The organism is Streptomyces sp. NPDC050658, assembly GCF_044457025.1.
Classification (GTDB): domain Bacteria; phylum Actinomycetota; class Actinomycetes; order Streptomycetales; family Streptomycetaceae; genus Streptomyces.
Genome location: NZ_JBITGM010000001.1, coordinates 551,484 through 608,163, shown reverse-complemented (window position 1 = coordinate 608,163; position 56,680 = coordinate 551,484). Strand labels below are relative to the sequence as shown.

Genomic DNA, 56,680 nt, shown 5'->3' with positions numbered 1-56,680 from the left:
GGCCCCCACCGGCCTCGGCGCCACCCAGGGCGACCTGGAATGGGCCATCAACTCCTACACGCTGGTCTTCGCGGGCCTGCTCTTCACCGCGGGCCTGCTCGGTGACCGCATCGGCCGCAAGAAGGTGCTCATCGCGGGCCTCGCCGTCTTCGGCATCGGCTCCGCGCTCGCCGCCGAGTCCGGCTCGCCCGTCCAGCTGATCCTGTTCCGCGCCGTGATGGGCCTCGGCGCCGCCTTCGTGATGCCCGCGACGCTCGCCGTCCTGATGAACGTCTTCGAGCGGGACGAGCAGCCGAAGGCCATCGGCATCTGGGCCGGCGGCGTGGGCCTGGCCATCGCGATCGGCCCCATCACCGGCGGCGTGCTCCTGGACCACTTCTGGTGGGGCTCGGTCTTCCTGGTCAACGTACCCATCGTGATCCTCGCGATCGGCCTGATGATCTGGCTCGTGCCGGACTCCCGCGACCCCGCTCCGGGCCGGATCGACCTGGTCGGTGTGGGCCTGTCCATCGTCGGCCTCGTCCTGCTCGTCTACGGCATCATCAAGGGCGGTCAGCTCGCCGACTTCACCGACGCGTCCGTCCTCGCGACCGTCGCCGCGGGCCTCGCCGTACTCGTCGTCTTCGTCCTCCACGAGAAGCGCAGCGACCATCCCTCGATCGACATCTCGTACTTCAAGAACCGGGTGTTCTCGGCGGCCATCAGCGCCCTCGCGCTGGTCTTCTTCGCGCTGATGGGCGTGACCTTCTTCTCGGTCTTCTACACGCAGAGCGTCCGGGGCTACTCGCCGCTGGAGACCGGCCTGTTGATGCTGCCGCTCGCCGCCGCCCAGCTCATCTTCGCGCCGCGCGCCCGGCTCGTCGTCGACCGCTTCGGCGTCCGCGCCGTCTGCACCGGCGGACTGCTCACCATCGCCGCGATGCTCGCCGCCTTCACTGTCCTTGAGGCCGATACGCCGATCTGGATCCTGGAGGTCATCTTCTTCCTGATGGGCACCGGCATGGCGCACATCATGACCCCCGCCAGCGTCGTCATCATGCAGGCCCTGCCCCGCGAGAAGGCGGGCTCCGCCTCCGCGCTGAGCAACACCTTCCGGCAGGTGGGCGGCGCGCTCGGCATCGCGGTGCTCGGCTCGGTGCTCTCCGCCGCCTACCGCAGCGGCGTCGAGGACAAGCTCACCCTGCTGCCCTCCGGCGTACGGCACACCGCGGGCGAGTCCATCGAGGCCACCCTCGGCGTCGCGGCGAAGCTCGGCCCGCGCGGCGAACCCCTGGTCTCCGCCGCCCACGACTCCTTCCTGCACGCCATGCACATCACCGCGGTCTGCGGCGCCGGCGTCGCGCTGATCGGCGTCGTGGTCGTCGCCCTGTTCCTGCCGGGCCGTACGCCGCGGGAACCGGAGCCGGAGCAGCCGAAGGCCGACCCGGTCGGCGCGGGGCGTTGACCGGGGTGCCGGGCCGGGAAGGGACAATCGGCCTGGCACATCGCAGCAACCGACAGACGGAGTAGACGTGGCCCACATCGCCAGAGGTGTCCGGGGGCGACCCCGCAGCGAGGCCGTGGAGCGGGCCATCATCGAGGGCGTACTGAAGCTGATCGAGGAGGGCGTGCCGCTCGCCGACCTCTCGATCGAGCGGATCGCCCGCACCGCGGGCGTCGGCAAGGCCACCATCTACCGGCGTTGGAGCGGCAAGGAGGAACTCTTCGTCGACATCCTGCGCGGCATGGACGACCCGCCGCCCGAACTGGCCGGGGACTCCATGCGCGGGGATCTCGTCACCCTCCTCGACCATCTGCGCCGGCGCGGCGTGAACCTGCGCTCCTCCGCACTCCTGCACAACGTGTTCGCGCAGATGAAGAGCCTGCCGAAGCTGTGGGAGGCGTACCACGCGACCGTCGTCGAACCGCAGCGCCGCGTCATGCTCGGGGTGCTGCGCCGCGGCGTGGAGAGCGGCGAACTGCGCGCGGACGTCGACATCGTCCTCGCCAACGACATGTTCGTCGGCCCCATGCTCGTCCGCACCGTGCTGCGCTCCGACGCGCCGCTCGACGAGGACCTGGCCGAGCGGATCGTGGACTCCGTCCTCGCGGGGCTGCGGCCCACGGGGTGACGCGGGGCGGGACCGGTCGGCGCCCACGGGGTGAATGTGCGCGTTTCGTCACAGCGGCCCGATCTGCGGCGGGATGCGGAACCCGCCGTGCCGCGCCACTCGTCCTCGTCCCGTACGGCCGTCACGGACGGCGGGGAGGACACCCGATCATCGCCTAGGGTTTCAGGGGCGAGGACGGTTGCACGGCAGGCAGTGAGGCGACGAGCGTATGGCGCAGGCGTATGTGACGGAGGCGGGCAGCGGCGGCTCCGGGCCCGACCGCCGGGGGTCCCGGTTCCGACGCCTCGCGGACGGTTGGCGCGGCGACCGGGGCATCTGGCGGCGCGGCACGGTCACCGCGGCGGTCGCGGTGCTGCTCGCCCTGGTGATGCTCTTCCACGCGCAGATCCCGAACGGCGTGGGCAACCTGGGCAGTCTCATCGAGACGTTCCTGCCCTGGCTCGGCGTACTGATCCCCGTGCTGCTCGTCATCGGCCTGGTCCGCAAGTCCGCGACGGCGCTGATCGCGGTGCTGCTGCCCGCCGTCATCTGGCTGAACTCCTTCGGCGGTCTCGTCATCGGCAAGTCCGCCGGCAGCGGCGGCGACCTCACCGTCGCCACCCACAACGTGAACGCGGAGAACGCCGACCCGGCGGGCACCGCCCGTGACGTCGCAGCGTCCGGCGCCGACGTCGTGGCCCTGGAGGAGCTCACGCAGGCCGCGGTTCCGACGTACGAGAAGGCCCTTGCCGGCACCTACAAGTACCACTCGGTGCAGGGCACGGTCGGCCTCTGGTCCAAGTACCCGCTGACCGGCACCAAGCCCGTCGACATCAAGCTGGGCTGGACCCGCGCGATGCGCACGACGGTCGGCACCCCCAAGGGCGAGGTAGCCGTGTACGTCGCTCACCTGCCCTCCGTGCGGGTCAAGCTGGACGCGGGCTTCACCGCCAACCAGCGGGACGCGAGCGCCGACGCGCTGGGCGAGGCGATCGCCGACGAGCAGGTCTCCAAGGTCGTGCTGCTCGGCGACCTGAACGGCACGATGAACGACCGCGCCCTGAACGCGGTCACCTCCCAGATGCGCTCCACGCAGGGCGCGGCGGGCGACGGCTTCGGGTTCAGCTGGCCCGCGTCGTTCCCGATGGCGCGGATCGACCAGATCATGGTGAAGGGCGTCGAGCCGGTGTCGTCCTGGACGCTGCCGGAGACGGGCAGCGATCATCTGCCGATCGCGGCGCGGGTCGAGCTCTAGCCTCGGGCCACGTTTAGTGCACCGCACATCCGCTCTTAACCTCACGGAATACTGGGCCTGCGAAGCTTTGTTCCGTACGTAAACTTACGGAACACACTCCCCGCGCGCCCCCCCGGAAGGTTCTTCATGCCCCTGGCCCTGCTCGCCCTAGCCGTGGGCGCCTTCGGCATCGGCACGACCGAGTTCGTGATGATGGGCCTGCTGCCCAACGTCGCGGACGACCTGGACATATCCATCCCCACCGCAGGACACCTCGTCTCGGCGTACGCCCTCGGCGTCGTCATCGGCGCCCCGCTGCTCGCCGCCGTCACCGCGCGGATCCCGCGCCGCCGCGTCCTGATCGGCCTGATGATCCTCTTCGTGGCGGGCAACGCGCTGTCGGCCGCGGCCCCCGACTACCACTGGCTCCTTGCGGCCCGCTTCCTGAGCGGGCTTCCGCACGGCGCGTTCTTCGGCGTCGGCGCGGTCGTCGCGACGGGGCTCGTCGCCCCCGAGCGCAAGGCCCGCTCGGTGTCCCTGATGTTCCTCGGCCTGACCGTCGCCAACATCGTGGGCGTCCCGGTGGCCACCGCCATGGGCCAGCAACTGGGCTGGCGCGCCACCTTCCTCGCGGTCAGCGCGATCGGCATCGCGGCGATAGCCTCCCTGGCCCTGCTGGTCCCCGCCGACCACGGCCACGGCGAGGCGGCAGGACTCCGCGGCGAACTGCGGGCGCTCGGCAGCGTGCCGGTGTGGCTGGCGCTCGGCACGACCGTCGCGGGCTTCGGGGCGCTGTTCTCGGCGTACAGCTACATCGCACCGATGCTCACGGACGCCGCCGGCTACGCCGAATCCAGCGTTACGTTGCTCCTGGCGCTGTTCGGTGTCGGCGCCACCGCCGGCAACCTCCTCGGCGGCAGGCTCGCCGACCACTCCCTGCGGGGCACGCTCTTCGGCGGCCTGACCGCACTCGTCGTGGTCCTCGCCCTGTTCCCGCTCCTCATGGGTACGCCGTGGAGCGCGGCGCTCGCCGTGACGCTGCTCGGCATGGCGGCGTTCACGACGGGGTCACCGCTGCAGCTGATGGTGATGGAAAAGGCGTCGGCGGCACCGTCCCTGGCCTCGTCCGCCAACCAGGCCGCATTCAACCTCGCCAACGCGGGCGGCGCATGGATCGGCGGCCTCGCCCTGACAGCAGGCTTCGGCGTCACGTCTCCCGCGGTGGCGGGAGCGGGGCTGGCGGTGCTGGGCTTGGCCGTGGCGGGGGTGGCGTACGCGGTGGATGCGCGGCGGCTGCCGGTGGGGGGTGCGGAGCGGGTTGTGGCTTCGGCTTCGGGGGCGCCACGGCTGGAGAAGTCCCGCCGGTAGGGGGCGGGGAGTCGGCTGTGGCCCGTGCGGCGCGGCTGCGGTCTGCTCGTATCGAAGGGCTCAGCTGTACTGAACCGGCCACTTGCACTGAACCGCCCACTTGTACGGAACGAACGCTCAGCCGTACCGAACCGCCCACCCGTTCATGGTCCGGCTGGATGCCGGGTGACGGGTGGGCGGTGGGAGGAATCCGCCGGGCAGCGGCGGTTCAGGGCGGGCCCGGGGTCAGACCGACTCCCGCCAGCGATTGGTGATCGGCAGGCGGCGGTCCTTGCCGAAGCCCTTCGCGGAGATCTTCGTGCCCGGCGGGTACTGCCGCCGCTTGTACTCGGCGGTGTCCACCATCCGCAGCGTCTTCACCACCAGCTCCCGGTCAAAGCCCGCGGCAACGATCGCGTCCGCGCCCTGGTCCCGGTCGACGTACAGCTCCAGAATCCCGTCCAGGACCGGATAATCCGGGAGCGAGTCCGTGTCCACCTGATCCGGCCGCAGCTCCGCGCTCGGCGGCTTCGTGATCGAGTTCTCCGGGATCGGCGGCGTCTGCCCCCGCTCCACCGCCGCGCGGTTGCGCCACTCGGCGAGCCGGAAGATCAGCGTCTTGTAGACGTCCTTGATCGGCCCGTACGCCCCGACCGAGTCGCCGTAGAGCGTCGAATAGCCCACCGCCAGCTCCGACTTGTTGCCGGGCGCGAGAACGATGTGGCCCTCCTGGTTGGAGATCGCCATCAGCATCGTGCCGCGAAGGCGGGACTGCAGGTTCTCCTCGGCGAGACCGGTGAGACCCAGCGACCCCATGTACGCGTCGAACATCGGCGCGATCGGCACGGTCCGGAAGTTCAGCCCCGTACGCCGCGCCAGCTCCTCCGCGTCCCCGATCGAGTGGTCCGAGGAGTAACGGGACGGCATGGCCACCCCGTACACGTTCTGCGCGCCCAGCGCGTCACAGGCCAGCGCGGCGGTCAGCGCGGAGTCGATGCCGCCGGAGAGCCCGATCAGGACGCTCTTGAACCCGTTCTTCGCGGCGTACGCCCGCAGGCCCACCACCAGCGCCGAGTACACCTCTTCGTCGTCGTCGAGCCGCTCGGCGTACCCACCGGTGAGTTCGGGCTCGTACGCCGGTACGGCCTCCTCCGAGACCGTGACGTGCTCGATCCGCAGCCCGTCGTCCACGACACCGGACGGCGGCTCGACCGCCGCGGCGGGCAAATCGAGATCGAGGACGACACACCCCTCGGCGAACTGCGGCGCCCGCGCGATGACTTCCCCGTCCTTGTCGACGACGATCGAGTCGCCGTCGAAGACCAGCTCGTCCTGGCCGCCGATCATCGCGAGATAGGCGGTGGTGCAGCCCGCCTCCTGGGCGCGCTTGCGGACCAGCTCGAGCCGCTGGTCGTCCTTGTTCCGCTCGTACGGCGACGCGTTGACGGAGAGCAGCAGGCCCGCGCCCGCCGTACGCGTCGCCGGCACACGGCCGCCGTCCTGCCAGAGGTCCTCGCAGATGGCGAGCGCGACGTCGACGCCGCGCACCCGCACGATCGGCAGGGTCTCGCCCGGCACGAAGTAGCGGAACTCGTCGAAGACGCCGTAGTTGGGCAGGTGGTGCTTGGAGAAGGTGAGCACGGCCTCGCCGCGGTGCAGCACGGCCGCCGCGTTGCGCGGGGCGCCTGCGGGCTGGCCGTACTTGGGCTTGGCCTCCTCGGTGCGGTCGAGATAGCCGACGACGACCGGCAGCTCGCCGAAGCCCTCGTCGTTCAGCCGCGCGGCGAGCGCGCGCAGCGCGTCCCGCGAGGCCTGCACGAAGGACGGACGCAGCGCGAGGTCCTCGACGGGGTAGCCGGTCAGCGCCATCTCGGGGAACGCGACGAGGTGCGCCCCCTGCTCGGCGGAGTGCCGGGTCCAATGGACGATCGCCTCGGCGTTCCCGGCGAGATCGCCGACGGTCGAGTCGATCTGATTCAGGGCGAGGCGTAGTTGAGGCACGGGCCCCAGTGTAATCGTCAGAGCGACGCGATGCCCCTTCGGGCGGGTGTGGGGCGCCCCACGTCGACGGTGGCCACCATCACCGACGTGGGGCGCGGGGTCAGCGGCGGTAGCCGAGGACCGTCATCATGCCTGCCTCCGAGTGGTACACGTTGTGGCAGTGGACCATCCACAGGCCCGGGTTGTCCGCGTCGAAGTCCACCGTCAGCGTCCCGTTCGGCAGCACGATCGCGGTGTCCTTGCGGGGGCCGCCCGCCACGTTCGCCAGGGCGAAGGTGTGGCCGTGCAGATGGAGCGGGTGCCACATCGACGTGGAGTTGGCGAAGACCAGACGGACCCGCTCGCCCGCGCGGACGGGGTGGCGCCGGTCGGGGTCGTACGCCTTCTTGTCGAACGCCCAGTCGTACTTGGCCATCCCGCCCGTCAGCCGGATCCTGATCGTGCGGTCCGGCTTCCGGGAGGGGAGGGCCACCGACTCGGCCGCCCGCAGCTTGTCCGCCGTCAGGAGCCGCCCCTTCAGTTCCTTGGGCCGCGTGGACGGAGCGGGCGCCGCGCCGCCGCCGGTGCGCAGGACCGCGAGCCCGGCGGCCTTCTTGCCCTCGGCGGCCGCGGTCAGCGGGAACACCCCGTCCTTGGCGGTGACCAGGACGTCATAGCGCTCGCCCATGCCGAGCAGCAGCGCGTCCGTCGTCGCGTGCTCCACGGGGAAGCCGTCCGTGTGCGTCACCGTCATCTCGTGCCCGCCGAGCGCCACCCGGAAGGCCGTGTCACCACCGGCGTTGATGATGCGGAGCCGGATGCGGTCGCCGGGCCGGGCCTTGAGGGACGAAGGCGCGTCGGGCGTACGCCCGTTGATCAGGTAGTGCGGGTAGGCCACGTCGCCCGCGTCACCACCCAGGAGGTCGCTCTTGGCACCCATCATCATGCGGGAGGGACCGGAGGGCTTCGGGGACTTGGAGGGTTTGGGGGAGGCCTTGGAATCCTGCGGGTCGCTCCGCATCGACATGTTGGACATGTTCGACATGTCGTGCCCGCTGTGGTCGGAGCCGCCGGAGCCGCCGGAGCCGCTCCCTTCCCCACTGCCGCCGTCTCCGTTCCCGTCCCCGCCCATGTCGTGGCCGCCCATGCCCTTGCTGAGCTCGGCGAGGACGCCGTCGGGAGTCGATCCGTCCACCCCGTCGACCCAGTCGTCGAGGACGACGACCCACTCCTTGTCGTACTTCAAGGGCTCCTTGGGGTCCTCCACGATCAGTGGTGCGTACAGACCGCGGTCCTGCTGGGTGCCCGAATGGGGATGGAACCAGTACGTCCCCGGGTGCGGCACCGCGAAGCGGTAGGTGAAGTCCGCGCCGGGCTTGATCTCCTGCTGGGTGAGGCCGGGGACGCCGTCCATGTCGTTGCGCAGGGCCAGGCCGTGCCAGTGCAGGGACGTGGCCTGGGGGAGGTGGTTGGCGAGCGTCAGGGCGAGGGTGTCGCCGGCGGTGGCGCGGACTTCCTTGCCGGGCAGCTGGTCGCCGTAGGCCCACGTCCTGACCGTGCGGCCGCCGAGGTCGAGCTTGGCCGTCATGGCCATGAGCTTCACCTCGCGGACCGCGCCGCCGGACCGCTTCTTCTCCGCGGCGGCGACTTCCTTGCCCGCCGGGTCGACATAGCCCTCGGGTCCCTCGGGCGTGGAGCCGCCGCCGTGCCCGCCGTGGCCCGAGCCCGAGCCGGATCCGGAACAGGCCGCCAGGAATCCCGAACCGGCGACTGCGGTCGCCGCGCCGAGCAGGGCGCGGCGCGAAGGGGTGCGCGTGGGTTGCGTGTGCGTGGATCGAGTGCGCATGGCTGAGTACACCTCGTCGTGGTGGTGCGTGCAGATGGGCTCATCCGCTGCTTCTGATACACCGCTCGACGCCCGGAGGTTCCCGGATCAGGGAAGTGAATTCATCGGACGCGGGCAGCGCTGAGCAGCCGGTGAGCCGGCCTAAATGCGCAGCACCGAAAGGCGGGCGAGGAGTATGCGGGGTGGCGGCGGATTGGGCCGCAGCCCGTCGAGCAGCCGGGCGAGCGTCCGCACGGCGACCGCGAAGCCGCCGGGCCGCAGCAGGCCTGCCTTCAGCAGCAGGAGAAGGGTGAAGGCGCCGAGCACCGCGAGGCATACGGACAGCGGGTCCATGCCGCCGTGGCCGGCGGGGTCGGCGGCGCTCGGGGGATCGGTCAGGGGATCGCTCGCGGGATCGATCACGGGATCGCTCGCGATGTGGCCGACGGGCTCCGGGGGCGTGGCGTGGCCGCCGCTCATGCCATGCGCCGAGCCGCTCGTCTCATGCCGGGCGGAGGCCTGTGCGACCTGTGTGAGCTGTGCGATCTGTGTGGCCCGCGTGGCCTGTGAGGCCTGTTCGGAGTCACCTCCGTGCCCGGTCGGATGGCCCAGCGTATGCATCGTCACGATGCCGAGGAGCAGCGCGGCGAGCAGCAGGAGCTGTCCGCCCCTCGCCGGTCGCCTCGTCGTCGCCATGGGCCGAACCCTACCCCCGGCGGGTATGGGGCGACATGCGGGGGCCAGGCATTCCGTTGATCATGACCCCATGGCGAATGAGTGTAAATTCTGTCAATTCATGATCTCCCCCGGTGGCCGGGACCACGTGTGCCTGGGGGAGACGCGTGCCGTCGAGTAGCGCGTACGCGCCCATGCGGCAGCCCAGGCCGACCACGTCCCGCCCCGTCGCCGCCGGGCGTGCCGTCTCCGTCGCCGTCCTCATGGCGTCGGCCGCGCTCGCCTACAGCGCGTGGCTGCTGGAGAGCTTCCTCGCGACGGATCTCTCCCCCGTCAGTTCGTACGTGAGTGAACTGGCCGCCACGGACCAGCCGTACGGGAGGCTGTTCCGAGCTACGGATCTGGTCGCCGGTTCACTCGTCGTCGCCGGAGCGGTCTGCGCGCTGCTGCGGCTCCCGCGCCGCCCGGTGGCGGTCCTGGGCTGGGCGGGTCTTGCCCTCTTCGGGGCGGCCACAGCGATCGACTCGCGGCTGCCGCTGAGCTGCGCGCCGACCGCGGACGCGGGGTGCGCGGAGCGGGAGGGGGCGGGGCTCGTGCCGTGGACGCACTCGGCGCACGCGGCGAGCAGCGGGGTCGCCGTGGCGGGGGCGCTGGCGGGAATGCTGCTGCTCACGTTCGCGGCCCGCCGCCACGGGATCCTACTGCCCCTGGCGGGCCCGGCAGCCGTCGTCGTCGTCCTCCTCGAACTGGCCGCCACTGCCTGGACCTTGGCGGCCGTGGTCGCGTTCGACGCGGGGTACGGGACGTGGGCGCTGGGTCTGGGGCAGCGGCTCCAGGTGCTGCTGATCGCGGTGTGGCTGGGATTGCTGGCGCGTGCGGCGGCGGTGCGGCGCGGATGAGTTTCGTACGGATCGGGGGAGTGCCGCACCACGTGGAGGTGACGGGGCGCGGCCCGGTGTGCGTGCTGAGTGCCGGACTGGGGCTGGCGTGGTTCGACTGGGACGAGGTGACGGAGCTCCTGGCTCCGCGGCGGACCGTGGTGCGCTTCGACCGGCCGGGGCTCGGGCTGAGCGGCCACGCGCGCGTGCCGCCGTCCCTCGCGGGGGAGGCGGAGCGGATCGCTTCCCTCCTGGACGCGTTGGCCCTGCCGGGCCCGGCCACGCTGGTGGGCCACTCGCTCGCGGGCTTCCACTGCGAGGCGTTCGCGCGCCTCCACCCGGAGCGCACGGCGGCCTTGGTCCTGGCCGACTCCAGCGTCGAGGAACGGCCACGGGGAAGGGTGCCTCGTGCTGTGCGGCTGGGTTTGGCGCGTGCGGGCGGGGCTGTGCTGAGCGGGGCGGGGGTGCCGAGGGCGGTGGGGCCGTGGGTGCGGCGGTTGGGGGTACGGGGCGAGGCCCCCGAGGCCGCGATCCGCCAGGTCTACGGCTCCAGCCGGGTCCTCCGCGCCTCCCTCATGGAGTACGCGACGTACGCCGACACAGCAGCGGAACTTGCCGCCCTCCGCCGCGACTTCCCCCTCCCCCCGACCCTCCCGGTAACGGTCCTGGCCGCGTCCACCGGAAACGACGGCCCCCGCTGGCTCACCCGCCAGCGGGGCTTGGCGAAGCAACTGGAAGCAACCTTCCGCGTCGCCCGCCCATCGGGCCACCTAGTGATGCGGGACCGGCCGGAGGCGGTGGTGGGGGCGGTGTTGGGGGAGTGAGGGGGCTTTTGGCGGGGGCGAGGGGGGGAGGGGGGAGGGCTCACCGGGAGGGCCGGTCGGGTGGTTCGGCTTTCGTGCCGTCTGAGGGCAGCCGGCCCGGTCGCCCTCAACCGCCCCTCCCCACCCAAACCCCCCGCACGCTCTCCCGAATCACAATGTGCGTGCCCAAGACATGCCTCTCCTGGCCGGCTCGGGCCGCTGCCCCGCCCGCCAGGGCCAAGCGGACCGCCGTGCGGCCCATTTCTTCTGCGGGGATGTGGACCGTGGTGAGGGCGGGGGTGATGTCCGAGGCCACGGGGTCGTCGTTGTAGCCGACCACCGAGATGTCGTCCGGCACGCGGAAGCCGTGTTCGCGCAGCGCCACCACCGTCGCCGCCGCCACCCTGTCGTCGCCCGCGAACACCGCCGTGAACTCCGGGCGTCCGTCCGCCTTCGCCAGCAGATCCCGTATCGCCTCGTCCCCGTTGTGCTGCCCGAAGCCGATGCCGTGCAGGATCGCCTCCTCGCGGGGGATGCCGTGGTCCGACAGTGCACGGAGGTAGCCCGCGACCCGTGCCTCGCCCGTCGTGTGGCCCGGCTCGTAGCCGATCAGGGCCGTCTTGCGGTGTCCCGCGCCCAGCAGGTGGCTGGTGATCGCGTACGCGCCCGCCTCGTTGTCGTACTCCACGACCAGAGCCGGTACGTCCGGCGCGGGTGCCGGGCGGCCACACAGCACCAGGCGGGAACCCGCCGCCGCCAGCGCCTCCGCGTACCGCGCCATCCGTTCCCGGTACTCGTCGTCCTCGACGACCCCGCCCACCAGGATCACTGCCTCCGCCGCCTGCTCCCGCATCATCTGGACCAGGGCCAGTTCGCGGGCCGGGTCGCTGCCGGTCGAGGAGACCAGGGTCAGCCTGCCGTGCTGCGCCGCCTCCATCTCCACGCCCTGGGCGACGTTCGCGTAGAAGGAGCTCACCACGTCGAACATCAGCACCGCGATCGTCTTGCGGCCGGCGCCCGCCAACGCGCGGGCGTGCGCGTTGGCGACGTAGTCGAGGTCCTTGACGGCCCGCAGGACCTTGGCGCGCGACGCCGTCGACGTCGGATAGTTGCCCGCGAGGACCCGCGAGACGGTCGCGACCGAGACTCCGGCCCGCGCCGCCACATCGCGGATGGTGACCCGCTCACCCACCGTGTCTCCTTCAGATAGCCCAGCTGCCGAGTGACCATGTGGCCAAGTAGCCGTGTCCGGGGCGTGGTTGCCCCCACGACAACCACGCCCCGGACCATCATCCCGCCCGCACGCCCCGGCTCAGTGCGCGGCCTCGTACTCCTTGGCGAACTCCTCCTGGGACTTGTTCCCGCCCTGCGCCTGCCACTTCGCGTACACCGCGTCCCAGTCCGACAGGTTCTTGCGGCCGGAGACGATCGCCGTGACGCCGTCCTCGATGATCTGCTGCATCGAAGCGCCCTGCCGGTTGTACGTGTCCGACATCAGGCCCCAGTGGTCGTCCCGCACCAGGTGCGGGACCACCTGCTTCTGCCAGGCGTGCAGCCGCTTGGTGAGATCGGGGAAGCTCGGGAAGTACAGCGGCTGCGGGGCGTCCATGAGGTAGGCGAAGGGGAGGTTCGTGCGGTTCTCCACCAGGCCGAGGGAGTTGGGCACCGGGTCGCCGTTCTTGTCGTACTCGAAGTGCGTGCCCTCGACGCCCGAGTGCATCAGCTCGTACTCCTTGGAGCCGAACGGCGACGCCAGCCAGTCCAGGACCCGCAGCATCAGCTTGACGCGGTCCTTGGAGGCCTTCTTGATGACCGTGTAGCCGAAACAGCCGCGGTTCTGTTGATAGACGGGCGTGGTTCCGTCCACCACGTACGGGACCGCCGCGTCCAGGGTGAACTCGTCCTTGATTCCCTGCGCGTTGGAGATGACCGCGCCCCAGCCGTCCGTCATCGAGCGGACCGTGCCGTTGTAGAACTGCGTCTTCAGGTCCACCTGCGAGATCGAGGTGGCGTCCGAGTTGTACGAGCCGTCCTTGCGCAGCTTCGACATGAACTCGAGGGCGGCCCTGAACTCGTCGGTCCCGTACATGTCGGTGACCTTGCCGTTCTTGATCTGCCACTGGTTCGGAGCCCCGTGCCACATCGCGTGGTAGAGGTAGCCGAAGAAGCCGACCGAGGACGCGCCGAGTCCGTACTTCTTGCTCTGCGAGGCCTCCCGCGCCATCACCTGGAAGTCCGCCGCCGCCATGCCCGGCTTGTAGCCCGCCTTGTCGAAGGCCTCGCGGTTGATGAACATCGCACCCTGCACCTTGGCGCGCTCGATCGGCAGGCCGTAGATGCGGCCCGCGACCCGGCCCATGCCCTCCCATGCGTACGTGGGGATGTTGGCGAGGTTCGGGTAGTCCTTGACCGCGTCCCCGGACAGGTACTCCGACAGGTCCGCGCACCGCGACTTCACGAACTGTGATTCACGGGGCAGTACGTAGCCGCCGCCGAAGTTGATCATGTCGGGCAGGTCGTCGCCCGACATCAGCGTGGACATCTTGGAGCGGAAGTCCGCGTCCGGCACGACCGAGAACTCGACCTCGACGCCGAGCGCCTCGTTCATCGCCTGCCAGTACTTGTTCGATCCGACCGGCTTCGGCGGGGTGCCGTAGGTGATGGTCATGACCTTGATCTTCTGCTTGCCGTTGCCCGGCTTCTCGGCGGTCGCCCGGACCAGCTTCTCCGGGTACTTCGAGAATCCGGGCTGTACGCCGGCCTCGCTCGGCGCGAGATCGGGCGTCGGGCCCTTGGCGGGTGTGTACGTCGGCCAGGGGGCCGCCTTCTTGTTGGCGTTGGAGACCGAGCCGCCGCCCCCGGAGTCGGTGGAGCAGGCGGTGAGCAGCGAGGGCGCGGCGACGGCGGCACCGCCGACGGCTATGGAGCGCAGCAGCGTACGGCGCGACATCGAGGAACCGGACACAGTGACAGCCTTTCTGAAGCGGGTGGGAGGTGGCTCAGCTCGTCGTGAGATGACTCAGCTCTTGATGGCGCCCGTGAGCACGCCCTTGGTGAAGTACTTCTGCAGGAAGGGGTAGACGACCAGGATCGGTACGGTGGCGATCACCAGGACGGCCATCTGCATCGTCTGCGGGGCGGACACGTTGGACGCGTCGCTCAGGCCGGTGTCGGCGATCTGCGAGCCGCCCATCACGTACGTACGAAGGACCTGTTGGAGCGGCCAGTGGTCGGACTCCAGGTAGATCGAGGCATGGAACCAGGCGTTCCAGTAGCTCACCGCGTAGAAGAGGCCGACGACGGCGAGTGCCGCCTTGGAGAGCGGGAGCACGATCCGCCACAGGATCTGCCAGTCGCCCGCGCCGTCGAGCCGCGCCGCCTCGTACATCTCCTCGGGAATCCCCTGGAAGAAGCCGCGGAGCACCACCAGATTGAAGACGTTGATGAGCACCGGGACGATCAGGGCGCTATAGCTCTCCAGCATTCCCATGCCCTTGACCAGCAGGAACGCGGGGATCATGCCGGGCGGGAAGAGGAACGTGAAGAGGATGACGAGGAGGATCGGCTTCCCGCCGTACACGTTGGGGCGGCTCAGCGCGTACGCCAGGAACGTGGTGCACGCGAGTGAGGCGAGGGTGCCGATGATCGTGACCCCGGCGCTCACCCCGAGCGCCTTGGAGACGATGCCGCCGGCGAAGACCTGCTCGTAGGCGCGCAGGGTCGGGTGCTCGGGCCAGAGCACCCAGCCGCCGTTGGCGACGACCTCGCGGTTCGAGGCGAAGGACGTCGAGATGATGACGAGGAAGGGTACAAAGACCAGGAGCAGGATGGTGGCGATCGCGAGGACCTTGGCCACCTGCGTGACGGGCTTCGGCTTCTCCATCCAGGCAGGGCGGACGGGGGGCTTCGCGCGGCCCTTCGCGGGGCGGTTCCGACGGCCCTTCGCGGGGTGCTCCCGGCCGTCCTTCACCGGACGGTCGGCCAACGCCGTTGATTTCGCGCTCACTTGTAGACCCCCTGCTCGCCGAGGCGGTGCGCGACCTTGTTGGCCGCGAAGACGAGAATCGCTCCGACCACGCCCTTGAACAGGCCGGCTGCCGCGGCGTATCCGGTGTCGCCGCCGACGATGCCCTGCCAGAAGACGAAGGTGTCCAGGACCTCACCGGCCTCGGGTCCCACCGACTGCCGTTGCAGCAGCATCTGTTCGAAGCCGACGGAGAGGATGTCGCCGAGCCGCATGATCAGGAGCAGGATGACGACCGGCCGGATCGCGGGCAGCGTCACGTGCCAGAAGCGGCGCCAGGGCCCCGCGCCGTCGATGGCTGCGGCCTCGTACTGCTGCTCGTCCACCTGCATCAGCGCGGCGAGGAAGATGATCGTGCCCCAGCCGGCGTCCTTCCAGACGACCTGCGCGACGACGAGCGCCGGGTAGGCGTCGGGGTTGCCGATGATGTCGACGGAGTGCAGACCCGCCTGTCCGAGCACGGAGTTGAGCAGTCCGGTGTCGGCGAGCACCTGCTGGAAGAGGGCGACGACGATGACCCACGACAGGAAGTGCGGGAGGTAGACCACCGACTGCACGAAGCGGCGTGTGACGTCGGAGGTCAGGCTGTGCAGCAGCAGGGCCAGGCCCAGCGGGACCGGGAAGAAGAAGACCAGTTGGAGCACCGCGAGGAAGAGGGTGTTCCAGGTCGCGTGCCAGAAGTCGGGGTCGCCGAACATCCGGTCGAAGTTCTCGAGGCCGACCCAAGGGCTGGCCCAGAGGCCGTCGAAGGGGACGTACTCCTTGAAGGCGACGGCGTTGCCGATGAACGCGCCGTAGTGGAAGACCAGGAAGTACGCGATCCCGGGTGCCATGAGCAGCAGCGGGACCCGGGATGCCCGAAACCGTTTCCAGCGCTCACCACCCCCGCCTTTAGTGCTGTTTGACCGTTTATTTCGCTTGCCGGGCGGCTTCACCGCCTCGGTTTCCGTCCGGTCCTTCGTCACCGCTGACACGGAAGCCCCTCCGTCGTCGGAACAAGGTGACCGGAATCTAAAGCGGTTACTAACCCCGGTCAACCCCCTTTGCCTTGCGATCTCTTGACCGCCGTCGCGACTTCGGCCTAGCCTCCAGGCGCTGTCAAGAAAACGGTTACTACGAGGGGTGGTCACGCGTGGCAGACCAGGCAGAGCTGAAGGGCCGGCCCACCGGTCCGCCGATCACCGCGCTCGCCATGAGTGCCGACGTGGCGGAGCGGGTCTTCGCGCCGGACATCCGCGAACGGCTCGGCCGCTGCGTGGAGTTGGCCCCGGTCCTGCTCACCGGCTCGCTCACCGGGGCCGACGCGCGGGCCGTGCTCGCCGAGACGGAGATCCTGGTCACCGGCTGGAACTGCCCGCCGGTCACGGCGGAGGTCCTCGCCCACGCGCCCCGCCTGAAGGCTCTCGTGCATGCCGCGGGGTCGGTCAAACCCGTGGTGACGGACGCGCTCTGGGACCGGGGCGTGGTGGTGTCGTCGGCGGCCGACGCCAACGCGGGGCCGGTCGTGGCATACACCCTCGCCGCGATCACCTTCGCGGCGAAGGGGGCACTGCCGACCGCCGCGGGCTACAGCGCGGGGTGGCCGCCGTTCACCGGACGCACGGGCTCCGACGCCCGGACCGTCGGCGTCATAGGGGCGTCCCGCATCGGCCGCGGGGTCATCGCGGGGCTACGGGCGTCCGACGCGGCCCTGCGGGTGCTGCTGACCGATCCGTACGTCACGGAGGAGGAGGCGGCCGGGCTCGGCGCGGAGCTGGTGGAGCTGTCCGAGCTGTGCCGGAGCAGCTCGATCGTGAGCGTGCACGCTCCCCAACTCCCGGAGACACGGGGCATGTTGAGCGCGGAGATGCTGAAGCTGATCCCGGACGGCGGGACCGTCGTCAACACCGCGCGAGGCTCGCTGCTCGACACGGAGGCGCTGGCCGCGGAGTGCGCGACGGGACGCCTGGACGCCTTCCTGGACGTGACGGACCCCGAGCCGCTGCCCCCCGGACATCCGCTGCTCACCCTGCCGAACGTCCTGGTGACCCCGCATATCGCGGGGGCGCAGGGGAGCGAGGTGCGGCGTCTCGGGGAGTACGCGGTGGGGGAGGTGGAGCGGTTCGTGGCGGGGGAGGAGCTGCGGGGGCGGCTGCTGCGGGAGGAGCTGCCCCGGCTGGCGTAGCGAAGGCGAGGTCCCTTCGGCCGGCCCGCAGGGGCAGAGCCGGGCCAGCATCAGGGCGAAGCCGTAGGGCTTCGCCCGCCCCCGCACGGGCGGAGCCCTACGGCTTCGCCCCCCGCGCCTTCAGCAGGTCCGCCATCAGCCGGATCTCCGACTCCTGGGACTCCACCATCCCGTTGGCCAGGCGGAGTTCCACCGGAACCTCGCACCGCTCCACGCAGCCCTGGGCCATGTGGACGCCGCCCTTGTGATGCTTGGTCATCAGCTGGAGATAGCGGATCTCGGCCGCCTTGCCGTTCAGCTTGCCGAGGTCCGCGAGTTCCTTGTTCGTCGCCATGCCCGGCATCAGCGCGCCGTCCTCGCCGGGCGGCATGTCCCCCATGCCCATCCACTCCATCGGCGCCCCCTCGGACACCTTCGGCAGTTCCCACAGATCGAGCCAGCCGAGCAGCATGCCGCGCTGGTTCGCCTGCGTCTGGGCGATGTCGTACGCGAGACGCCTGATCTCCTCGTTCTTGGTGCGGTCCCGCACGATGTACGACATCTCGACGGCCTGCTGATGATGGATCGCCATGTCGCGGGCGAAGCCGGCGTCGGCCGAAGCGGAGGCGGGGATCTGCGTGCCGTCCGGGCCGTCCGTCGCGGCGACCGCCGCCGTGATGCCGCCGGCCGCGAGCACCGCCGCGGCGGCGGCCCCGACCAGCCAGCAGGTGCTCCGCCTCACTGGCCCTTGCCGCCCGTGCAGGCGGCCCCCGGCTCAGGGGTCTGCTTGCCCTGGACGTACTCGGAGAAGAACGACTTGACCTTCGGGTCGGCCGCGCCCGTCACGGTGCGCTGGTGGCCCCAGGCGGAGAGCATGATCGGGTCCTTCTGGTCCTTGACCGGGCTCATCAGCGAGTACGGGGTCTGCTTGACCTTCGCCTCGAGCTTCTTCAGGTCGGCGGCCTTCGCCTTGTCGTTGTACGTGACCCAGACCGCGCCGTGCTCGAGCGAGTGCACGGCGTTCACCTCCGGCAGCTCGTCCTTGTAGACGTCGCCGTTGCAGTTCATCCACACCTGGTTGTGGTCGCCGCCCACCGGCGGGGTCATCGCGTACTCCACGTCCGTCGTCACATGCGTACGGCCCAGCTGCTTGGCGTTCCAGACCTTCTCGCCGTCCGCGGTCACCTTGAACTTCGGCGCGGACTTGGCGTCGGTCTTCGCGTCGGAGTCGTCCGCCTGGCGGAAGAGGACGACACCGCCCACGACCAGCGCGGCCACGACCACGGCGCTCAGGGAGATCGTGATGACCTGCCCCCGGCGGTCGCGTGCGCGCTCGGCCCGGCGCATCTCCTCTATGCGTGCCTTGCGGGAGGCGGAGCTCGTGTTCTTGGCGGAACCCATGGTGTGTCCTTCGGCGATACGGCGTACGACGGAAAGGGCGGTACGGGTGTGGCGGAACGCGGTGGAGCGTGATGGAACGGTTCGCTGATCGTAATGGCCGGGCCGGGCGCGCTGTAGGGGGAGTCTGAGGCGGCCCGCTGTTACGGGGGCGGCGATCAGCAGGCACTATGGGCACAGGGCGGCACGAGCTCCGCAACGCGCCTGAAACCGTGTGGTGGGATGCTCATGTGCCCCGATGTGTCCCCGGGCAAGAACACGGCGCGAAGGCGGCGCGGACGCAGGCGGCCTGACCAGCAAGGATGGGTGGAAGCGGAAGATGGACAAGCAGCAGGAATTCGTGCTCCGGACTCTCGAGGAGCGCGACATCCGGTTCGTACGCCTGTGGTTCACGGATGTCCTCGGCTTCCTGAAATCGGTCGCGGTGGCTCCCGCCGAACTGGAGCAGGCCTTCGACGAGGGCATCGGCTTCGACGGCTCGGCGATCGAGGGATTCGCCCGAGTGTACGAATCGGACATGATCGCCAAGCCGGACCCCTCGACCTTCCAGGTGCTGCCCTGGCGCGCGGAGGCCCCCGGCACGGCCCGGATGTTCTGCGACATCCTCATGCCGGACGGCTCCCCGTCCTTCGCGGACCCGCGCTATGTCCTGAAGCGGGCCCTCGCGAAGACCTCCGACCTCGGGTTCACCTTCTACACCCACCCCGAGATCGAGTTCTTCCTCCTGAAGGACAAGCCGCTGGACGGCTCGCGGCCCACCCCCGCCGACAACTCCGGCTACTTCGACCACACCCCGCAGAACGTGGGCATGGACTTCCGCCGCCAGGCCATCACGATGCTCGAATCCATGGGCATCTCGGTCGAGTTCAGCCACCACGAGGGCGCGCCGGGCCAGCAGGAGATCGACCTCCGGTACGCGGACGCGCTCTCCACGGCCGACAACATCATGACGTTCCGCCTGGTCATGAAGCAGGTCGCCCTGGAGCAAGGGGTCCAGGCCACCTTCATGCCGAAGCCGTTCTCCGAGCACCCCGGCAGCGGCATGCACACCCACCTCTCCCTCTTCGAGGGCGACCGCAACGCGTTCTACGAGTCCGGCTCCGAGTACCAGCTCTCCAAGGTCGGCCGCTCCTTCATCGCGGGCCTCCTGAAGCACGCCGCCGAGATCTCCGCGGTCACCAACCAGTGGGTGAACTCCTACAAGCGCATCTGGGGCGGCTCGGAGCGCACGGCCGGCGCGGGCGGCGAGGCACCCTCGTACATCTGCTGGGGCCACAACAACCGCTCGGCGCTGATCCGGGTCCCGATGTACAAGCCCGGCAAGACCGGCTCCGCGCGGGTCGAGGTCCGCTCGATCGACTCGGGCGCGAACCCCTATCTGACGTACGCCGTCCTGCTCGCCGCCGGCCTCAAGGGCATCGAGGAGGGCTACGAACTCCCGCCGGGCGCCGACGACGACGTCTGGGCCCTGAGCGACGGCGAACGCAGGGCCATGGGCATCGAGCCGCTGCCGCAGAACCTGGGCGAGGCGATTTCCCTCATGGAGCGCAGCGAGTTGGTCGCCGAGACGCTCGGCGAGCATGTCTATGACTTCTTCCTGCGCAACAAGAAGCAGGAGTGGGAGGAGTATCGCTCCGAGGTCACGGCCTTTGAGCTGAGGAAGAACCTGCCGGTGCTCTAGGGCTGTCGTCCGTGGCTCCGCCGGTGGTCGCTCGCGCCCACCCGGCGGAGCCACACGTCGATACGGCCCCGCGCCCCTAGGGGGCGCCGACGATCGCGTCCTTCAGTGGTGTCGTCGCCCGCACCCGGTACTCCTGGATCGCCCAGCCATTGCCGTCCGGGTCCTTGAAGTACATGAACGTGCCGCCGTCCTGCGGTGCGTGTGCCACCGGCTCCGAGACGTCCAGGCCCCGTGCGGTCAGTTCCGCGTGTGCCGCCTTCGCGTCGGACACGCAGAGTTGGAGGCCCTGGTAGGAGCCGGCCGCGGGGGTGGGGCCGGCCATCGTTTCCCAGAGGGTGTCGGCGAGGGCGATGGAGCAGCCCGAGCCCGGCGGGGTCAGCTGGACGATGCGCATGCCCGGCATGACCTCCGTGTCGATGTCGACATGGAACCCGAGCTTGTCGCGGTAGAACTCCTTGGCCCGGTCGATGTCACTGACGGGGAGCGGGATCACCTCGAGTGTGTATTCCATGTGCGGCAGTACAGCAGGGAGCGGCCCCGCTGTCAGCGCTCGAAACGCCATCGCGTCTGACTGAAGGGCTCCCCCTTGCCGAAGCCGAAGACCGTCCGGGGCGCCACCTCGAAGACGTACGCGTGGCCCGCCCCGTGGTGGAAGCAGCCGTCCCGCACGTCGTAGTGCCAGAAGCTGCCGTACTTCTCCTCCCAGGCCGCCGCGAGCACCCGCAGCCGGTCCTCGTCGGTGATCCGCGCCGCCGTGCCCTCGACGACCAGGTCGAAGCCCTTGTCCCAGCGGTTGGCGCCCGTGGTCAGGACGGTCTCCGGGTTGCCGTCCAGGTTCCGTGCCTTGCGCTCCTCGGGGCCCGTCGCGAAGTGCAGCGCGCCGTCCAGCCACACCGCGGGCAGCGGGGTGACGTGCGGGCGCCCGTCGGGACGTACCGTCGAGATCCAGAAGAGTTCCGCCGTGCGGAGCATCCGCACGGCATCGGACCACGGTGTCGCCGCCGCCCCCTGGCTGCTGTACCGGGCGTCCAGTTCGGTGCGCGGTTCCCTGCTCGGCATGATCCGCCTCCTGACAGTGTCACCATGCTCCCGTCCGAGGACGGACTCCGCACGCGGGCGGAACTCATCGGTGAGGCCGTAGGCTCGGGCGAGGAGTGATCGAACGGAGGCCGGGATGACGGTGCCGCAAGGGCGCAGAAGCAGTACGTTCACGCGACTGCTGCGGCATGGCTTCACCGACCCCTCGGCGGCGGAGCGGCTGCTCGGCGCGCCCGAGCTGTCCGCCGTGCGCTCCGACCCGGTGCTGCTCGACGCGCTCGGCGTGGCCGCCGATCCCGATCTGGCGCTCCTCGGCCTGGTCCGGCTCGTCGAGGCGCAGCCGGACGACGCCAGCCGCCGCGAGCTGCTCGACACCCTGGTCAGCGCCAAGCCGCTGCGCGACCGGCTGCTCGGTGTGCTCGGCGCGTCCGAGGCGCTCGCCGACCATCTGGCCCGGCATCCGCGCGACTGGCGGGCCCTGGTCACCTACGAGGCGTCCGATCTACACCCCGGCGTCGAGGAGTTCGAGCGCGGCCTCGCCGACGCCACCGACCCGGTCTCGCTCCGGGTCTCCTACCGCCGCTGTCTGCTCGCCATAGCGGCCCGCGACGTCTGCGGCACGACGAACGTCGCCGAGGCCGCCGCCGAACTCGCCGACCTGGCGACCGCGACCCTGCGCGCCGCGCTCGCCATGGCGCGGACGGCGGCCCCCGCGGACGCCGCCCAGTGCAGGCTCGCGGTCATCGCGATGGGCAAGTGCGGTGGCCATGAGCTGAATTACGTCTCGGACGTCGACGTCATCTTTGTCGGTGAGGCCGTCGACGGGGCCGACGAGGGCAAGGCGCTGCAGGCCGCCACCCGGCTCGCCTCGCACATGATGCGGATCTGCTCGGAGACCACCGTCGAGGGCACCATCTGGCCGGTCGACGCCAACCTCCGGCCGGAGGGGCGCAACGGACCCCTCGTGCGCACGCTCTCCTCCCACCTCGCCTATTACCAGCGGTGGGCCAAGACCTGGGAGTTCCAGGCGCTGCTCAAGGCGCGCCCGGTGGCCGGGGATCCCGAGCTCGGTGAGGCGTACGTCGCCACGCTCGCGCCACTGGTCTGGCAGGCGGCCGAGCGCGACAACTTCGTGCCCGACGTGCAGAAGATGCGCCGCAGGGTCGTCGAGAACATCCCGGCGGGCGAGGTCGAGCGTGAGCTGAAGCTCGGCCCCGGCGGGCTGCGGGACGTCGAATTCGCCGTACAGCTCCTGCAGTTGGTGCACGGCCGCAGCGACACCTCGCTGCGCAGCGGATCGACCCTGGAGGCGCTCGACGCGCTGGGCGCCGGCGGCTATGTGGGCCGCGTCGACGCCGCGCAGCTCGACGACGCCTACCGCTTCCTGCGCTCCCTGGAGCACCGCATCCAGCTGTTCAAGCTGCGGCGCACCCATCTGATCCCGGAGGACGACGCCGACCTGCGGCGCATCGGCCGCTCCCTGGGCATGCGCACGGAGCCGATCACCGAGCTGAACCGGGCGTGGAAGCGGCACACCTCGGTCGTCCGGCGGCTGCACGAGAAGCTCTTCTACCGCCCGCTGCTCGACGCGGTGGCCCAACTCGCCCCCGGCGAGACCCGGTTGAGCGCGGAGGCGGCCCGCGAACGGCTGGTGGCGCTCGGCTACGCGGACCCGTCGGCGGCCCTGCGCCATCTGGAGGCCCTCGCCTCCGGCGTCACCCGCAAGGCGGCGATCCAGCGCACCCTGCTTCCGGTCCTGCTCGGCTGGTTCGCGGACTCGGCGGACCCCGACGCGGGGCTGCTCAACTTCCGCAAGGTGTCCGACGCGCTCGGCAAGACCCCTTGGTATCTGCGGCTGTTGCGGGACGAGGGCGCCGCCGCCGAGAACCTCGCCCGCGTCCTGTCCGCCGGACGCCTCGCCCCGGACCTGCTGCTGCGCGCCCCCGAAGCGGTCGCGCTGCTCGGCGACGCCCGCGGCCTCGAACCCCGCGACCACGCCCACCTGGAGCAGGAGGTCCTCGCCGCCGTCGGCCGCGCGGACGGCGCCGAGCAGGCGGTGACGGCCGCGCGCGGAGTCCGCCGCCGCGAACTGTTCCGCACCGCCGCCGCCGACATCATCGGCTCGTACGGCACCGAGGAGAGCCCCGCCGAGGCCGACCCCGGCACGCTGGTGGACCTGGTGGGCAACGCGGTCTCGGACCTGACGGCGGCGACGATCGCGGGAACGCTGCGCGCGGTGGTCCGCGCGGGCTGGGGCGACACGCTGCCGACCCGTTTCGCGGTCATCGGGATGGGCCGGTTCGGCGGCCATGAACTGGGCTACGGCTCGGACGCCGACGTCCTGTTCGTCCACGAACCGCGCGAGGGCGCCGACGAACAGGAGGCCGCGAAGGCCGCAGCCAAGGTCGTCTCCGAGATGCGCCGACTGCTCCAACTCCCGTCCTCCGACCCGCCGTTGCTCATCGACACGGATCTGCGCCCGGAGGGCAGGAGCGGTCCTCTCGTGCGTACGCTGAAGTCGTACGAGGCCTACTACCGCCGCTGGTCGCTGGTCTGGGAGTCCCAGGCGCTGCTGCGGGCCGAACCCGTCGCGGGCGACGCCGAGTTGGGCCGTGCCTTCATCGACCTGATCGACCCGCTCCGGTACCCGGCCGAGGGTCTGGGCGAGGACGCCGTCCGCGAGATCCGGCGGCTCAAGGCCCGGATGGAGGCCGAGCGGATGCCGCGCGGCGCCGACCCCACCCTGCACACCAAGCTCGGCCGCGGCGGTCTCTCCGACGTCGAATGGACCGTCCAGCTCATGCAGTTGGAGCAGGGCTGGGCCGAACCGGGCCTGCGCACCACCCGCACCCGCGAGGCCCTCGCGGCGGCCTGCGCGGCCGGGCTGATCCCCGCCGAGGACGCGGCGATCCTCGACGAGGCGTGGGTGCTCGCGACGCGGGTGCGCAACGCGGTGATGCTGGTGCGCGGCCGGGCGGGCGACACGTTCCCCTCGGACGGGCGCGAACTGGCCGCCGTGGGGCGGTACTTGGGATACGACCCCGGTCATGTGGGGGACATGCTCGACGACTACCGCAGGATCACGCGGCGGGCGCGGGCCGTGGTGGAGGAGCGGTTCTACGGGGCCTAGGGCTCAGTGGGGGAGCGGTTCCAGGGGGCCGGCTCGTCCGTGAGCATGGCCCGCGCGTGGGCCAGGAATCCCGCCAGGGAGATCTCGAAGGCCCGGTCGGCCCGCCCCGGCGGCACCGCGTCCAGGGCGCGGGCCAGCGCGGGCGTCGCCGGTGCCCCCTCGGACAGCTCCCACATGGCCTCGGGGGCCGCCAGGTCCAGCGCCGACCCCAGCACCACGTTCTCCAGGGCGATGATCACCGGCATGACGTCGGCGAGGGCGAAACCCGCGTCCAGGAGCAGGTTCACGGCCCGCTCGTACTGGTCGAGGACCCGCGGCGCCCGCACCGGTGACGTCATCAGGAGCGGAATCGCCCGCGGGTGCGCCGCGAACGCCGCGCGGTAGGAGCGGGCCCAGGCGGCGAGCGACTCGTCCCAGGGGCGCCCGGGGTCCAGCGTCCCGGCGTCGATCGCCTCGCTCACCCGCTCCCGGAGCAGCTCGACGATGCCGTCACGGCCGTCCACGTGGTGGTAGACGGAGCCGGTCTGCGCGCCGAGCCGCCTGGCGATCTGCGGGACGCTGAAGTCGCCGTTCTCGTCGACCAGGGCGAGCGCCGTCGTGGTGATGCGCTCCCTGTCGAGCAGGGGTGTGCGCGGCCGTCCCATGATTCCTGGTCCCCGATTCTCTTCCGCTGCCCGTCTTCGGCGAAGTCTTCCCCAAAGCCTGACGAGAGGCTACATTGCCGAAACCGAAAGCCTTTAGGTTTTGGGTTCCGGCGGCCTGCCTGCCGCCGCGCCCCCTTCCCCCGCCTGCCGCAGAAGGGCTTCCCTGCGCATGTCCGTAACCACCCCGGAGTCACCGGCAGAGGCCGCTCCCACCCTCCGCACCGGCTCCCTCGGCACCGCCGACATCGCCTTCTTCGTCGTCTCGGCCGCAGCCCCGCTCACCGTCATGGCCGGCGTCGCCCCCATCGCCATCTCGCTCGGCGGCATAGGCGCGCCCGTCGGCTATCTCCTCGCCGGGATCACCCTCACCGTCTTCGCCGTCGGGTTCACCGCGATGAGCCGCCATGTGCGCAGCGGCGGTGCCTTCTACGCGTACATCACGCGGGGTCTCGGCCGGCCCGCCGGAATCGCCGCTGCGCTGCTCGCCATGCTGGGCTACAACGGCATGGAGATCGGCGTCTACGGCCTGCTCGGCACCGCCACCCAGGACACCGCGCACGCCCTCTTCGGCGCCGACATCCCCTGGCTGCCGGTCTCCCTCGCCGGTCTTCTGCTCATCTGGTACGGCGGTTTCCGCTCGATCGACTTCGGCGCGAAACTGCTGGGCGTCCTGCTGGTCGCCGAGACGGGGATCCTGGTGCTGCTCGCCGGGGGAGTCCTCCTCAAGGGCGGCGCGGACGGCATCGACCTGGCCGGGTTCACGCCCGGCAACGTCTTCGTGCCCGGTACGGCCGCCGTGCTGTCCTGCGCCTTCGCCGCGTTCACCGGCTTCGAGTCCACCGTCATCTACCGGCGCGAGGCGCGCGATCCCGACCGGACGGTGCCCCGCGCCACGTACATCGCCGTCGCGTTCCTCGGTCTCTTCTACGCCTTCGTCGTGTGGACCGTCGTCCAGGCCTTCGGCAACGAGGAGGTCGTGAAGGCGGCGGGGTCGGACCCCGCGGGGCTCTTCTTCTCGGCGATCACCACATACGTGGGGGGCTGGGCGGCCGATCTGATGCACGTCCTCATCGTCACCAGCGTGCTGGCGTCCCTGCTGGCCTTCCACAACGCGATCAACCGGTACGGGCTCTCGCTGGCGGAGGAAGGGGTGCTGCCGAAGGTGCTGGGGCGGGTGCACGCGCGGCACCGTTCGCCGTATGTCGCGGGCGCGGCGCAGACGGTGCTGGGGGCGGTGGTCGTCCTCGCCTTCTTCGCCGTCGGCGCGGATCCGTACCAGCAGCTGCTGCTGTGGGTGAATACGCCGGGGATGCTGGGGCTGTTGGTCCTTCAGCTGCTCGCGGCGGTTGCCGTGCCGTGCTACTTCCGGAAGATCAGCCATGAGGAGGGGGTGTGGCGGACGGTCGTGGCGCCGGGGGCCGCGGCGCTGCTGCTGGCAGCGGCGCTGTGGCTGGTCACCACGCACATCGACCTGTTCACCGGGGCGTCCCCGCTGGTGAACACGGTCCTGGTCACCCTGGTCCCGGCGGTCCTCGTCCTCGGCTTCGCGCTGGCGCTGCGCCTGCGCCGACGCCGTCCTGCGGTGTACGAGGGCTTCGCCTCGGAACCGTCGTAACCCTTGCCGCCACGAAGCCGCTCGTACCGCAACACCCACCCGCACCCCGGCCGCTCGTACCGCAACCTCCCACCTGCACCCCCGAACGGAGCCCCTCCTTGCCCCCCGCCGACCTGATCCTCACCAACGCCACCATCCGCACCCTCGACCCCGACCGCCCCCAGGCCACCGCCCTCGCCGTCCGCGACGGACACATCGCTGCCGTCGGCGACCACGACGACGTACGCGACTGGCGCGGGCCGGACACCGAGACGGTCGACCTCGCCGGAGCGACCCTCACCCCCGGCCTCGTCGACTCCCACAGCCACCCCGTGATGGGCCTGGAGATGGCCACCGGCGCCGACCTCAGCGGCGTACGGAATCTCGACGAGCTGTGCGCCGCCCTGCGCACGGCGGAACGCCTCGACGGGTGGATCGTCGGCTGGGGCCTCGACCACAACGCCTTCGGCGGGCGCCCCGTCGACCGTGCCCTCATCGAGGACGCCCTCGACGACGCCCCCGCCTTCATCCGCCTCTACGACGGCCACTCCGCCCTCGTCAGCGGCGCGGCCCTCCGCGCGGCGGGCGTGCAGGGGCCCCGCGAGTTCGCCCAGCGGGCGAGCGTCGTCTGTGATGCCGACGGGCGCCCCACGGGGCACCTCGTCGAGCACGCCGCCATGGACCTCGTCACCGCCGTCATGCCCAGGCCGTCGTACGCCGAGCGCCGCACCGGCCTCGTCGAGCTGCTCTCCGCGATGGCCGCCACCGGCCTGACCGGCGCCCATGTGATGGACCTCGGCGGTGGGGACGTACCCGAGCTGCTCGCGGCCGTCGAGGCCGAGGGGACACTGCCGCTGCGGCTTCGGCTCGCGCCCTGGTGCATGCCGGGCGTCGGTGACGACGGCCTCGACGAGATCATCGCGCTGCAGGCCGAGGCGGGACGGCACTGGCTGGTCGGCGGGGCCAAGTTCTTCATGGACGGCACCGTCGAGGGCGGCACCGCCTGGCTGGAGCACGCGGACTGCCACGGGCAGGGCACCGACGCCTTCTGGCCGGACCCGGAGGCCTACACGAACGCCGTACGGAGGCTGCACGCGGCCGGGGTGCGGACGGCGACCCACGCCATCGGGGACGCCGCCGTGCGGCATGTGCTCGACACCGTCGCGGGACTTGGCCCCGGCGGACGCCTCGTGCATCGTGTCGAGCACATCGAGACGGTGCCGGACGACACGATCCCGCGGTTCGCCGCGCTGGGCGTCATCGCCTCCATGCAGCCCCCGCACACCGCCTACACCCGCTCCGACCACACCGACGAGTGGTCCAAGCGGCTGGGTGAGGAGAGGGCCGCGCGGGCCTGGCGGATCCGGGACCTGCGGGACGCCGGCGCCGTGGTCGCCCTCGGCTCCGACTGGCCCATCGCGCACTACGACGCACGTCAGGTCCTCGGCACCGCGCGCGTCCCGCGTGGGGCGGCGGGTCCCGCGCAGGGGCTCACCGGGCTCCAGGCGCTGGAGGGCTGCACCTCGCACGCCGCGATCGCCGCGGGCGAGGCGGACGCCGCGGGGCGGATCGCCCCCGGATTCCGGGCGGATCTGACGGCCTTCGGGCTCGATCCGGTGGCGGCGCCCGCCGACGAGGTGGCCGAGGCGCCGGTCCGGCTGACCGTCATGGGCGGGCACATCACGCACCGCGGCACGGACTGATCCGGCGCCGGTCCGGGAGTCAGGCCTTCAGCGGCGGGGCGAGCTCAGCCCGCTCGCCCCGCACCGCGATCTCCCTCGGCAGCGCGTACGGCATGCCCCCGTACCAGACCCGGGCCACCGCGAAGCCGAACGCCAGGCAGATCAGACCGCCCACCGCGTCCAGCCAGAAGTGGTTGGCGGTGGCCACGATCACGACCAGGGTCGCCGTCGGGTAGAGCAGGCCGAGCACCTTCGCCCACGGCACCGACGCCAGGGCGTAGATCGTCAGGCCGCACCACAGCGACCAGCCGATGTGCATCGACGGCATCGCCGCGTACTGGTTCGACATGTGCTTGAGGTCGCCGGAGGCCATGGAGCCCCACGTCTGGTGGACCAGGACCGTGTCGATGAAGTCGTTGCCGTTCATCAGGCGCGGCGGGGCGAGCGGATACAGGTAGTAGCCGACCAGGGCGACCGCCGTGGTCGCGAAGAGGACGAGGCGTGTGGCCGCGTACCGCCCCGGATGCTTGCGGAACAGCCACACGAGAACACCGAGCGTCACCACGAAGTGCAGCGTCGCGTAGTAGTAGTTCATGCCGACGATGAGCCATGTCACCGAGTTCACCGCGTGGTTGACGCTCTCCTCGACGGCGATGCCCAGGTGCCGCTCGACGTCCCAGATCCAGTCGGCGTTGCGCAGGGCCTGTGCCTTCTGCTCCGGCACCGCGTTGCGGATCAGTGAGTACGTCCAGTAACTCACCGCGATCAGCAGGATCTCGAACCAGAGGCGGGGCCTGCGGGGCGTGCGCAGCCGGCGCAGGAACGTCCGCCCAGTGCGGTCGGCTTCCGCGCCCGCGTTGGGTGATGAGGTGGGCCGCTGCTGGCCTTCCAGTGTCGTCACAGTCATCTCACCCATAGGCACAGAGTCTGCCAGATACCCACCCTTTGACCGATCATCCCAAGGTCTGGTTCAGGGCGCATTTTCTACGCCCTATGGACGAGTTCGTCCCCCAGGGGCCGAGGCGGTTGAACCTCGAACGACCAGCTCGGGAAGGAAGACGAATTCGCTGTGCGGAGCGGGGGTGCCGCCGATCTCCTCGAGGAGTGTACGCACCGCGGCCTGGCCCATCGACGGGACGGGCTTGCGGACCGTGGTCAGCGGCGGATCCGTGAACGCGATGAGCGGCGAATCGTCGAAACCGACCACCGAGATGTCGTCGGGGACCTCGAATCCGCGCTCCCGTGCCGCCCGGATCGCGCCCAGCGCCATCATGTCGCTGGCACAGACGATCGCCGTGCAGCCCCGGTCCATCAGCGCGGCCGCCGCTGCCTGTCCGCCCTCCAGCGTGTACAGCGAGTGTTCGATGAACTCCGCCTCCACCGCCTCGGGGGCGAGCGAGAGGCGGTCGTGCATCGTGCGTACGAAGCCCTCGATCTTCCGCTGTACGGGGACGAAGCGCCTGGGCCCGAGGGCGAGTCCGACGCGGGTATGCCCCAGGGAGACGAGGTGGGTGACCGCGAGGCGGGTCGCAGCGCGGTCGTCCGGCGAGATGAACGGCGCACGCACCTTCGGCGAGAACCCGTCGACCAGCACGAACGGCACGCCCTGCGCCCGCAGCCGGTCGTAGCGCCCCATGTCGGCGGTGGTGTCGGCGTGCAGCCCGGAGACGAAGATGATCCCGCAGACGCCGCGGTCCACCAGCATCTCCGTGAGCTCGTCCTCGGTGGAGCCGCCCGGCGTCTGCGTCGCGAGGACCGGCGTATACCCCTGCCGGGTCAGGGCCTGCCCGATGACCTGGGCGAGCGCGGGGAATATCGGGTTCTCCAGCTCCGGAGTGATCAGCCCGACCAGGCCCGCGCTGCGCTGCCGCAGCCGCACCGGACGCTCGTAGCCGAGCACGTCGAGCGCGGCAAGCACGGACTGGCGGGTGGCCCCCGCGACGCCCGGCTTTCCGTTGAGCACCCGGCTGACCGTCGCCTCGCTGACCCCCGCCTGTGCTGCGATGTCGGCCAGTCGCGCGGTCACGGCACTGGACTGTACCGGTCGGGTGTCAGGCTGCCCACCAGACCGCCGAATCCGCCGGGACGACCGCTTGTCCGGAGGCCGGCTGCGGGGCCGGGTCGCTCGACAGGAGCACGGTGCCCGGCGTGCGGACCGTGACGGCCTCGGCGGTCAGGTTCACCGTGCAGACGAGCGTGCCGCCGGGCGTCGCGCGCCGGAACGCCAGGACGCCTTCGGGGGCCTCCAGCCACTCCACGTCGCGGCCCGCGCCGAGCGCCGGGTGCTCGCGCCGCAGGGCGAGCGCGCGGCGGTAGAACTCCAGGGTGGAGGCGGGGTCGCCCTCCTGGGCCGCGACCGACAGGTCCCGCCAGGCGGCCGGCTGCGGCAGCCAGCTCGGGCCGCCGTCGAGCGGACCGAAGCCGTACGGCGCCTGCTCGCCGGACCACGGAATCGGCACCCGGCACCCGTCCCGCGTCCCGTCCTGACCCGTCGTACGGAAGAACGCGGGGTCCTGGCGCACCTCGTCCGGCAGCTCGGTGACCTCGGGCAGGCCGAGCTCCTCGCCCTGGTAGAGGTAGGCCGAGCCGGGCAGCGCCAGCATCAGGAGCGTCGCCGCCCTGGCCCTGCGCAGTCCGCGTGCGGCGTCGCCGTCGGCGAGGCGGGTGGTGTGCCGTACGACGTCGTGGTTGGAGAGCACCCAGGTCGCGGGCGCGTGCACGGCGTTCATCGCGTCGAGGGAGCGGTCGATGACGGCACGGAGCGCGGCGGCGTCCCAAGCGGTCGTCAGATACTCGAAGTTGAAGGCCTGGTGCAGTTCGTCCGGGCGGATGTAGAGGGCGCTGCGTTCCACGGTCGGCGTCCAGGCCTCCGCGACAGCCACGCGTTCACCCGCGTACTCGTCGAGAATCCTGCGCCACTCCCGGTAGATCTCGTGCACGCCGTCCTGGTCGAAGTACGGCACCGCCTGGCTGCCGAGCAGCTTCACCTGCTCGCCGTGGCCGACGTCGGGCAGGCCGGCGGCCTTGATCAGGCCGTGCGCCACGTCGATGCGGAAACCGTCGACGCCGAGGTCGAGCCAGAAGCGCAGGACGGAGCGGAACTCCTCGTGCACCGCCGGGTGTTCCCAGTTGAAGTCGGGCTGCTCGGGCGCGAAGAGGTGGAGGTACCACTCGCCGTCCGGGACCCGCGTCCAGGCCGGGCCGCCGAATACGGACTCCCAGTCGTTCGGGGGCCGTTCGCCGTCCGGGCCCTTGCCGGGGCGGAAGTGGAAGCGCTCCCGCAGGGGTGAACCGGGGCCCTCGCGCAGCGCCTGCCGGAACCAGTCGTGGTGGTCGGAGCAGTGGTTGGGCACCACGTCGACGATCACCCGCAGGCCGAGCGCGTGCGCTTCCCGTACAAGGTCGTCGGCGTCCGGCAGTGTGCCGAACATCGGGTCGACCGCGCGGTAGTCGGCCACGTCGTACCCGGCGTCGGCCTGCGGGGAGACATAGAAGGGGGAGAGCCACACGGCGTCGACGCCGAGCCGGGCCAGATACGGGAGCCGGGCCGTGATGCCCGGCAGGTCGCCCATGCCGTCGCCGTTCCCGTCGGCGAAGCTGCGGGGATAGACCTGGTAGATGACGGCGTCGCGCCACCACTCCGGGCGCGCGTCGGCATCGGAGGCGGCGTCGGCGGGAAGGGCGGCGGTGACGTGCTGGGTCATGAGGTCCCTCGGGGTGCGTGGGTCGGTCACTGCGATGAACGTCGCGCGGAAGGCGAAGGTCACGAGGCCGTCCTTTGGCGGGGGCGCCGTACGGTCCCCGGGCGAGGCCGTCGTGCCGCCCGCCGACCGCCGCCCCGCGCCATCCGCGAACGCGCGGACGGTATCGCCAAGGGCCCGGCGCACGAGGAGAGTTCGTGCGCCTCGACCGTACCGGGTCGCGCCGCGCGGTCGGCTCCACGGGGGTGCGGTGGAGCGCTAGCGTGGAGGGGCAGACCCGAGGGGGTTTGCCCGGTCCCCGAGGGGCTGTCCGCGTGAGCGTGGAGAGCACGGCAGTGAGTACGGTCAGCACGATTCTGGTGGTCGATGACGTGGCCGCCAGCAGGTATGCCCTGAGCGCGGTCCTGCGTCGGGCCGGACACCGGGTGGTGCTGGCCGCGACCGCCTGCGAGGCGCTCGCCGAACTCGACAACCGGCGGCGCGCGGGCGACCTGCCGGACGTGGCGCTCGTGGACGTCGGGCTGCCCGACATGAGCGGCTACGAACTCTGCCGCCGCATGAAGCAGTCGCCGCCGATCGCCGATCTGCCGGTCGTGCACTTCTCCGCGGTGGCGCGCGCGCCGGCCGAGCGATGCCAGGGGCTCGACGTGGGCGGCGAGTCCTATCTGACGGTGCCCGCGGAACCCGAGGAGATCCAGGCGGTCGTCCGGGCCGCCGCGCGCGGCGGGCGCTGCCGGAGCGACGCCCGACTGCGGGCGGGGCGGCTCGCGTTGCTCGCCGGGCTGGTCCTCGACGTGCAGTCCGCGCGCTGTCTGGGCGAGCTGGCCGAAGCGGCGGCGGCCGGTGCCGCGCGGCTGACCGGGACGCCCGCCGCCGGGTTCGTGCTCGGCGACGACGGTGCGCTGCACCGGGGGCTCTCCCGGCGCAGGGACGCCGGCTCGCTGCCGGACGCCGCGGCGCACGAGGCGGTGGCGCGGCTGCTGCGGCGCGTGATGGCGGGGCGTACGGGGGTGCGCGAGACGGCCGTACCGGCGCCGCTGTGGCCGCCCGGCTTCTTCCGGCCGGTGGGCACGGCCGGGCAGCGGGGCGAGGGCACCCCGGAGAACGCGGACCTCGCCCTGGCCCGGCTCTGCGAGGGGCGCGCCCTGGTCTGCCTCGCGACGCCCGCCGGCGCGGGGGCGGGGGACGCCGGTCCGGGCGGACTCGTCGGACGGCTCGCGCACGCCACCGCGCTCGCCGCGGAGCCGCTGCAGATGTACGCGGAGGAGCGGCACGTCGCGCTCACCCTGCAACGCAGCTTCCTTCCGCAGCAGTTGCCCGAGCTGCCGGGCACGGAGGTCGTCGTCCGCTATGTGCCGGCGTCCCGCAGGGCGGAGATCGGCGGCGACTTCTACGCGGCGATCGCGACGCCCGCCGGAGTCCTCGCCGGCATCGGTGACGTCGTGGGGCACTCCCTGGAAGCGGCCACCGTGATGGTCGAACTCCGGCACGCGCTGCGGGCGTACTGCGTCGAGGACCCTGACCCCGGAACGCTCACGCGCCGCCTCGACCGGATGCTCCAGCGCTATCACCCCGAGGTCACGGCCACGATGTGCCTGACCCTGGTCGACCCCGCCACCGGGCGCGTCAGGATCGCCAACGCCGGGCACATTCCGCCGCTGGTGGTGCGGGGCGCGGGCGGGGCGCGGTACGTGGCGGTGCGGGGGCCGCTGCTCGGGCTCGGCCTCGACCGGCCGCCGCCCGGCGAGGTCGTGCTCGGGGTGGCGGACCGCCTCCTGATGGTCACCGACGGGCTGATCGAGACGCGGGGCACCGACCTCGCGGTGTCGATGGAACGTCTCCGGGGCGCGGCGGCTGCAGCACCGGAGGGCGTCACCGCCCTGTGCGACACGCTGCTGCACTGCTTCGAGCGTGAGCAGGAGGACGACGTGGCGCTCGTCGCGCTGCGCCTCGCCGCCGGTCACTGAGTGGCCGAAAGAATCCCGTGCACACACCTGTACCCATACGTCTACCCGTCAGTACATTGACAGCATGTCTAATACGCAGAGCCGGGAGCCCGAGCCCGTGGCGTCCGAGCACGTCCCGCTCAAGGCACGCAAGGTCTCCTTCTCCTGGGAGAACACCCCGCTCCACTGGGTGCCGGGCGACCCGTTCGTCACGCACACGATCAACGTCCTGCACCTGCTGCTGCCCGCCGGTGAACGCTGGTTCGTCCACGTGTACAAGCAGGTGCTGCCGTACATCCGCGACGAACGGCTCCGCGCAGACGTGATCGGCTTCATCGGCCAGGAGGCCATGCACTCGCAGGCCCACGACGAGGTCCTGCCGCACCTCAAGGAACAGGGCCTCGACCCGACGCCGTACACCGCCCAGGTCGACTGGTTCTTCGAGAAGCTGCTCGGCGACCGGACGCTGCCGCCGGGCAAGGCCCGCAAGTGGTGGCTGATGGAACGCGTCGCGCTGATCGCGGCGATCGAGCACTACACCGCGTTCCTCGGCAACTGGGTCCTGAACGCCGACGAGCTGGACCGCAGGGGCGCCGACCCGACGATGCTGGACCTGCTGCGCTGGCACGGCGCGGAGGAGGTCGAGCACCGCTCCGTGGCCTTCGAGCTGTTCATGCACGTCGACGGCGGCTACCGGCGGCGCGCACGGACCTGGGCCCTGGCCTTCAGCGCCCTGATGTTCCTCTGGCAGCGCGGGGCCCGGTTCTTCATGGAGAACGACCCGACGCTGATCGACGGCAAGGCCTCCTTCAAGGAGTTCTACCAGGGCGGCAAGCAGGGCACGCTGCCGACGACGCCGGACATGATCCGCTCCATCCCGCGCTACCTCAGCCGCGCCTACCACCCCTCCCAGGAGGGCAGCACCGAGCAGGCCCTGGCCTATCTCGCCTCCTCGCCCGCGGCGACCGCCGCCGAGGCCGCGACCGCCGCGACCGCCACGACCGCCTCGCCGTCGAAGGGAGCCGCCTGAGATGCCCCGCATCCGCACCGTCCTGCTCGTCGCGGGCGCGGCCGTCCTCGCCCGGCGTGCCATGCGCCGCCGCATCGAGACGTCCCCGCTGTGGCCGATGCCCGCCCTGGAGGAGCCGATATCGGGCCGCCCCCGCTCCCGCGCGCTGCGGCTCCGGGTCGCCCGGCACGAGAAGGTCGCCGACGGCGTCGTACAACTGCGCCTGGAAGGCGATGAGTTGCCCGCCTGGGAGCCGGGCGCCCACCTCGACCTGGTCCTCCCGTCGGGTCTCGTCCGGCAGTACTCGCTGTGCGGGGATCCCGAGGACACCTCCTCGTACACCGTCGCGACCCGCCTGATCGAGGCGGAGCAGGGCGGCCGGGGCGGCTCGCGCGAGGTGCACGAGCGGCTCCGGGAGGGCGCGGAGGTCGAGATCCGCGGCCCGCGCAACCGTTTCCCGCTGGCCGACGCCGATGCGTACGTCTTTGTCGCGGGCGGCATCGGGATCACCCCGATCCTGCCGATGCTGCGGGCCGCCGAGGCCGCGGGGCGCGACTGGCGGCTGCTGTACGGGGGCCGTTCGCGTGCCTCCATGCCGTTCGTCGAGGACGTCGAGAAGCTGGCCGGCGCGGAGCCGGACCGGGTCGCCGTCGCCGCCGAGGACGAGGGCGGCCGGCCGGACCTGACCGGCCTGTTGACCGGACTGCGGCCGGGCACCGCCGTGTACGTGTGCGGCCCCGAGGGGCTGATGGACGCGGTCGCCGAGCGCGTACCCGACGACTGCGCACTCCACCTGGAGCGGTTCACGCCGCATACGTCCACCGAGGGCAACGAGGCCTTCGAGGTCGAGCTGCGCCGCAGCGGACGGACGGTCGGGGTGCCCGCCGACTCCACGGTCCTCGCCGAGGTGCGCAAGGAACTGCCCGACACCCTCTACTCCTGCGAGCAGGGATTCTGCGGAACCTGCCAACAGCGGGTCCTGGAAGGGGAGATCGACCACCGCGACGAACTCCTGACGGACGCGGAGCGCGCCGACTCGATGCTGATCTGCGTGTCGCGGGCGAACGGAGGGCGCATCGTCCTCGACATGTGAGGAGGCCCGTGAGGGTGCATATGAGGGGGACGTGTGAACAGTTGGGGCGGACCGGCCCCTTGGACGGCCGGATCTGCTCGGTAAGGTGTTCGCATGACTACCGGGGTGCGCCGCAGAATGGGTGTCGAGGAGCGGCGGCAGCAGTTGATCGGGGTCGCGCTCGACCTGTTCAGCCACCGCTCGCCCGACGACGTGTCCATCGACGAGATAGCTTCGGCCGCGGGCATCTCGCGGCCGCTCGTCTACCACTACTTCCCGGGCAAACTCAGCCTGTACGAAGCGGCGTTGCAGCGCGCGGCCGACGATCTCGCCGGGCGCTTCGAGGAGCCGAGGGAAGGCCCGCTCGGGGCCCGGCTGCTGCGGGTGATGGGCCGGTTCCTCGACTTCGTCGACGGCCACGGCCCCGGCTTCTCCGCGCTGATGCGCGGCGGCCCCGCGGTCGGCTCGTCCACGACCAACGCGCTCATCGACTCGGTGCGCCAGGCCGCGTACGTCCAGATCCTCGCGCACCTGGGCGTCACGGACCCGCCCGCGCGGCTCGAGCTGGTCATCCGCTCCTGGATCTCGCTCGCCGAGTCCACGGCGCTGATCTGGCTCGACGGCCGCCGCATCCCGCGCGCCGAGCTGGAACTCCAACTGGTCCACGACTTCGCGGCGTTGGCCGCCGTCAGTGCCGCGTACGACGACGAGATGGCCGGGATTCTGCGTGCCATGCTCGCCGGGGAACCGGCGGACAGCCCGTTCAGCGATCTGATCGCCCGCCTGGTCGCGCTGGCCCCCCTGGAGGCCTGACCGGCGGCCCGTCGTAGATTGCGCGGATGACGACGACGGACGCCGCGCAGCGGCTGACCTTCCGCCCGGCCGACGAGGCGGACATCGCCACGCTGGTCGCCCTCTACGACCGTGCCGCCCGCTGGATGCTGGAGCGGGGCATCGACCAGTGGAAGCCGGGCGGGAAGGACGCGGAGCACTTCCGGCGGCGGATCGCGGCGGACGAGGTGTGGCTCGCGCACCAGGGGGTGGCCGTCGCCGGGGCGTACGAGATCTGGTGGTCGGACGAGGCGGCCTGGGGAGTCCAGCCGCCGGTCGCCGGATATGTGCACCGGCTGATGACCCGCCGCGGGGCCCCGGCCGGCACGGGGCGCGCACTCCTCGCCGAGGCGGAACGCCGGATCGCCGCCGCGGGGTTGGACCGCTGCCGGCTCGACTGCATGACGTCCAGTCCCCGGCTGCGGGACTACTACGAGGGCGCGGGATACACGGTGGTGGGCGAGCTGCCGGGGAAGGTCGCCGCGGATGGCAGCACCTACGGGGTGCTGCTCCTCGAGAAGCGGCTCGGGGAGCAGCACGGGGCGGGCGTCAGCGGAGCGTAGACACCTTCGTGCCGTCGGCGAGCTGCCCGGTCAGACCCGTGCGGGCCCCGCGCTCGACGGGTGCGGCCAGGGTGTTGCCGGGGACCTTGGTGCCGCCGGACGGGGTCACCGACGCGACCTCCTTGCTGCCGCCGCCCAGCAGGTACCAGGTGCCGGCCCGCGACTTCCACCGCACTCCGGCGAGTACGACGGGCTCGCGGCCGCCGCAGGCAGCGGAGTCCTCCGCCTTCGCCGCGACGGCGGCCGCCGCGGACCCCGGCGGCCGGAACTGGGCGAGGATCCGGCTGCCGCCGCCCCGCCAGGTGTCGGCCCGCGTGCACACCCACTGCGCCAGACCGTTGGCCTCGGGGAGGAGCTGACGGGCGTACGCCCACGCGTTCACGGCCCGCACCCCGTGCGAGCGGGCGGCGGAGAGCGAGCAGGCGGTCGCGGACCAGTCGGCGACGGTGGCCTCGCGCGGGTTCTGCGGGCGGCCCGCGGTCAGATGGGCGGGGACGAGTTCGCCGAGGTCGCTGGAGAGGCGTCGGGTGCCGGAGTTGTCCCGCAGCTCCAGGGTGTTCCAGGAGGTGCAGGAGCTGGCCTGGGCCGGGCTCACGAAGGGCGCGGTGACGCCGGAACGGTTCACCCGGAGCGCGGTGGCCGCGCCGGACGTGCCCTTGACCAGGTCGCGTACGGCGGCCTTGCGCACCCAAGGGGCCGTCAGATAGCGGACGTTGCCGTCGACGCGGTTCACGATCACGGCACCGGACTCGCCGGTGTTCGCGCCGTCCACGCGGGCGAAGTCGAGGGCGGCGCCGCTGGTCCCGTCCTTCGGCTCGGCATAGCGGACGATGCGCAGACCGTCGTGGAGCAGGACGACACGGGCCGCGTCGACCTCGCCCGCGAAGAGGAGCTGGGCGGGGCCGGGGGGTGCGCCTGCGGCCGTGCCCGGCGTCGCGGACACCTGCACGGTCTCGCCGGGGCGCGCCCAGACGGCGAGGGCGCGGCGCAACAGGGCCTTGTCGTCGACGAGTTCGCCCCGTGCGGGCCACACGGAGAAGTCGGTCCGCGCGGACCGCTTCCACTCACTGGCCCCGACCTTCGTCAACTGCTCCGGGTCCAGGGCGGCTTGACCGGCGGGGTTCTGCGCGTACGCGGGCGCCGCCGCACCGTCCGGGGCCCAGCCGTCGCCCGGCAGGCCGAGCAGCGCGCCGCACACCAGCGCGGCCGCGAGGGCGACCCCTGCGGCCTTCATGTGCTGCCTGCGGCGCATCAGGTCGGTCGGGCGCGCCTGCAGCGAGCAGGGGTCGAACTCGGGCGACGCGAGCAGGGCGTACGCCGCTTCGACGCCGTCGGCCTCGGTGAGCGCGGCGCGGGGGTCGTCGACGCCGGCCGCCGTGAGCACGCCGCGGACGTCGGCGTCCGGGAGGCGTTCGAGGCCGCGCAGCACGTACGCGGCGCGGGCCGGGCCGGAGAGGGCGGAGAGCCGCTGGTCCAGGGCGAGTTCGTCGGCGCCGCCCGAGCGGGGGAAGAGCCGGAGGCCCCAGACCTGGGGGAGCAGGGGCGGGAGCTGGGAGCGCTTGGGCAGGGCCGCGCGGCGCAGCGGCTGCCCGGCCTCCAGGGCGGTGCGGACGACGCGCTGTCGTACGTACGCGTAGCCGGGGCCGTCCTGGCGGTCACCCTTACGCCCGCGCTGCACCGGCAGGTCGGCCTCGTCCGCCGAGCGGCGGCTGCGGGGCAGGGCGCGCTGGGTGAGCGCGTGGGCGGTGAGCACGCGGCGGTTGCGGCCGAGGCTGGGCGGCAGCACCAGATAGGCGAGCCGCACCAGGCGCGGGTAGTGCTCGACGAGGGCGGCTTCGGCCTGCTCGACATCTACGATGCCGGGGGCCTCCTGGGGCGGGGACTGCACATGCGACGACACGTTCAGCAAAACGAGCGAATCGTCGGATGGTCACTTGCCTCGGCTACTTGTCGACGAGGAGGCGGGCGTAATTGGCCATGGAGCGTTGGTAGCGGGGCAGATGGGGGGCGAGGGCGCCCAGGACGAGGGCGAGCCCTTCCCGCTCGCGTCCCAGATTCGCCAGGCACAGGGCGAGGGTGGCGCGTACCGCGTCGTCCAACTCGTCGCTGGGGGCGTCGAGTTCTGGTGTAAGGAGGGCTACGCCTTCCTCCGGGCGCCCGATGTTCCGCAGGGAGCTGGAGAGTTGGATGAGGGTGCGTCGGCGGCGGTAGCCCTGGAGCCCCAGCTCCAGGGCCTCCTGATAGAGGGGGACGGCGCGGTCGGAGTGGCCGGTGGTGTCGAAGGCGCAGGCGCGTTCGAAGGGGGCGAGGGGGCTGCCCGGCGGCAGCTCTTCGACCAGGCGGTCGACTGCTGCGCGGAAGTCGGCGGCGCCGGTCTCTCCGTACGTGTCCACCGCGTCCCATACTTCCGCCAGGCGCTTCTCCCAGGTTTCGTTCATGCCCTGAGCTTGGCATCTGCGTTGCCCTGGCGCCTGACTTTTATCGCTCGCCCGGTGCTGTGGGCTGTGCCCACCCGTTCCGCCCTGCGGAACGCCTGCCCACAGCTAGAGCGAGTTCCTCTCAGCTCAGCGCCCAACCGCTGAACCCCACCGTCCCCCGCGTCCCGTCACCCCCATTCGTCGCGCTCATGAACAGGCCGACGTCCTGTGTCGCCGCGACCCCCGGCACGGGAACGGTCGCCACCACCCGCCAGTTCGCCCCGTCGTCCGTCGAGCAGGACCCCGTGACCGTCGTCCCCGCCCGGCTCAGCCGCAGCAGCACCGGCGCCTTCACACCCGTGATCCGCTTGTACGTGTCCAGTGTGCCGTCGCCGTTCGTGTCGTACGAGAGGACCACGCCGTTCGCGGGAGTCACGGCGAGGTTCACGAAGCCGAGCGAACCCGGAGTTCCCAGCGCGTTGCGGGCGATGATGCCCGCTCTGGCCCAGGGGCCCGTCGTCGCCTGGGCGTCCACCCGGAGCGTCACGGAGCCGCCGTCCCGCAGCGCGCCCTCCCGGTACAGCGCGCCGAACTCCGTCGTGCCCTTCCAGAGGTCGGCCCCGCCCCCGTTGATCGCGTGGCGGCCGTCCAGCTCGCCGAAGACCGCGGCGTTGTTCGTGTACGTCCGCCACGCGTCCCCGACCGGTCCCGCCTCGTACAGCGTGCCCTCGTGGAGCGACCGCACCCGTGCCTCGCCCGCCGGGCCGTACCGGACGTCGATCTTGTACGGCAGCTCCCGAAGGGGCTCGTCCAGCGGTTCGCCGGAGGCCCGCGCCCGCCAGGCCACCTTGCCCGTCCCCGCCGCCTCGACGCGGGGCAGGAAGGTCTCGCCCTCCGGCTCCGCCTCGACGCCGGTGAGGGTGAAGTCGACGCGGCCCGTGGCCCGCAGCCCGTTGACGTTGCGGAAGATCGCCTCCACGCGCGCGTGCCCGCCGGGCGGGAAGGCCGGAGGTGTCGCGGCGACCTCCAGGGCTCCCTGGTACGGGGCGCGGGCCAGCACGTCACGCACGCGTCCCGCCGTGCGGTACGGATCACCGACGCCCCGCAGCGGATAGTCCTTGCGCTCACGGGTCCACGGCTCCTCCACCGCGAACCAGTCGACGGCCTTCGGTTCACGACCGGCCGCCAGCGCGTCGGCCAGCTCGTCGAGCCAGCGCTGCCAGCGGGGGACGTAGAAGTCGGCCATCAGACCCGACCACTCCCGGTTGCCGTACTCGTGCAGCCTGCCGGGGTCGGACGTGGCGCGGTCGCCCCACACGGTGATCAGGACCTTCGCGGTCCGCTCGAACTCGGCCCGCTCGGCGTCGTTGGTGCCAAGACGCCGGGCGGCGTCGATCCAGGGTCCCAGCAGGAAGGCGGCCCCCGTCCCCGTCAGCTCGTCCGAGAGCCGCATCAGCCGCAGCCACAGCGTCGACAGCGTACGGAAGGTCTCCTGGTCCTTCCTGCCGTACGCGGCCCGGAGCTGCGGCAGCAGCTGCCGGCTGCGATGGGCCAGCGCCTGCCGGGCCACGTCCACCAGGTCGTACCGGTATGCGGCACTGCGCCGCAGCCCCGGCGCGACGCCGAGCAGCCCGGCGAGCGCCGCGTCGAAGCGTCCGGGGTCGTAGGTCAGCGCGCGCGGCGCGTACTCGGCGGCGCGGTTCGCCGCGAGATCGGGCCGGGCGGCGAACAGCGAGTCGTGCGAGTCGCTGCGCTCCACGGCGGTGTGCCGGTACGCGGTGTCGTGCAGCGCCCGCCAGGCGTCCCGCGCGGACCCGTCCCGCCCGCCGTACCGGAAGCGGGAGTACCCGGAGAACCAGTCCCCGAGGTCCAACTTCCGTTCGGTCCAGGCCAGTTCGGAGAACAGCTCGAAGGCGGCCGGGTCGCGGTCCGTGGCCTCCGGCATGAACGCCGTACCCACCAGGGCGCTGGCCCCCTTGTCCCGCCACGCGAAGAACTTCTCGTTCCAGATGTGCGCCCGCGCCCCGATCGTCGTACGCCCCCCGAAGTTGGGGATCGTCCCGAACGCGTACGGCGTGCCGCCCCAGTCCTTCTCCCGGTCGGTGACGCTCGTGAAGCGGTCGGAGACGCCGTCGACGATCAGCATCCGCCGCCGGTCGATCGCATCGAGCAGCTCCGGCAGCGGATTGGCCTCCCAGCCGAGGATCACCCAGGTGGCGCCGGGGCGGGCCTTGCGCAGCGCCGCCTCGACGCCGCGTGCCGCGTCCGGCACCGGGACATCACCTGGCGTGCCGCCCTCGTGCAGCAGGTCCATCTTGAAGTGCTGGGCGGCGCCGAAGAGTTCCTCCTGGTGGCGGTAGAAGGACGCGGCGACCTGAGCGAAGGACGCGGTGCGCGGATCGAGCCAGTCGGGCCGCTTGAAACCGTGCCAGTTGCCCTGCGGCACCACCCGCGCGTCCCCGCCGTTGCGGGCCACGAAGCCGTCCGGGACGTGCCCGTAGTAGCCGGGGAGGACGGGGGCCATGCCCAGCTCGCGCAGCCGGTTCACGATTCTGCGGCCCAACTCGGCGCGCTTGTCGATGAGTTCGGGCGAGAGCGGTCCGCCGTACCCGGAGAGGTTCTGCAGCAGCCACCACGCCTGATGGGAGGGGGCGGGCAGCCAGGCCCGCGCCTCCGCGTCGCTGTACCCGAAGTCCTTCAGGAGCCGGTGGTAGACGGCCTCCGCCCCGGCGATCACGAGGACCTCGTTACAGCTGTGCAGGGCGAGTACGTCGATCATGCGCTCCCAGTACGCCCAGTCGGCGTACGGCGCGGTGTACCCGTCGTTGGTGTCGTTCAGCGCGAACCGGTGCGGCAGCGCGGTCGACCGCTCCAGCGGCCGGGCGGGCGCCGGAAGCCGGTCCGGCAGGTCCAACTGGCTGCCGTTCCAGGCGACATGGGCCCCGCAGACGTACTTCAGGTACCAGTGCACCCCGGTGAGCAGCACGGCGGGCGTGGTGCCGGACACCTCGATGCGCCCGGTGCGCCCGGTCACCCGGAAGCGGTCCGTGCCGCCCGATGCGGGGACGAGTCTGAGACGGAACTGCTCCGCGTGATGCGGCAGGAGTCTGTTGAGTGCCGAGCGCGCGGAATCCGTATCGAAGGCGGGGCCCTCGGCGGGCCCTTCGGCGGCGTGGGCCTCAGCGGCCACGGCTCCCGCGGCGCAGCCGAGGCCGATGGCACCGGCGGCGCCGAGCACGGAACGTCGGGACGGGTCGGTCATGTGTACCCCCCTGGGTCGAATGCTGCGGCGCACGGTATCCGTGCGGCCGACGGCGCTCAACGGTGCAGACGGAGAAGGCGAGTTCGCATCGCCTGAAGGCATGCGAAGGGCTTGAAGGGACTGATGGGACGATGAAGAGGACAGCGCGGAGCGCGCTTTCGGGCAGGCGTCGGAGCGCGCGCGGGCGCGCAGGCATGGCTGTGGGACTGCTGCTGGTACTGGTGGCGTGCGGCTCGGACGGCGACGACGCACCGGACACGGCGAGCGGCAGCCTGGAGCAGCTGGCGGCCAAGGCGCGGTGCAGGCCCGACATCCAGACGGACGCGGCCGAACTGCGGCAGGCCACCTGTGAGAACGGTGCCCGCCGCTATGTCCTCGTAACCTTTACAACTGCGCGTGGCCAGGCCGAATGGCTCGACGAGGCGGCCGATTACGGCGGCACGTACCTCGTCGGCGAGAAGTGGGTCGCGGTCGGCGACCGCAAGCAGGTCGCGCTGCTGCGCGGCCGGCTCGGCGGGACGGTGGAGCAGTCCTCGCACCACTCGGGGAGTAGCGGTGGTGGGGATCACGAGGACTCGGGCCCGGGGCACTCGGGCCACTCCGGTCACCGCGCGAGCTGACCGCGCAGCGGTACGGGGGGTCAGCGCGGCAGTCGGCTGATCAGTGGTCGGTGATCAGCGGTCAGGTGCAGCGCCGGCCGCTGTTGATGCACTTGGCCACACGCTGCATCAACCGCTCGTCGAAGACGTTGATGAAGTCACCGTGGTCGGTGACGGGTTTGTGCAGCTGCTCGGGGAACGAGTCGACGGCGAATCCGGGGCCGGGCGGCACGTCGTACACGATGCGCTGCACGAGCTGCGGAATGGCCCGGAAGCCCTGGGGGCAGGCGCCGCTCTCCTGGTCGGCGAAGGCCACGTGCGTACGGTGGTTGGCGCTGTCGGTGTTCTGGCCGTCCCAGCAGCTCTGGAAGTTGAAGGTCCGTACGACCTTGCTGCCTTCGGGGCAGATCGGGTACTTGTCCTTCAACTGGCGGTCCTCGAAGCCGGTGCAGCTCCAGGACGCGTTGGCGTTGGCGTCACCGTTGGTGAAGGCCTTGGCGTCGCCGGTGATGATGCGCAGGAAGCGGGGCATCGCGACGACCTTGCCCGTCGGGTTCCCGGCGAATTTCAGGGTGACCGACGACGGGGTCTGGATCTCCCCGACGTTCTGGTCCCGGCCGCCGCCGTCCGCGTCGGCGTCATTCTCGTCCTGTCCGTTCTGCAGCCGCAGCACGGGCCAGTAATAGGTCGACTTGTCTCCCTGATTCCGGCAACTGGTCTCACCGTTGGCCAGATCGTCGTCACTGGAGAAGGCGTCCGTCGCCTGATTTCCGACGTAATCGTGCATATGGTGGGCGCCATTGCTCACGCCGGGCGCGACAATGACATTGTCCGGATTGAACTTGCCGTTCTCGTTCGTCCCGCATTTCGTGGTGAAGGTCCCGCGCGAGGCGCCGCGCTGCTTTTCGGGACGCTGGACATTGGGCTGTACGGAGTTGATGTCGACGAAGTCGGACGCGTCGGGCCCATTGCCGTTCTGCCCGTCCTGCGGCGGCTGCTGCTCACCCTCGCCGGGCGGCTGTTCTTCGCCGTCGCCGGGCGGCTGCTGCTCACCCCCGTCGTCACCCCCCTCCTGCGGCGGCTGCTGGCCCTCCTGACCCTCCTGCGGCGGCTGCCGGCCGTCCTGGTTGCCGGCGCGCATCGTGCAGGCCGCCATGGAGTCGAGCCCGTCCGGCGGCTGACCTCCCGCCTGGTCGATGGCGGAGCCGATGCCCTGAAGGGTCGGCCGCCGCTGCTCCTCCAGCGGCCCGAGCACGGCCTCGGCCTGCTCGGCGTCCTCGGCGGCGGCGAACTTCTCGTAGGCGGCGGTGATCTGACTGTCCAGATCGGCGAGCCGGCGGTCGACGTCCTCGCGCGCGCCGTCCGGTACGTCCGGCAGCTGATTGCCCACATCCGGGCAGCTGATGGTGGAAAGCCCCGACCAGGACCCCTGTTCGCCCGACTGGGCGGAGACGGGCGGCTGATCGGTGCCTTCCTCGGCGTTCGCGTAGACATTCACCGCGACCATTCCGCCGCCGCCCAGGATGAGCGCCACCGAAGCGGCGATCGCCCGCCCGGCGAGCTTTGATCGTTTTCGTTGTGTGCGTCGTGGTGTGCGTCCCATGCGACTACGTACGCAACAGGAGTCCGCCCCGTTCAATCACGACCGGAATTCCTCCGCGGCCGGTTCAGCGCCCCTTGATCGAGATATGCGAGAACGGCGAGCACACGCCGGTTGTCGTCGTCGGAGACCGGCAGATCGAGTTTCCCGAAGATATTGGACGTGTGCTTGGCGATCGCCCGTTCCGTCACCACGAGCTGCGCCGCGATCGCCGCGTTCGACCGCCCCTGCGCCATGAGTTCGAGCACCTCGCGCTCGCGCGGGGTCAGCTTGCCGAGCGGCTGGTCCGCGGCGCGCCGCGACAGGAGCTGCTGGATCACCGTCGGGTCCATCGCGGTGCCGCCCGCGGCGACCCGGCGCACGGCGTCGATGAACTGGTCGGCGTCGAAGACACGGTCCTTCAGGAGATAGCCGACCCCGCCGTTCCCGTCGGCGAGCAGCTCACGCGCGTACAACTGCTCCACGTGCTGCGAGAGCACGAGCACCGGAAGTCCGGGCCGGGCCCGGCGCGCCGCGAGCGCGCACTGCAGTCCCTCGTCCGTGTGGGACGGCGGGAGCCGGACGTCGACCACAGCGACGTCCGGCTCCAACTCGGCCAGGGCCTTGGTGAGTTCGGGCCCGGTCTCGACCGCCGCGGCGATCTCGAAGTCGAATGCCTCCAGCATCCGGACCAGACCGTCGCGCAGCAGGAAGAGATCTTCGGCTAGGACAACTCGCAAGGGATCTCCATGGTCACCATGGTCGGGCCGCCCGCGGGACTGCTGACGGCCAGTACGCCGTCGAATGTACCGAGTCGGCGTTCGATCCCGCTCAGCCCGGAACCGGCGCCGACGGAAGCGCCGCCCTTGCCGTTGTCGGTGACCGCGATCCGCAGCATGCCCTCCGCGTGGTGCACGTCCACCCAGATCCGGTCGGCTCCCGCGTGCTTGACGGCGTTCGTCAGGGTCTCGCTGACCGCGAAGTACGCCGCCGACTCCACCGGCGCCTCGGGCCGCCCGTACAGCTCCACGTCGACGTCCGTCTGGACCGGGAGGCGCAGCGCCAGGGCCTTCACCGCGTCGCCGAGGCCGCGCTCGGCGAGCACCGGCGGGTGGATGCCGCGCACCAGGTCACGCAGTTCGGTCAGCGCCTCGCCGGAGTTCTGCCGGGCCCTGGAGATCATCTCCTTGGCCTTCGCCGGGTCCTTCTCGATCAGTGCCTCGATGGTGCCGAGGTCCATGCCCATCGCGACGAGCCGGGCCTGCGCGCCGTCGTGCAGATCCCGCTCGATGCGGCGCAGTTCGGCGGCGGAGGAGTCCACGGCGTCGTGCCGGGTCTCGGTCAACCGGTCGACGCGCAGGGCCAGTTCACGCTCGCGCATGGACGCCGTGGGCGCGAGCAGCGTCCCGGCCAGGCGGAAGTGCGCGCGCAGGATGGCGGGGTTGGCGTAGACGCCGAGAGTGCCGAGCGCGGTGCCGAGCAGCGCCGCGAGGAAGGCGCGGCCCTGCGATGTGACATGGATGAAGCCGTACCACTCGCCGCCGGTCGCCCCGTGGATCGGCTCCCAGACGCCGCAGGCGAGCACATAGCCGAACACGCAGTACAGGAGCAGCGCGGGCGCGAAGATCACCGTGATGAAGCCGGCGGTCATGTCGACGAGCAGCCACTGCAGATCACGCCAGGTCGCCGGGTCCTTCAGCATCAGCGAGGTGCGCTCCACCTGTCCCGTGACGCCGCGGCGCAGATCCGCGGGGAAGGGCCGGTAGGGGACCGGGATGTGCACGCCCGACCATTCGCCGGCCTGTACCCGGCGCAGCGTCGCCCATTTGCGGACGCCGGTCAGGACGGCCGGTGTCGTGAAGACGCCGATGCCGAGCACGACGAAGACGATCGAGAGGACCGACAGCACGAAGAGAGTGATCGAACCGGCGAGCGTGGCGACCGCCAGATAGAGCCCGCGGGCCCCGGCGATCACGGATTCACGGACCCTCGTCATCTTTTGGTCTCCATCTCTCCCAGCGGCATGCCCTCATTCTGTCCGCCGCGGGGGGAGCGGGTCATTGGGTTCGGCACCCGAGCAGGGGGTGTACCTGACGACACCCCCTGCTCGCGGGCGGCCTCACAGGCCCAGCGCCTTCGCCTCCTTCTCCGGGGCCAGGCCCACCACCGGGCGGTCGGGGCGCTGCGGGGCCTGCCCGCCGATCGACAGGAGCCACTGCCAGGTGTCGGCCACGGTCTCGGCGACCGGGCGGCAGCGGAGCCCCGCGGCGTGCGCCTTCGCCGTGGACGTGTCGTGCATCGTGTCGTACAGCTCGCCCGGCGGCACCCACACCGGCAGCTCCATCCACGGCTCGATCCCCGCGTCGGCGATCACGGAGGGCTCGGTCCAGCGGAGCTCCGTGTCGGCGGCGCCCGCCACCGTCACGCACGCGGCGAGGAACTCCTCCATGGTGCAGTGCGCCGCGGGGGAGACGAGGTTGTACGGGCCGTGCAGTCCCGCGAGCGCCGCGTCCACGACCCACTCCGAGAGGTCCCGCACGTCGATGTACTGAAGTCCCGCGTCGCGCGGTCCGGGAGCCAGCACGGGCCCGCCCCGCGCCACCCGGTTCAGCCACCACGGCAGCCGCCCGATGTTCTCGTACGGCCCGAGGATCAGTCCCGCCCGCGCCAGCACCACCCGCTCCGCGCCGAACTCCGCGACGGCGGCCAGCTCGCCGCCCCGCTTGTCCTGCGCGTACGCCACGGAGTCCGCGTCCGGGTCGCCCGCCACGACCGGGTACTCCTCGTCGGACCCGGCGACGCCCGGATACTCGTACACGGAACCGCTCGACACATACACGTACCGCCCGACCCGCCCCGCGAGCACCCGCGCCGCCTCCCGCACCACGCGCGGCGCCCCGGACCAGGTGTCGACGACGACGTCCCACTCGGCGTCGGACGCGGTCAGCGCCGCGAGCCCGTCCTCGGCCGTGCGGTCACCGTGCAGTGACGTCACACCGTCGGGCGCGGCGTGCCGGCCGCGGCGGAAGACCGTCACGTCCCAGCCGCGCGCCAGCGCCGCGTCGACCACGGCCCGCCCCACGAACTCCGTACCACCCAGCATCAGAAGTCTCATGGCGACGACTCTGCCCGCTGCGGCCCGCCGACGGAACCGGGTTCTGCTGCCGGCAGATCCCGGACCCGCCCGGAAAGCGGGAGGTCAGCGGGGCGCGGGCGGCGCGTACTTGTACCCGACGCGGCGCACCGTCTGGATCGTCTTGCGGTGCTCGGCGCCCAGCTTGCGCCGCAGCCGGGCGATGTGGACGTCCACCGTCCGCCCGTCGCCCACATGCCCGTAGCCCCACACCGTGGTCACCAACTGGTCGCGCGTGTGCACCCGGTGGGGGTGCGCGACGAGATGCGCGAGCAGCTCGAACTCCAGGTACGTGAGGTCGAGCGGCTCCCCGTCGACCTGTGCGGCGCGCTGCACCGGGTCGATCCACACGGGCCCGGAGCCGGTGCCCGCGGTCTCCTGCCGGGGCTCTGGCCCGGCGGCGGCAGGGGCCTCCTGGCCGGCCGGTACGAGCACCAGATAGCCGATCATCGGCGGCTGGCCCGGCAGCGTGGGCAGCGTGTGCTGGGGCGCGGGCAGCCAGGTCGCGCCCGGCGGCAGGAAGTCGGTGAGCTGCACCACCTCGTCGGGATCGACGGCCCGCAGCCGGCCGCGGGCGAGGCCGGAGAGCGGCGGGGCGGGGGCGGTGGACGCGGGGAAGGAACGGGAGTTCGCCATGGGAGGTCAGCTCTTTCGCGCGAGGGAGTCGTCAGTCGTCGAAGACGTACGTACGTCGTGCGCGTCAGGCGAAGGCCGGGTGAACGGCTTTAGCGGGCCTGCGCGTTCGTCGCGCGGCAACACACCCGGTCGAAGTCATGGTGCTGACGGGAAGGCCAGAACGGCTCGAGGTCGTGACGACGACCTGTCGCGGTGTTCCTGTGGCTGCCCATGACCCCATTGAAGCAGATGAAAGGGGCGGCGGTCTCCCCATGCCCAAGGGGGCGCCCACCAGTTCGGCGGGCGCCCCCTTCAGGAAGTTCCGTGTTCACGTACGTACGTGATCAGACCTGGCCGGCCTTCTCCAGGGCGGAGCAGCAGGTGTCGACGAGCAGCCGCGTCACGACGTACGGGTCGACGTTGGCGTTCGGGCGGCGGTCCTCGATGTAGCCCTTCTGCTCCACCTCGACCTGCCACGGGATGCGCACCGAGGCGCCGCGGTCGGAGACGCCGTACTTGTACTCGTCCCACGGGGCGGTCTCGTGCAGACCGGTCAGCCGGTCGTCGATGCCCGCGCCGTAGTTCTTGACGTGGTCCATCGGCTTCGAGCCCTCGCCGAGGGCCTCGCACGCGGTGATGATCGGGGCGTAGCCCTCGCGCATCGCCTTGGTGGAGAAGTTGGTGTGCGCGCCCGCGCCGTTCCAGTCGCCCTTCACCGGCTTCGGGTCGAGGGTCGCGGAGACCTTGAAGTCCTCGGCGGTGCGGTAGAGCAGCCAGCGCGCGATCCACAGCTGGTCGGAGACCTCGAGCGGGGCGAGCGGGCCGACCTGGAACTCCCACTGGCCGGGCATGACCTCGGCGTTGATGCCGGAGATGCCGAGACCGGCCTTCAGGCAGTTCTCCAGGTGCGCCTCGACGACGTCACGGCCGAAGATCTCGTCCGCGCCGACGCCGCAGTAGTAGCCGCCCTGCGCGGCGGGGAAGCCGCCGACGGGGAAGCCGAGCGGGCGGTCGCCCTCGAAGAAGGTGTACTCCTGCTCGATGCCGAAGATCGGCTCCTGCGAGCCGAAGCGCTCCTCGACCTCGGCGAGCGCGGCACGGGTGTTGGACTCGTGCGGCGTCATGTCCGTGTTGAGGACCTCGCAGAGCACGAGCACGTCGTCGCCGCCGCGGATCGGGTCCGGGCAGGTGAAGACCGGCTTGAGCACGCGGTCGGAGGCGTGACCCTTGGCCTGGTTGGTGCTGGATCCGTCAAAGCCCCAGGTGGGGAGCTCAGCGCCGTCCGCGAGTATCTTCGTCTTCGAACGGAGCTTGGCGGTCGGCTCGGTGCCGTCGATCCAGATGTACTCAGCCTTGAAGGTCACGGGGCTCATCCTTAAAACGCTCGTTACGGCGCAGTACGTGCGGGTGCTGCGGTGCCGTGGTGATGCCGCGGAGCTTGCCAACAGGCGATTTCCCGCCCATTGCTCGAATGTGAACCCCGTGTTACCTGGGGCGGATGTGGCCCACCTCACGCCCCGCGGCCCGAAGAAGGACCGGCCGAGGGGCCGGCTAGCGCGACAGCGCGTCCCGTACCGCCTCCTCCGTGCGGGCCACCACCGCCGTGCCGTCGTCAGCCGTGATGATCGGGCGCTGGATCAGCTTCGGGTGTTCGGCGAGCGCCTTGATCCAGCGGGCGCGGCCGGAGGCGTCGCGGGGCCAGGCCTCGCGGTCCTTCAGGTTCAGCTCCTTGGCGGCGGCCTCCTGGGTCCTGGTGATGTCCCAGGGCTCCAGACCGAGACGTTCGAGTACGTCGGTGATCTCGGCCTCGGTCGGTACGTCGTCGAGGTAGCGGCGGACGGTGTAGTCGGCGCCCTCCGCGTCGAGCACGGTAAGCGCGCTGCGGCACTTCGAGCAGGCGGGATTGATCCAGATCTCCATGCCGCACACGCTACCCGCGACCCATCAGCCACACCCCGCTCACACCCCCTCAAAGCGCGTCTGGCCAGCGGCGATTGTCAGTGCCGGGAAGTAGAATTGAAGCAATGTTCGAGGGTTCCCGACGGGGGTCCTGATCGCGACAGGAGGATGCCTGTGCCCGCTGCCGCACTCACATCGAAGTCGAAGCGCAACGCTTCCCGGCCCGTGCTGATCGACCTGACGTACGCACCACTGGAGAAGAGGCCGCTCCCGGCCGGACGGCCCCGGGAGTGGTACATCACGCACAACCGCCGCCTCAAGGCCATGCGGCTCGCGATAGCCCTGCTGGACTCGGGTGTCTATGTACCCAACCAAGCGAGCAACACCCGGATCCGCAGCATGGCGGAGGACGTGGGAATCCATCCGCCGTCGGACATCACCTGCCATATGGTGCGCGCGCTGATGCGGTACAGCCGCTGACGTGACGGCGTTCGGGCGGGGGCCCCGGGCTCCCGCCCGTACGCGTGGTTCATGCTGACCGCATGACACAGCCGGACACCCCAGCGGAGCCGGCGGCGGCCGCCGAGCCGCCGCTTCTCGTCACCGCCCAACTCCCGGACGGGGCACGCTTTCCCGTGCGCGCCCTGCGCGGCACCGACACACCGTCCGGTCCCGCGCCGGCCGTGCTGATCCTGCCCGCCATGGGCACCCCCGCCCGCTACTACCGGGCCTTCGCCCGCCAGCTGCACGCCGAGGGCCTCACCGCGCTCACCGTGGACCTGCGGGGCCAGGGCGAGAGCACCCCGCACGTGCGGGACCCCGCCGCCCGCGACCACGGCTACGGCACGATCGTCGAGCGGGACCTCGTGGCCGTCGTCGAGGCGATACGCGGCGAACTGGGCCCAAAGCCCCCGCTGTACCTGCTCGGCCACAGCCTGGGCGGCCAACTGGGGCTCGTGCACGCCGCGTTGGGGATCGGGCCCGGCGTCGACGGAGTCGCCCTGGTGGCCTCAGGCTCCGTCTGGTTCCGCCCGTACGGCCGGCTGCGCGGACCCCTGCTGCTCGTCGGCGAGCTGTTCGCCGCCGCCCTGTCGACACTGCTCGGCCGCTGGCCCGGCGTCCGGCTCGGCTTCGGCGGCAACCAGCCCAAGGGCGTGATGCGGGACTGGGCCCGCCAGGGCCGCACGGGCCGCTACTCCGCCACCGGCTCCCGCCACGACTACGAGGCGGCGCTGCGCTCCCTCGACCTGCCCGTCCTCGCGGTCACCGTCGAGGGCGACACGCTGGCCCCCGCGCCCGCCGTCGACCACCTCGTCGGCAAGGTCCCGCGGGCCGGGCTCACCCGCCACCACTACGCCACGCAGGAGGCCGGTGGCCCCCTCGACCACTTCCGCTGGACGCGGGCCGGCGGGGCGCTGGCCAAACGGGTGGCGGCCTGGGTGGCATCCGGCGGCTGACCTGCGCGAGATGCGGTGCGGCGGGCCCCGCGTCACCCGTTTGCCGTACCCGGCATGCGTACGCGCCCGCGGCGGCATTGGCTGCCTCTGAGAGGAGGCTGTTCCTGGAGCCACCGAGTGGGCCACCGAGGGAGCCATTCAGGGAGCCGTTCAGGGAGAGGGGAGAGGGCCATGACGACCCCGGCCGAGCGTGCGCGGCGAGGCAAGGCGGCCCGCAAACGCGCCTCCCGCTCCTCGCACGCCGCCTGGATACCCTCGGCCGACCGCCCCGACCCGGTCGCCGTCCTGGAACGCCAGGGCGCGGACCGCGTCCAGGAACTCCTGCCCATCCGGTACGGCAGGATGGCCGCTTCCCCGTTCGCCTTCCTGCGCGGCGCGGCCGCCGTGATGACGGGCGATCTCGCCGTCCAGCGGAACACCGGCCTCACCGTCCAGCTCTGCGGCGACGCACACCTGTTGAACTTCGGCCTGTTCGCCTCGCCGGAGCGCAGCCTGCTCTTCGACCTCAACGACTTCGACGAGACGTATCCCGGCCCCTTCGAGTGGGACGTCAAACGCCTCGCCGCGAGCGTCGCCGTCGCGGCGCGCGACAACGGCCACCCGGAGCATGCCGCGAGCGCGGCGGCACTCGCGGCGGTGACGGCGTACCGGACCGCGATGCGGCGCTTCGCCGGGCTCGGTGAACTCGCCGTCTGGTACGAGCGGATAGACGCCCATGACCTGCTGCCGCTCATCGACTCCACCCGTGGCCGCAAGCGCGCGGAGGGCGCGCTGGACCGGGCCCGGCGGCGCACCAGCCTGCGGGCGCTGGGGAAGCTGACCGAGGAGGTGGACGGGCAGCGCCGCATCGTCCAGGATCCGCCGCTGCTCGAACCGGTGGGCGTGCCCGACATGGCGGCGCTGCGGAAGATCTTCGGCGACTACCGGTCCACGCTCTCCGAGGAGCGGCGCCTCCTCCTGGACCGGTACCACTTCGTCGACGCCTCGCGGAAGGTGGTCGGGGTGGGCAGCGTCGGCACCCGCTGCTTCATCGTGCTGCTCGCCGGGCGGGACGCGGGCGATCCGCTGTTCCTCCAGATCAAGGAGGCGATGCGGTCGGTCCTGGAGGAGCATCTGCCGCCGGGCCCGTACCGGCACCCCGGTCACCGGGTGGTGTCGGGACAGCGGCTGCTCCAAGCGGCGGGCGACATCTTCCTGGGCTGGATGACGGGCCCGCAGGGGCGGGCCTTCTACTGGCGCCAGCTGCGGGACATGAAGGGCTCGGCGGACGTGACGGCCATGAAGCCCTCGGAACTCACCTCCTACGCGGCCCTGTGCGGCACGGCCCTCGCCCGAGCACACGCCCGCTCCGGCGACCGGATCGCGATAGCGGCATACCTCGGCGGTTCCGACACGTTCGACCGCGCGATAACGGACTTCGCCCTCCGATACGCCCTCCAGAACGCGGAGGACCACGCGGCACTGGGGGAGGCGATTGCTTCGGGGGTGGTGGGGGCGGTGACGGGGGTGTAGGCGGGGCGGCCGGCTCTTCCGGGTGGGCGGGTTTCGGGAAGGGGCGGGGTTGGGGGAAGAATCCCCGCATGGCCAACACCGTCACCCTCTTCACCCTCGGCGGCACCATCTCCGCGCAAGGCGGCGGGAGTTCACCCAGGCTCACCGGGCGGCAGCTGCTCGCGGGAATCGCGGACGTGGACGTCGAGGTCCACGACTTCCGGCGGCTGTCCAGCTCCTCCCTCACCATCGAGGACATCGCCGCCCTCGGCGCACACGTGGACGAGGCGACGGCCAAGGGCCACGGCGTGGTCGTCGTCCAGGGCACCGACACCCTGGAGGAGACCGCCTTCCTGCTCGACCTCATCTGTACGCCCCGCCCCACCACCCCCATCACCGTCACGGGAGCCATGCGCCGCCCCGACCTCCCCGGCGCCGACGGCCCCGCCAACCTCGCCGCGGCCATCGCCGTGGCCGCGACGCCGGACTGCGCGGGCCTCGGTGTGCTCGCCGTCATCGCCGACGAGATCCACGCCGCACGCCACGTACGCAAGACGCACACCACGTCGCCGTCGGCCTTCGCCTCCCCGGGCGCCGGCCCGCTCGGCAGGGTCGTCGAGGGAACACCCCGCATCCACCTCGCCCCGACACGCCCCACCGTCGGCCGCCCCCTCCGCCTGCGCGACCCGGAGGTCAGGGTCGCGCTGCTCACGCTCTCCATGGGCGACCGGGGCGAACTCCTCGAAGCGGTGGACGCCTGCTTCGGCGGCCTCGTCGTCGCCGCGTTCGGCGCGGGCCACGTACCCGACTGGCTGGTCGAACCGCTCGCCGGGCTGGCCGCACGGATCCCGGTGGTCCTCGCCTCCCGCACCGGCGCGGGCCCCCTTCTCAGCCACACCTACAAGGGCCCCGGCTCCGAGCACGACATGCTGGAGCGGGGCCTGATCCCGGCGGGCCCGCTGGACGCCCCCAAGGCCCGGCTCCTGCTGCACGCCCTGCTCGCGGACGGCGCCGACCACCGCCAAGTGGCCGACGCCTTCGCCGAGTCGACCCGCTGAACGGGTCCGCGCAAGAGCCGCCCTCAGCCGATCTGATCCGGGGTGACCGTCAGCCACCGCTTGTCGGCGGTCACCTTCTGGCCCAGCTCCCGCTGCCGCTCCGCGTTCTTCCGCTTCATCTCGTCCAGCTGCTTCATGTACGCGTCCTTGCGGTTGACCCAGACCCGCGCCCCGCCGTGCGCCACGTCGGCGGAGTGGAACAGCATGGGCCCGTCGCTCGCCGGGGTGTCGCCCGCCACCAGGACGGGCTTGCGCCACTCGTCGATGTACGTGCTGATCGCCGCCGGCTTGCCCTGGAACCAGGTCAGCGGCGCCCACAGGTTCGGCGTCAGCTCACGCCCCGCCAGCTTCTTCGGGTCGAAGCGGCCCTCCGCGATCTCCTTGCGGGAGCTGGTGACGTCCCCGGTCCTGCGGTCCTTGAGCTGCAGGCCCACACCGATGACGTTCTCGGGCTTCACGTCGTACCCGTACTTGGGGTCCGCGAGGACCATTCGCACCAGGTCCTCGCTGGCCGCGCTGACCACGTACACCTCGATGCCGTGCGCGCGCAGCGTCTTGTAGAGCTCCTGCATGCCGGTGAAGAACTCGGGCGCCTCGACCTCGGTCTTCGTCAGCTTCCCGTCCTCGTAGTACTCGGCCGGGATCGGCTTGTCGTACGCGAGGAGGTCGTCGACGTACCCCTTGAGCTCCTTGAGCGTGAAACCGGAGAAGATCTGCGCGGCCCACGGATAGCAGACCTGGTCGTCGACCTCGCAGAGCCGGTTGTAGTAGCTGTACAGGCTCTCCTTGTGCTGCGCCGTGTCCTTGAAGGGGATGACCTTCAGCGACGGGTCCATCGACTTGCGGGTCAGCACCCCCTTCATCTCCAGGAACGGCAGCAGCGACTCCTCCAGGTCGTTGCGGTACGTCGTGTTGTCCGCGTCGAACACGGCGTACGCACCCTTGTGCTCGTTCTCGGCGATGACCTTGCCGAGCTTCGCCGCCACCGGCTTGGGCCAGTGCTTCAGCTCGCCGGCGGTCCGCGCGGAGGTCTCCGCCGCGGTGGCCTCCGCGCCCGGCCAGAGCGCCGTCCCCGCGAGTACGGCCGCGGTGAGCGCGCCCGCCGTGCCGAGCAGCGCGAGCTTGCCCTTGGTCGTCACTGCCGTCCTTGCTGCCATGTCTTGCCCCCTGAGAGCGGTCCGCGCCCCGTCCGGAGCGGCGGGTCATCGTACGGGGCCGGACCGTGGATTCCCATGATCGACATCACCGCGCGCGGCGGGCATGGAGCGGCCCCGCGCGGGGTAGCCGCACCGAACGTCCAGGACCCGCGCGCGGGCCGCGTCCATCGCATACTGGGACCCATGGAGACCGCCTCCGGGCAGAACGCGTCCCGCGAGTTCGTGCGGGCCGTCCCACGGCTCGACGGCATGGTCGTGTCCGCGGTCGGCTACCGCACCGCGGCCGAGCGGCCGGGCCTGCACCGAGGCGTACCGTCCCCGTATCTGACGCTGATCTTCTCCCTGGACGGCCCGGTCGTCGGCGGCGCCACCCCCGAGCAGGCGGGCGGCGCCGACGCCTGCCGCACGGACATCGTCCTCGGCGGACTGCACCAGAGCCCGGCGTACGTCGTCAGGCCCGAGCACGAGGCGGGCATCCAGCTCGCCGTCCATCCGCTCGCCGCCCGCGCCCTGTTCGGCGTCCCGGCGGCCGAACTCGGCGGCGACCTGATCACGTCCGGCGCGGAGGTGATGGGGCGGAGTGCCACCGAGGTCCGGGAGCGGCTGTGCGGGCAGGGCGGCTGGGAGGAGCGGTTCGCGGCGCTGTCCGGCTATCTGCGCCGGTGCGCGGCCTCCGACGACGGGGGATCCGTACGTCCCGAGGTCGCCGAGGCCTGGGCCTGGCT

48 protein-coding genes (2 of these 48 only partly in view) are annotated in these 56,680 nt (G+C 71.6%); 22 read left to right on the top strand and 26 right to left on the bottom strand.

The window, feature by feature from the left end; genetic code table 11:
* The 4 genes from ACIBKX_RS02825 to ACIBKX_RS02810 form a co-directional block, all read left to right on the top strand.
* Positions 1-1,444, top strand: partial view of an MFS transporter gene (locus ACIBKX_RS02825; protein WP_363270763.1) — the 3' portion only. 149 nt of this gene lie to the left of the window's left edge; 1,444 of the gene's 1,593 nt are visible here — the last part of the coding sequence; its start codon lies off the left edge, out of view; its stop codon occupies positions 1,442-1,444.
* A 67-nt stretch (positions 1,445-1,511) separates the two neighbouring features.
* A complete protein-coding gene (locus ACIBKX_RS02820) occupies positions 1,512-2,111 on the top strand; it encodes a TetR/AcrR family transcriptional regulator (RefSeq protein ID WP_363270764.1) in 600 nt (199 codons plus the stop codon).
* A gap of 208 nt (positions 2,112-2,319) precedes the next feature.
* Entirely contained in the window at positions 2,320-3,345 is a 1,026-nt protein-coding gene (locus ACIBKX_RS02815) for an endonuclease/exonuclease/phosphatase family protein (protein ID WP_363270765.1), read from the top strand.
* A 126-nt stretch (positions 3,346-3,471) separates the two neighbouring features.
* A complete protein-coding gene (locus ACIBKX_RS02810; protein WP_363270766.1) occupies positions 3,472-4,692 on the top strand; it encodes an MFS transporter in 1,221 nt (406 codons plus the stop codon).
* Positions 4,693-4,917: 225 nt separating this feature from the next.
* Here the strand turns inward: ACIBKX_RS02810 and ACIBKX_RS02805 are convergent, their stop codons facing one another.
* From ACIBKX_RS02805 to ACIBKX_RS02795, 3 genes are all read right to left on the bottom strand, one after another.
* Positions 4,918-6,672 carry an NAD+ synthase gene (locus ACIBKX_RS02805; protein ID WP_363270767.1) on the bottom strand — a complete coding sequence of 585 codons (1,755 nt, stop codon included), beginning with the start codon at positions 6,670-6,672 and terminating at the stop codon, positions 4,918-4,920.
* A 100-nt stretch (positions 6,673-6,772) separates the two neighbouring features.
* Positions 6,773-8,497 carry a multicopper oxidase family protein gene (locus ACIBKX_RS02800; RefSeq protein ID WP_363270768.1) on the bottom strand — a complete coding sequence of 575 codons (1,725 nt, stop codon included), beginning with the start codon at positions 8,495-8,497 and terminating at the stop codon, positions 6,773-6,775.
* 141 nt (positions 8,498-8,638) lie between these two features.
* Complete coding sequence (locus ACIBKX_RS02795; protein ID WP_363270769.1) at positions 8,639-9,172, bottom strand: hypothetical protein; 534 nt, start codon at positions 9,170-9,172, stop codon at positions 8,639-8,641.
* A 242-nt stretch (positions 9,173-9,414) separates the two neighbouring features.
* Between ACIBKX_RS02795 and ACIBKX_RS02790 the strand changes: the two genes are divergently transcribed.
* Together ACIBKX_RS02790 and ACIBKX_RS02785 are read left to right on the top strand one after the other, a co-directional pair.
* Positions 9,415-10,050: a DUF998 domain-containing protein gene (locus tag ACIBKX_RS02790; RefSeq protein WP_363270853.1), complete on the top strand. Its 636-nt coding sequence runs from the start codon at positions 9,415-9,417 to the stop codon at positions 10,048-10,050.
* Positions 10,047-10,853, top strand: a complete 807-nt coding sequence (locus ACIBKX_RS02785) for an alpha/beta hydrolase (protein ID WP_363270770.1) — start codon at positions 10,047-10,049, stop codon at positions 10,851-10,853. The genes ACIBKX_RS02790 and ACIBKX_RS02785 overlap by 4 nt, the downstream gene beginning before the upstream one ends.
* A 106-nt stretch (positions 10,854-10,959) precedes the next feature.
* Here ACIBKX_RS02785 and ACIBKX_RS02780 read toward each other — a convergent pair whose 3' ends face one another.
* From ACIBKX_RS02780 to ACIBKX_RS02765, 4 genes are all read right to left on the bottom strand, one after another.
* A complete protein-coding gene (locus ACIBKX_RS02780) occupies positions 10,960-12,024 on the bottom strand; it encodes a LacI family DNA-binding transcriptional regulator (RefSeq protein WP_363270771.1) in 1,065 nt (354 codons plus the stop codon).
* A gap of 120 nt (positions 12,025-12,144) precedes the next feature.
* Entirely contained in the window at positions 12,145-13,782 is a 1,638-nt protein-coding gene (locus tag ACIBKX_RS02775) for an extracellular solute-binding protein (protein WP_363270772.1), read from the bottom strand.
* A gap of 69 nt (positions 13,783-13,851) precedes the next feature.
* On the bottom strand, positions 13,852-14,715 hold the full coding sequence (locus ACIBKX_RS02770; protein WP_363270854.1) for a carbohydrate ABC transporter permease: 864 nt from the start codon (positions 14,713-14,715) through the stop codon (positions 13,852-13,854).
* 119 nt (positions 14,716-14,834) lie between these two features.
* Positions 14,835-15,689, bottom strand: coding sequence for an ABC transporter permease subunit (locus tag ACIBKX_RS02765; RefSeq protein ID WP_363270773.1), 855 nt, complete (start codon positions 15,687-15,689; stop codon positions 14,835-14,837).
* Between the two features lie 359 nt (positions 15,690-16,048).
* On the opposite strand from ACIBKX_RS02765, the gene ACIBKX_RS02760 reads away from it, so the two are divergent.
* Positions 16,049-17,020, top strand: a complete 972-nt coding sequence (locus ACIBKX_RS02760; RefSeq protein ID WP_363270855.1) for a hydroxyacid dehydrogenase — start codon at positions 16,049-16,051, stop codon at positions 17,018-17,020.
* 97 nt (positions 17,021-17,117) lie between these two features.
* Here ACIBKX_RS02760 and ACIBKX_RS02755 read toward each other — a convergent pair whose 3' ends face one another.
* A complete protein-coding gene (locus tag ACIBKX_RS02755; RefSeq protein WP_363270774.1) occupies positions 17,118-17,741 on the bottom strand; it encodes a DUF305 domain-containing protein in 624 nt (207 codons plus the stop codon).
* Positions 17,738-18,400, bottom strand: coding sequence for a DUF3105 domain-containing protein (locus ACIBKX_RS02750; protein ID WP_363270775.1), 663 nt, complete (start codon positions 18,398-18,400; stop codon positions 17,738-17,740). Before ACIBKX_RS02750 ends, ACIBKX_RS02755 begins: the two co-directional genes overlap by 4 nt.
* Before the next feature lie 316 nt (positions 18,401-18,716).
* On the opposite strand from ACIBKX_RS02750, the gene ACIBKX_RS02745 reads away from it, so the two are divergent.
* On the top strand, positions 18,717-20,078 hold the full coding sequence (locus ACIBKX_RS02745) for a glutamine synthetase family protein (RefSeq protein ID WP_363270776.1): 1,362 nt from the start codon (positions 18,717-18,719) through the stop codon (positions 20,076-20,078).
* A gap of 76 nt (positions 20,079-20,154) precedes the next feature.
* Here ACIBKX_RS02745 and ACIBKX_RS02740 read toward each other — a convergent pair whose 3' ends face one another.
* Together ACIBKX_RS02740 and ACIBKX_RS02735 are read right to left on the bottom strand one after the other, a co-directional pair.
* Positions 20,155-20,589 (bottom strand): VOC family protein, encoded by a 435-nt coding sequence (locus ACIBKX_RS02740; RefSeq protein WP_363270777.1) that lies wholly within the window; start codon positions 20,587-20,589, stop codon positions 20,155-20,157.
* 32 nt (positions 20,590-20,621) lie between these two features.
* Positions 20,622-21,137, bottom strand: a complete 516-nt coding sequence (locus tag ACIBKX_RS02735; protein WP_363270778.1) for a pyridoxamine 5'-phosphate oxidase family protein — start codon at positions 21,135-21,137, stop codon at positions 20,622-20,624.
* 115 nt (positions 21,138-21,252) lie between these two features.
* On the opposite strand from ACIBKX_RS02735, the gene ACIBKX_RS02730 reads away from it, so the two are divergent.
* Positions 21,253-24,246: a bifunctional [glutamine synthetase] adenylyltransferase/[glutamine synthetase]-adenylyl-L-tyrosine phosphorylase gene (locus ACIBKX_RS02730; protein ID WP_363270779.1), complete on the top strand. Its 2,994-nt coding sequence runs from the start codon at positions 21,253-21,255 to the stop codon at positions 24,244-24,246.
* Here ACIBKX_RS02730 and ACIBKX_RS02725 read toward each other — a convergent pair.
* Positions 24,243-24,890, bottom strand: coding sequence for a TetR/AcrR family transcriptional regulator C-terminal domain-containing protein (locus tag ACIBKX_RS02725; protein WP_363270781.1), 648 nt, complete (start codon positions 24,888-24,890; stop codon positions 24,243-24,245). The genes ACIBKX_RS02730 and ACIBKX_RS02725 overlap by 4 nt on opposite strands.
* A gap of 169 nt (positions 24,891-25,059) precedes the next feature.
* Between ACIBKX_RS02725 and ACIBKX_RS02720 the strand changes: the two genes are divergently transcribed.
* A complete protein-coding gene (locus ACIBKX_RS02720; RefSeq protein ID WP_363270782.1) occupies positions 25,060-26,505 on the top strand; it encodes an APC family permease in 1,446 nt (481 codons plus the stop codon).
* 98 nt (positions 26,506-26,603) lie between these two features.
* Positions 26,604-28,187 carry an amidohydrolase gene (locus tag ACIBKX_RS02715; protein WP_363270783.1) on the top strand — a complete coding sequence of 528 codons (1,584 nt, stop codon included), beginning with the start codon at positions 26,604-26,606 and terminating at the stop codon, positions 28,185-28,187.
* A 19-nt stretch (positions 28,188-28,206) separates the two neighbouring features.
* On the opposite strand, the gene ACIBKX_RS02710 is transcribed toward ACIBKX_RS02715, so the two are convergent.
* From ACIBKX_RS02710 to ACIBKX_RS02700, 3 genes are all read right to left on the bottom strand, one after another.
* Positions 28,207-29,082 carry a phosphatase PAP2 family protein gene (locus ACIBKX_RS02710; protein ID WP_363270784.1) on the bottom strand — a complete coding sequence of 292 codons (876 nt, stop codon included), beginning with the start codon at positions 29,080-29,082 and terminating at the stop codon, positions 28,207-28,209.
* A gap of 75 nt (positions 29,083-29,157) precedes the next feature.
* A complete protein-coding gene (locus ACIBKX_RS02705; protein ID WP_363270785.1) occupies positions 29,158-30,192 on the bottom strand; it encodes a LacI family DNA-binding transcriptional regulator in 1,035 nt (344 codons plus the stop codon).
* 25 nt (positions 30,193-30,217) lie between these two features.
* Complete coding sequence (locus ACIBKX_RS02700) at positions 30,218-31,870, bottom strand: glycoside hydrolase family 13 protein (protein WP_363270856.1); 1,653 nt, start codon at positions 31,868-31,870, stop codon at positions 30,218-30,220.
* A 332-nt stretch (positions 31,871-32,202) separates the two neighbouring features.
* Here ACIBKX_RS02700 and ACIBKX_RS02695 point away from each other — a divergent pair, with 332 nt between their 5' ends.
* From ACIBKX_RS02695 to ACIBKX_RS02675, 5 genes are all read left to right on the top strand, one after another.
* On the top strand, positions 32,203-33,834 hold the full coding sequence (locus ACIBKX_RS02695; protein ID WP_363270786.1) for a fused response regulator/phosphatase: 1,632 nt from the start codon (positions 32,203-32,205) through the stop codon (positions 33,832-33,834).
* A 64-nt stretch (positions 33,835-33,898) separates the two neighbouring features.
* A complete protein-coding gene (locus tag ACIBKX_RS02690) occupies positions 33,899-34,843 on the top strand; it encodes a metal-dependent hydrolase (protein ID WP_363270787.1) in 945 nt (314 codons plus the stop codon).
* A gap of 1 nt (position 34,844) precedes the next feature.
* On the top strand, positions 34,845-35,915 hold the full coding sequence (locus ACIBKX_RS02685; protein WP_363270788.1) for a PDR/VanB family oxidoreductase: 1,071 nt from the start codon (positions 34,845-34,847) through the stop codon (positions 35,913-35,915).
* A gap of 93 nt (positions 35,916-36,008) precedes the next feature.
* On the top strand, positions 36,009-36,707 hold the full coding sequence (locus tag ACIBKX_RS02680; RefSeq protein ID WP_363270789.1) for a TetR/AcrR family transcriptional regulator: 699 nt from the start codon (positions 36,009-36,011) through the stop codon (positions 36,705-36,707).
* A 26-nt stretch (positions 36,708-36,733) separates the two neighbouring features.
* Positions 36,734-37,288: an N-acetyltransferase gene (locus ACIBKX_RS02675; RefSeq protein WP_363270790.1), complete on the top strand. Its 555-nt coding sequence runs from the start codon at positions 36,734-36,736 to the stop codon at positions 37,286-37,288.
* Here the strand turns inward: ACIBKX_RS02675 and ACIBKX_RS02670 are convergent.
* The 3 genes from ACIBKX_RS02670 to ACIBKX_RS02660 all read right to left on the bottom strand — a co-directional run bounded on the left by ACIBKX_RS02670 (position 37,275) and on the right by ACIBKX_RS02660 (position 42,967).
* Positions 37,275-39,197, bottom strand: coding sequence for a hypothetical protein (locus ACIBKX_RS02670; protein WP_399375613.1), 1,923 nt, complete (start codon positions 39,195-39,197; stop codon positions 37,275-37,277). The two genes, ACIBKX_RS02675 and ACIBKX_RS02670, sit on opposite strands and share 14 nt — an antisense overlap.
* Before the next feature lie 34 nt (positions 39,198-39,231).
* Positions 39,232-39,726: a tetratricopeptide repeat protein gene (locus tag ACIBKX_RS02665; RefSeq protein WP_363270792.1), complete on the bottom strand. Its 495-nt coding sequence runs from the start codon at positions 39,724-39,726 to the stop codon at positions 39,232-39,234.
* Between the two features lie 121 nt (positions 39,727-39,847).
* Complete coding sequence (locus ACIBKX_RS02660; RefSeq protein WP_363270793.1) at positions 39,848-42,967, bottom strand: alpha-N-acetylglucosaminidase; 3,120 nt, start codon at positions 42,965-42,967, stop codon at positions 39,848-39,850.
* A 194-nt stretch (positions 42,968-43,161) separates the two neighbouring features.
* Between ACIBKX_RS02660 and ACIBKX_RS02655 the strand changes: the two genes are divergently transcribed.
* On the top strand, positions 43,162-43,587 hold the full coding sequence (locus ACIBKX_RS02655) for a hypothetical protein (protein WP_363270794.1): 426 nt from the start codon (positions 43,162-43,164) through the stop codon (positions 43,585-43,587).
* A gap of 61 nt (positions 43,588-43,648) precedes the next feature.
* Here ACIBKX_RS02655 and ACIBKX_RS02650 read toward each other — a convergent pair whose 3' ends face one another.
* From ACIBKX_RS02650 to ACIBKX_RS02620, 7 genes are all read right to left on the bottom strand, one after another.
* A complete protein-coding gene (locus ACIBKX_RS02650) occupies positions 43,649-45,169 on the bottom strand; it encodes a DUF1996 domain-containing protein (protein WP_363270795.1) in 1,521 nt (506 codons plus the stop codon).
* Positions 45,170-45,201: 32 nt separating this feature from the next.
* Positions 45,202-45,885: a response regulator transcription factor gene (locus ACIBKX_RS02645; protein WP_363270796.1), complete on the bottom strand. Its 684-nt coding sequence runs from the start codon at positions 45,883-45,885 to the stop codon at positions 45,202-45,204.
* A complete protein-coding gene (locus tag ACIBKX_RS02640; RefSeq protein ID WP_363270797.1) occupies positions 45,870-47,141 on the bottom strand; it encodes a sensor domain-containing protein in 1,272 nt (423 codons plus the stop codon). The genes ACIBKX_RS02645 and ACIBKX_RS02640 overlap by 16 nt, the downstream gene beginning before the upstream one ends.
* Before the next feature lie 123 nt (positions 47,142-47,264).
* Complete coding sequence (locus ACIBKX_RS02635) at positions 47,265-48,260, bottom strand: NAD-dependent epimerase/dehydratase family protein (protein ID WP_363270798.1); 996 nt, start codon at positions 48,258-48,260, stop codon at positions 47,265-47,267.
* An 84-nt stretch (positions 48,261-48,344) separates the two neighbouring features.
* Positions 48,345-48,914, bottom strand: coding sequence for a winged helix-turn-helix domain-containing protein (locus tag ACIBKX_RS02630; RefSeq protein WP_363270799.1), 570 nt, complete (start codon positions 48,912-48,914; stop codon positions 48,345-48,347).
* 323 nt (positions 48,915-49,237) lie between these two features.
* A complete protein-coding gene (glnII, locus tag ACIBKX_RS02625; protein ID WP_363270801.1) occupies positions 49,238-50,257 on the bottom strand; it encodes a glutamine synthetase in 1,020 nt (339 codons plus the stop codon).
* Positions 50,258-50,444: 187 nt separating this feature from the next.
* Entirely contained in the window at positions 50,445-50,813 is a 369-nt protein-coding gene (locus ACIBKX_RS02620; protein ID WP_363270802.1) for an arsenate reductase family protein, read from the bottom strand.
* A gap of 153 nt (positions 50,814-50,966) precedes the next feature.
* Between ACIBKX_RS02620 and ACIBKX_RS02615 the strand changes: the two genes are divergently transcribed.
* The 4 genes from ACIBKX_RS02615 to ACIBKX_RS02600 all read left to right on the top strand — a co-directional run bounded on the left by ACIBKX_RS02615 (position 50,967) and on the right by ACIBKX_RS02600 (position 54,798).
* Complete coding sequence (locus tag ACIBKX_RS02615) at positions 50,967-51,272, top strand: hypothetical protein (RefSeq protein WP_363270803.1); 306 nt, start codon at positions 50,967-50,969, stop codon at positions 51,270-51,272.
* Between the two features lie 62 nt (positions 51,273-51,334).
* Positions 51,335-52,249, top strand: a complete 915-nt coding sequence (locus ACIBKX_RS02610) for an alpha/beta fold hydrolase (protein ID WP_363270804.1) — start codon at positions 51,335-51,337, stop codon at positions 52,247-52,249.
* A gap of 171 nt (positions 52,250-52,420) precedes the next feature.
* On the top strand, positions 52,421-53,761 hold the full coding sequence (locus ACIBKX_RS02605; protein ID WP_363270805.1) for a DUF2252 domain-containing protein: 1,341 nt from the start codon (positions 52,421-52,423) through the stop codon (positions 53,759-53,761).
* A gap of 68 nt (positions 53,762-53,829) precedes the next feature.
* Complete coding sequence (locus ACIBKX_RS02600; RefSeq protein WP_363270806.1) at positions 53,830-54,798, top strand: asparaginase; 969 nt, start codon at positions 53,830-53,832, stop codon at positions 54,796-54,798.
* A gap of 23 nt (positions 54,799-54,821) precedes the next feature.
* Here the strand turns inward: ACIBKX_RS02600 and ACIBKX_RS02595 are convergent, their stop codons facing one another.
* Positions 54,822-55,955, bottom strand: coding sequence for a haloacid dehalogenase-like hydrolase (locus tag ACIBKX_RS02595; protein ID WP_363270807.1), 1,134 nt, complete (start codon positions 55,953-55,955; stop codon positions 54,822-54,824).
* 75 nt (positions 55,956-56,030) lie between these two features.
* Between ACIBKX_RS02595 and ACIBKX_RS02590 the strand changes: the two genes are divergently transcribed.
* A protein-coding gene (locus ACIBKX_RS02590) for a helix-turn-helix domain-containing protein (RefSeq protein ID WP_399375612.1) crosses the window boundary here: on the top strand, positions 56,031-56,680 show its 5' portion. Its footprint extends 337 nt past the window's final position; only the first 650 of its 987 coding nucleotides appear in the window; its start codon is at positions 56,031-56,033; its stop codon lies beyond the right edge, outside the window.

What these genes read in the sequence shown, in the direction of transcription:
- ACIBKX_RS02815 (WP_363270765.1), top strand. Translation starts at nt 2,320, where the DNA reads ATGGCGCAGGCGTATGTGACGGAGGCGGGCAGCGGCGGCTCCGGGCCC.
- ACIBKX_RS02810 (WP_363270766.1), top strand. Translation starts at nt 3,472, where the DNA reads ATGCCCCTGGCCCTGCTCGCCCTAGCCGTGGGCGCCTTCGGCATCGGC.
- ACIBKX_RS02800 (WP_363270768.1), bottom strand. Translation starts at nt 8,497, where the DNA reads ATGCGCACTCGATCCACGCACACGCAACCCACGCGCACCCCTTCGCGC.
- ACIBKX_RS02795 (WP_363270769.1), bottom strand. Translation starts at nt 9,172, where the DNA reads ATGGCGACGACGAGGCGACCGGCGAGGGGCGGACAGCTCCTGCTGCTC.
- ACIBKX_RS02790 (WP_363270853.1), top strand. Translation starts at nt 9,415, where the DNA reads ATGGCGTCGGCCGCGCTCGCCTACAGCGCGTGGCTGCTGGAGAGCTTC.
- ACIBKX_RS02785 (WP_363270770.1), top strand. Translation starts at nt 10,047, where the DNA reads ATGAGTTTCGTACGGATCGGGGGAGTGCCGCACCACGTGGAGGTGACG.
- ACIBKX_RS02775 (WP_363270772.1), bottom strand. Translation starts at nt 13,782, where the DNA reads ATGTCGCGCCGTACGCTGCTGCGCTCCATAGCCGTCGGCGGTGCCGCC.
- ACIBKX_RS02770 (WP_363270854.1), bottom strand. Translation starts at nt 14,715, where the DNA reads ATGGAGAAGCCGAAGCCCGTCACGCAGGTGGCCAAGGTCCTCGCGATC.
- ACIBKX_RS02765 (WP_363270773.1), bottom strand. Translation starts at nt 15,689, where the DNA reads ATGGCACCCGGGATCGCGTACTTCCTGGTCTTCCACTACGGCGCGTTC.
- ACIBKX_RS02760 (WP_363270855.1), top strand. Translation starts at nt 16,049, where the DNA reads ATGAGTGCCGACGTGGCGGAGCGGGTCTTCGCGCCGGACATCCGCGAA.
- ACIBKX_RS02750 (WP_363270775.1), bottom strand. Translation starts at nt 18,400, where the DNA reads ATGGGTTCCGCCAAGAACACGAGCTCCGCCTCCCGCAAGGCACGCATA.
- ACIBKX_RS02745 (WP_363270776.1), top strand. Translation starts at nt 18,717, where the DNA reads ATGGACAAGCAGCAGGAATTCGTGCTCCGGACTCTCGAGGAGCGCGAC.
- ACIBKX_RS02740 (WP_363270777.1), bottom strand. Translation starts at nt 20,589, where the DNA reads ATGGAATACACACTCGAGGTGATCCCGCTCCCCGTCAGTGACATCGAC.
- ACIBKX_RS02735 (WP_363270778.1), bottom strand. Translation starts at nt 21,137, where the DNA reads ATGCCGAGCAGGGAACCGCGCACCGAACTGGACGCCCGGTACAGCAGC.
- ACIBKX_RS02730 (WP_363270779.1), top strand. Translation starts at nt 21,253, where the DNA reads ATGACGGTGCCGCAAGGGCGCAGAAGCAGTACGTTCACGCGACTGCTG.
- ACIBKX_RS02725 (WP_363270781.1), bottom strand. Translation starts at nt 24,890, where the DNA reads ATGGGACGGCCGCGCACACCCCTGCTCGACAGGGAGCGCATCACCACG.
- ACIBKX_RS02720 (WP_363270782.1), top strand. Translation starts at nt 25,060, where the DNA reads ATGTCCGTAACCACCCCGGAGTCACCGGCAGAGGCCGCTCCCACCCTC.
- ACIBKX_RS02710 (WP_363270784.1), bottom strand. Translation starts at nt 29,082, where the DNA reads ATGGGTGAGATGACTGTGACGACACTGGAAGGCCAGCAGCGGCCCACC.
- ACIBKX_RS02700 (WP_363270856.1), bottom strand. Translation starts at nt 31,870, where the DNA reads ATGACCCAGCACGTCACCGCCGCCCTTCCCGCCGACGCCGCCTCCGAT.
- ACIBKX_RS02690 (WP_363270787.1), top strand. Translation starts at nt 33,899, where the DNA reads ATGTCTAATACGCAGAGCCGGGAGCCCGAGCCCGTGGCGTCCGAGCAC.
- ACIBKX_RS02685 (WP_363270788.1), top strand. Translation starts at nt 34,845, where the DNA reads ATGCCCCGCATCCGCACCGTCCTGCTCGTCGCGGGCGCGGCCGTCCTC.
- ACIBKX_RS02680 (WP_363270789.1), top strand. Translation starts at nt 36,009, where the DNA reads ATGACTACCGGGGTGCGCCGCAGAATGGGTGTCGAGGAGCGGCGGCAG.
- ACIBKX_RS02675 (WP_363270790.1), top strand. Translation starts at nt 36,734, where the DNA reads ATGACGACGACGGACGCCGCGCAGCGGCTGACCTTCCGCCCGGCCGAC.
- ACIBKX_RS02665 (WP_363270792.1), bottom strand. Translation starts at nt 39,726, where the DNA reads ATGAACGAAACCTGGGAGAAGCGCCTGGCGGAAGTATGGGACGCGGTG.
- ACIBKX_RS02660 (WP_363270793.1), bottom strand. Translation starts at nt 42,967, where the DNA reads ATGACCGACCCGTCCCGACGTTCCGTGCTCGGCGCCGCCGGTGCCATC.
- ACIBKX_RS02655 (WP_363270794.1), top strand. Translation starts at nt 43,162, where the DNA reads ATGGCTGTGGGACTGCTGCTGGTACTGGTGGCGTGCGGCTCGGACGGC.
- ACIBKX_RS02650 (WP_363270795.1), bottom strand. Translation starts at nt 45,169, where the DNA reads ATGGGACGCACACCACGACGCACACAACGAAAACGATCAAAGCTCGCC.
- ACIBKX_RS02640 (WP_363270797.1), bottom strand. Translation starts at nt 47,141, where the DNA reads ATGACGAGGGTCCGTGAATCCGTGATCGCCGGGGCCCGCGGGCTCTAT.
- ACIBKX_RS02635 (WP_363270798.1), bottom strand. Translation starts at nt 48,260, where the DNA reads ATGAGACTTCTGATGCTGGGTGGTACGGAGTTCGTGGGGCGGGCCGTG.
- ACIBKX_RS02630 (WP_363270799.1), bottom strand. Translation starts at nt 48,914, where the DNA reads ATGGCGAACTCCCGTTCCTTCCCCGCGTCCACCGCCCCCGCCCCGCCG.
- ACIBKX_RS02620 (WP_363270802.1), bottom strand. Translation starts at nt 50,813, where the DNA reads ATGGAGATCTGGATCAATCCCGCCTGCTCGAAGTGCCGCAGCGCGCTT.
- ACIBKX_RS02610 (WP_363270804.1), top strand. Translation starts at nt 51,335, where the DNA reads ATGACACAGCCGGACACCCCAGCGGAGCCGGCGGCGGCCGCCGAGCCG.
- ACIBKX_RS02605 (WP_363270805.1), top strand. Translation starts at nt 52,421, where the DNA reads ATGACGACCCCGGCCGAGCGTGCGCGGCGAGGCAAGGCGGCCCGCAAA.
- ACIBKX_RS02600 (WP_363270806.1), top strand. Translation starts at nt 53,830, where the DNA reads ATGGCCAACACCGTCACCCTCTTCACCCTCGGCGGCACCATCTCCGCG.
- ACIBKX_RS02595 (WP_363270807.1), bottom strand. Translation starts at nt 55,955, where the DNA reads ATGGCAGCAAGGACGGCAGTGACGACCAAGGGCAAGCTCGCGCTGCTC.